Origin of the sequence: Phycicoccus sp. 3266, from assembly GCF_031456495.1 — a bacterium.
GTDB lineage: Bacteria > Actinomycetota > Actinomycetes > Actinomycetales > Dermatophilaceae > Pedococcus.
In genome coordinates this window covers 1,254,903-1,309,682 of record NZ_JAVDUW010000001.1, presented here as the reverse complement: position 1 = coordinate 1,309,682, position 54,780 = coordinate 1,254,903, and the positions used below count along the sequence as shown (strand labels likewise).

Below are 54,780 nucleotides of genomic sequence, written 5' to 3'. Positions count from 1 at the left end.
TAGGCTGCCCCCATGGCCCTCACCCTGATCCTGCTGCGTCACGGCGAGTCCGAGTGGAACTCCAAGAACCTCTTCACCGGTTGGGTCGACGTCGACCTCAACGACAAGGGGCGCGCCGAGGCGGTCAACGGCGGGAACCTGTTGAAGGACAACGGGATCCTGCCCACGGTGGTGCACACCTCGGTGCTGCGCCGTGCGATCAACACCGCCAACACGGCGCTCGACACCGCCGACCGCCACTGGATACCGGTGCGGCGCAGCTGGCGGCTCAACGAGCGCCACTACGGCGCGCTCCAGGGGCTGGACAAGGCCGCGACCCGGGAGAAGTACGGCGACGAGCAGTTCATGCTGTGGCGCCGCTCGTTCGACGTCCCGCCGCCGCCCATCGAGGTCGGTTCCGAGTTCGACCAGAGCTCGGACCCGCGCTACGACGGGGTGGAGGTGCCCCGCACCGAGTGCCTCAAGGACGTCATCGCGCGGATGATGCCGTACTGGGAGGGCGCGATCCGCGACGACCTGGCAGCGGGTGAGACCGTGCTCGTCACGGCCCACGGCAACTCCCTGCGCGCCCTGGTCAAGCACCTCGACGGCATCAGCGACGAGGACATCGCGGGCCTGAACATCCCCACCGGCCAGCCGCTGGTCTACACGCTCGGCGAGGACTTCATGCCGTCCGAGCCGGCGCGCTACCTCGACCCCGAGGCCGCCGCCGAGGCCGCCGCGGCCGTCGCCAACCAGGGCCGCCGCTGACCGTCGGTGCTCACGGCCTGACGTCGTAGGGGTCGTCGGTGTTCGTGCTGCGCAGCGGCCAGAGCCCGGTCTCCCGGCCGGAGGCGTCGTAGGTCGCGACGCGCAGGTGGTCGGTGCCGCCGGTGCCCGACAGCCGGAAGGACGCCGACCCGTCGGCCACGGCCTTCGGGGCCGCCCCGGGGAAGACCGTGGGGGCGTCGGAGACCAGCGCCACCCGCGCGGCAGCGGGTGCGAACACCTCGATCATCGTGTCGGAGCCCTTGAGGTCGGGCCCGGAGATGACGACCGGCCGCTGGTCGGCCGTGGCCGCCTCGACCGGGACGCCGTTCTCCAGCTCGGTGGTCTGCGCCGAGCTGCCGTCCTTGGCCGAGGTGACGAGGAGCGCAGTGCGCAGCACCCCGCCCTCGGGCAGCTCGGACGTCGCGACGTAGAGCAGGGCGTCGAACCCCCCACCGCGGATGTCGGTGGGCCCGGCCGCGGCCGCCACCTCGAGGTCGACCGGGCCGGCATACACCTCGTGGGTGGTGATGCGGGCGGGGTCGATCCCGAGCGACAGCCCGATGGTGCCGCTGATGGCGCGGGGCGCCTTGGCGCGCAGCTCGTCCACGGGGCAGTTGAGGCAGATGCTCGACGCCGGGTCGGCCGCCTGCGGCTCGCCGGGGTCGGTCAGGGTGGGGGCTCCGTCGGAGCCCGCGATCCGCACCCGCGTCGCGTAGGGAGCAACCGTGGGCAGCGACACCTTCGCGGTCCCGTCCCGGTCGAGCGCCGCGGTCGACCAGGTGCGGGTCACCGTCGCGTCGGGCTCGATCCGCACGGTGGGGGAGACCTCCACCGACCTCTGCAGCGGCGTGGCCAGCGCGACCAGGGTCGCACCTGTGCGCTGCCCGGCGAGGACGGTCACGACGGTCGCTGCCGATGGCGGCGCCTCGGCGACCTGGGCCAGCTGGTCGACGGCGGTGTCGCGCGGGCCGCTGAGCAGGTACGTCGTCCCCAGCCCGGACCCGGTGTCCTGGTCGTTCCACGTGACGACCACGCGGCGCTCGCCGACGTCCCCCGCGTAGAGGACGTGGGCGCCCGTGCGCTGCTCCACGGCCAGGAGGAAGGCGGCGTCGCCGGACAGCGAGCCGCGAGTCGGCCACGTGGACAGCGCCCCCCACCGCGGGTCCTGGGGGCCGGGGACGACGGGTGCCGTGTGCGTGGCCGGGGTGGTCGTGCGGTCCGTGCCGGGACGGAGCAGCCCGGGGACCACCACCGCCAGGGCGACGACCCCCGCCATGACGCCCGCGTATGCCGTGCGGCGGCGCCGCTGGGACGTCCGGATCGCGCCGTCCACCTTCGACCACGGGTCGTCGACCGCAGGGGACACCTCGTCGGCGCGGGCGGCCAGCGCCTCGCGCAGCTGGGTCTCGATGCTCATGCCAGGCTCCTCTCGCCCGTTGCGTCGTCCTGCACCTGCATCACCGCGCGGAGCCGCTCGAGCCCGCGCGAGGCCTGGCTCTTGACCGAGCCCCCGGACATGCCGAGCGCAGCGGCGGTGTCCGCCTCGGACAGGTCCTCGAAGTAGCGCAGGACGATGACCGCGCGCATCCGCGGCGGCAGCTGCAGCACCGCCCGGGCGAGCTCGTCGCGGGCGTCCACGGCGGCATACGCGTCACCGGGGGAGCGGTCCGCATGCGCCGGGACGTCGCCCAGCGACTCGGCCACCCGGCGCCGGCGCCACCACGAGGCGGACTCGTTGGCCAGGGCGGCGCGCGTGTACGCGTACGGCGACTCCGCCGCGACGTGCGCCCAGCGCCGGTGGACCTTGACGAGGGTCGTCTGCACGAGGTCCTCGGCGCGCCCCCGGTCGCCGGTGAGGAGGTATGCCGTGCGGACCAGGTGGTCCCACCGGGTGCGGACGAAGCGCGCGAAGTCCTCCTCCGTGCCGTCCACGGCGACCCCCCTCTCGGCCAGTGCGGTGCTCATGCCCCCTAGACGCGAGTCAGTGTGGCCGGGGTTGAGAGCGCAGGTGAGGTTTTCGCCGGGCTCGGCGAGCCGGGGGCGTCACGGTGCCGTGCCGCAGGCAGCGCGAAGGGCCCGGACGCCGCCCCCGCGGCGGTCCGGGCCCTTCGGGGAACAGGGGTCACCGCAGCCCGTCGGCGCGGTCCTCCTGCTCCTCGTGGTCCTCGGCGACATCCCATTCACCGGTGACCAGGTACACAACGCGGTGCGCGACCGACACGGCGTGGTCGGCGAAGCGCTCGTAGTAGCGACCCACGAGGGTCATGTCGACGGCGGCCTCGGTGCCGTGCTGCCACGAGCCGTCGATGAGGTGGCTGAACAGCTCGCGGTGCAGCTCGTCCATCGCGTCGTCGTCGCGCTCGAGGGTCTTGGCCCCCTCGACGTCCTTGCCCGCGATGACCTGGCCGGCCTTGGCGACGATGCGCTCGGCGACCTGGCCCATCTGCAGGATGGTCGCGCGGATGTCGGCCGGCACCGCCGAGTCGGGGTAGCGCAGGCGGGCGACCTTGGCGACGTGGCGGGCGAGGTCGCCCATCCGCTCGAGGTCGGCACTCATCCGCATCGAGGTGACGACCATGCGCAGGTCGGTGGCGACCGGCTGCTGGCGGGCCAGCAGGTCGATGGACCGGGCGTCGAGGTCCTCGCGCAGGGTGTCGAGCTCCTTGTCGGCCTCGATGACCGACTCGGCGAGCTGGATGTCCGCGTCGAGCAGGGCCGTGGTGGCCCGGGCCATCGCGGAACCGGCCAGGCGCGTCATCTCGACGAGCTGGTCGGAGATGAGGTCGAGGTCCTCGTGAAAGGCGTTGCGCATTGCGTCCCTTGGGTGTCGGCACGGGGCGTGCGTGGTCAGCGTTCCGACCGAGGCTCCCACGAAGCAGTGAACGGTCGGGTGAACTCAGGTGAACATCTGGGGACGCGCCCGCGGGAGGAGGCGGCGACCGACCGGAGCGGTCCCGGGTGCACCGTATCTTTGAGACGTGGATGCGACGACTGCTGCGCTGCTGGCGGGGTTCGCCGGTCTCCTCACCGGCGCCGTCGCCGTCGTCGCCGTCCGCTACTCCGAGCGCCAGCAGACGAGCGTCCCCCCGTCCGAGGCCTCGGTCACGGCCCTGCCGGCCGGTGTCGCGGACGTCCTGGCCGTCCTGCGCAGCGGGGCGATCGTCGTCGACTCCGCGGACGAGGTCATCAACAACTCGCCGTCGGCCGTCGCCTACGGGCTGGTGCGGGGTCGTGACCTCGTGCACGCCGAGCTGCGGCACCTCGCGAGGCAGGTGCGGCGCGACGGCGTCATCCGGGAGGCGGAGCTCGCGCTCGCGCGGGGACCGCTGGGGCAGGCCCAGTCGATCATGCACGCGCGCGTCGCACCCCTGGGCAGCAACCACGTCCTGCTCCTCGTCGAGGACCACACGCAGGCGCGCCGGGTCGAGGAGGTCCGCCGCGACTTCGTGGCCAACGTCAGCCACGAGCTCAAGACGCCCGTGGGCGGGATCGGCCTGCTGGCCGAGGCGATCCTCGACGCCAAGGACGACCCGGAGGCGGTCGCACGGTTCGCCACCCGGATGCAGGTCGAGAGCGCGCGGCTGACGCAGCTGGTCAAGGAGATCGTCGACCTGTCCCGCCTGCAGGTGGCCGACACGCTCCACGAGCCCAGGCTGGTCGACGTCACGGCGGCCGTGCACGAGGCCATCGACTACTCGCGCGTGGGAGCCGACGCCAAGCAGATCGAGATCGTCGAGGCCTGCGCCCCGGACCTCAAGGTGTTCGGCGACGAGGACCTGCTCGTGACCGCCGTGCGCAACCTCGTCGGCAACGCGGTCGCGTACTCCGAGCCCGGATCGCGCGTCGCCGTCGGCGGCCGGGTGCACGACGAGATGGTCGAGATCACCGTCACCGACCAGGGCCTCGGCATCCCCGAGTCCGAGCAGGAGCGCATCTTCGAGCGGTTCTACCGCGTCGACGCCGCCCGCTCGCGGGCCACCGGTGGCACCGGCCTCGGCCTGGCCATCGTCAAGCACATCTGCGCGAACCACGGCGGCGACGTCGCCGTGTGGAGCGAGGAGGGTCGCGGCTCGACCTTCACCATCCGCCTGCCCGCCGCGGCCGACCGGACCGGTGGCCGGACCACCGCCCGACCCGCCGACCCCGACTCCGCCCCCCGGGCCCTGCAGCAAGGAGAAGCCCCCGCATGACCCGCATCCTGGTCGTCGAGGACGAGGTCTCGTTCTCGGACCCGCTGTCCTACCTCCTGCGCAAGGAGGGGTACGAGGTGGCGGTCGCCGAGACCGGTCCCGAGGCGCTCGACGACTTCGACCGGCAGGGGGCGGACCTCGTGCTGCTCGACCTCATGCTGCCGGGCCTGTCCGGCACCGAGGTGTGCCGCGCGCTGCGCCAGCGCTCGACCGTCCCGGTCATCATGCTCACCGCCAAGGACAGCGAGATCGACAAGGTCGTGGGCCTCGAGATCGGTGCCGACGACTACGTCACGAAGCCGTACTCCTCGCGCGAGCTGCTGGCCCGCATCAAGGCGGTCCTGCGCCGCGGCCAGGAGCCGGAGGACCTGCTGCCGGCGACCATCGAGGCCGGCCCGGTCCGGATGGACGTCGAGCGCCACACCGTGACGGTGGGCGGGCAGCCGACGCCGTTGCCGCTCAAGGAGTTCGAGCTCCTCGAGATGCTGCTGCGCAACACCGGTCGCGTGCTCACCCGCATGCAGCTGATCGACCGCGTGTGGGGCAGCGACTACGTGGGCGACACCAAGACGCTCGACGTCCACGTGAAGCGGCTGCGCGCCAAGATCGAGCCGGACCCGGCCGAGCCGCGGTTCATCGTCACGGTCCGGGGGCTGGGCTACAAGTTCGAGAGCGACTGACCCGTCAGGGGGTCGAGGTCGTGGTCGGCGACGCCGTGGTGCTCGCCGACGAACCGCTGGTCGCGCTCGTGCCCGAGCTGGTGGGTGCGCTGGTGGGGGACATCGTCGAGTAGTAGTTGTCCGGCGGGACGACCGGCACCGTGACGACCACGGAGCGGGCGCCGGCGGACTGGACGTTGAGCTGCACCACGTCACCCGGGTCGACGGGCACCTGGGACAGCTGGACCTGGTTGCCGTCGGACAGCGGCTGCGAGCTGTTCGCAGGGGCCGTCGCGTAGACGGGCGAGGAGTTCGGCAGCGCGAACGCGACCCGCTCCGCCTGGCCACCGTCGTTGCTCACCGCGGCGCTCAGCACACCCGGCTTGCCCTTGCCGGTGCCGATGACGACGAGGTCGCGCAGCTGGACCGCACCGAGGTCGACTGGGACGCCGTCGGCCGCGTTGTACATCACGTCGGTCTGCACCGGCGACTGCGTCTGGCAGGCCGACAGGGCCAGCGCTGCGCCGAGGACGGCCACCGGCACGAGGCGGCGGACGACGGTGCGGCGGCCGGTGGACGAGGTGGCGAAGGGGCGTCGGCGAGTCACGCGGGACAGCCTACCGGGCCCTTCCGGACTCGCACGCACCCCCGCGCGTTGCATGAGCCACACCCTTCTGTCAAGACCGAAATCGTTGTCGCCCAAGGCCTTTGCAAGCCCCTGACCAGCGAAAACGCGATCGCTCCGGCTTTCCCGTGGTCGGCGTGTCGTGATATTCTTGAGGTCGCGAAAGGGGAAAACAGCACATGGTTTTCAAGGTCGGCGAGACGGTCGTGTACCCCCACCACGGGGCTGCTCTGATCGAAGAAATCAACACCCGCACGATCAAGGGCGAGGAGAAGATCTACCTCAAGCTCAAGGTGGCCCAGGGCGACCTGACGATCGAGGTGCCCGCGGAGAACTGCGAGGACATCGGCGTCCGCGACGTCGTCGGCCAGGACGGTCTGGACAAGGTCTTCGCGGTCCTGCGCGCCCCCCACACCGAGGAGCCGACCAACTGGTCGCGCCGGTACAAGGCGAACCTCGAGAAGCTGGCGTCCGGTGACGTCATCAAGGTGGCCGAGGTCGTCCGCGACCTGTGGCGCCGCGACAAGGACCGTGGACTGTCGGCCGGCGAGAAGCGCATGCTCGCCAAGGCCCGTCAGATCCTCGTCTCCGAGCTGGCCCTGGCCGAGAAGACCAACGAGGACAAGGCCGAGGCCATCCTCGACGAGGTGCTCGCCTCCTGAGCGTTGCGGTCGTCCTCGTCGCCGGGGGACAGGGCACCCGTCTCGGGGCCGCCCAGCCCAAGGCGTTCGTGCCACTGGCCGGTGTGACGGTCCTCGAACACGCCGTCACCCGTGCCCTGCGGGCACCCGAGGTCACCCACGTCATCGTCGTCGCGCCCGTCTCCCACATCGGGGAGGCGGGCGCGATCGCGTCCCGGAGCGGCCGTCCGCGCGACGTCGACGTCGTCACCGGCGGCGCCGAGCGCACCGACTCGGTCGCTGCCGGGCTGGCCGCGCTGAGGCCTACGGACGAGGTCGTCCTGGTGCACGACGCCGCCCGCGCCCTCGCGCCGCCGAGCCTGTTCAGCAGGCTGGTCCGCGAGGTGCGGGCGGGACACGACGCCGTCGTCCCGGGACTGCCCGTGGCCGACACCATCAAGCAGGTCGACGCGGCCGGCCGGGTCGTCGGGACTCCCGACCGCTCGGCCCTGCGCGCGATCCAGACCCCGCAGGCGTTCCGCCGGACGGTCCTCGAGCAGGCCCACGCCTCCGGGGCGGCCGCGACGGACGACGCCGCCCTGGTGGAGCGCGAGGGCGGGACCGTGCACGTCGTCGAGGGCGACCGGCTCGCCTTCAAGATCACGACGCCCGACGACCTCGCGGTCGCCGAGCGTCACCTCGCCGACCTCTGACCGCAGGCGGCCACGCGGCGGGCGCCGGCTCAGCGGGTCAGGGCCGCCACCACGTCCCCCCACGGGACCACGGGCTCGGCCGACGCCGGCGCGCGCAGGGTGCTGATCCACCCGTCGACCAGCCGACCGCGCTCGACGAGCAGGTCCGGCACGGACACCGGCACGGGGAACCCTGCGCGCCACACGGCCTTCGCGCTGCCCCAGTTGCCGGCGTGCGCCTGCCACCGCACGGCCGTCCAGCCCAGCGTGCCGAACGCGTGCCCCACGGCCAGCCGGACGGCTGCCGACATGACGCCGCGACCGCGGAAGGCCGGGTGGGTCACGAACCCCAGGTCGCCCGCCCCCTCGTCGACCGGCATGCGCCGCAGGTCGATCGTCCCGGCATACGCACCCTCGACCTCGATCGCCCACGAGACCACCGACGCGGACGGCTCGAGCAGCCCGGTGAGGTACTCCTTCGCCATCTCGCGGGTGTACTCGAGCGGGATGGTCGTGTAGCGCCGCGTGTCCTCGTCGAGGCAGCGCTCGAGCACCGGCTCGAGGTCGTCCTCGCGGTGCGGGCGCAGGGTGACGAGGTCGTCGGAGAGGGTGGGCACGGGCATCGGGGCGTCCATGCGGCGCAACCGTAGCCGGGGCGTGGGCGCCGGCTCACCCGGGTTTCCTCCGCCGGTGGTTGGATGGCGCCATGGTTGCTCCCGGTATGCCGCGCACGGGCATCGGCGTCGACGTGCACGCCTTCGGCGGGGGACCCGAGCGCGAGCTGCGCATGGCGGGGCTCGGCTGGCCCGGGGAACCCGCGCTGGAGGGCCACTCGGACGCCGACGTGGCCTGCCACGCAGCGTGTGACGCGCTCTTCTCGGCGGCCGGCATCGGCGACCTCGGGGAGCACTTCGGCACGGCCCGGCCCGAGCTCGCGGGTGCCTCGGGGCTGACGCTGCTGGCGGAGGCGGCTCGGCTGGTGCGCGAGGCGGGGTTCGAGGTGGGCAACGTGGCCGTGCAGGTCATCGGCAACCGGCCCAGGGTCGGCACCCGCCGGGCGGAGGCCCAGGCCGCGATGTCGCGGGCCGCGGGCGCCCCGGTCTCGGTGAGCGGCACGACGACCGACCGCCTGGGGCTCACGGGTCGCGGTGAGGGCGTCGCGGCGATCGCCACCGCCCTGGTCGTCCCCCGGGACTGACCACCGCGGCCGACCGCCCGGGCGGGCCGCGCGCACGCACCCGGCATAGGGTCGGTGCGACAGGAGCCACCCCCGAAGGAGGACCCATGCCGCAGACCGTCAAGGGCGTCGTCGCCAGGAGCAAGGGCGCGCCCGTCGAGCTCGTCGACATCGTCGTGCCCGACCCTGGTCCGGGCGAGGCGGTCGTCGCGGTGCAGTCGTGCGGGGTGTGCCACACCGACCTGCACTACCGGGAGGGCGGCATCAACGACGAGTTCCCGTTCCTGCTCGGGCACGAGGCGGCCGGCGTCGTCGAGGCGGTCGGCGAGGGCGTGACCGAGGTGGCGCCGGGCGACTTCGTCGTCCTGAACTGGCGGGCCGTCTGCGGCCAGTGCCGGGCCTGCCTCAAGGGCAAGCCGTGGTACTGCTTCGCCACCCACAACGCCCGCCAGAAGATGACCCTGGAGGACGGCACGGAGCTCACGCCGGCGCTGGGGATCGGCGCCTTCGCCGAGAAGACCCTCGTCGCGGCCGGCCAGTGCACGAAGGTCGACCCGGAGGCCGACGCGGCCGCGGTGGGCCTGCTGGGCTGTGGCGTCATGGCCGGCTTCGGCGCGGCGGTCAACACCGGGGGCGTGGGCCGCGGCGACTCGGTCGCGGTGATCGGCTGCGGTGGCGTGGGGAACGCCGCCATCGCCGGGGCCCAGGTCGCCGGGGCGACGACGATCGTCGCCGTCGACGTCGACGACCGGAAGCTGGAGCAGGCGAAGCGGTTCGGTGCGACCCACACCGTCAACGGGCGGACCGAGGACGTCGTCGAGCGGGTGCGCGAGCTGACCGGCGGCTTCGGGGCGGACGTCGTCGTCGAGGCGGTCGGCCGGCCCGAGACGTACGAGCAGGCCTTCTACGCGCGCGACCTCGCCGGGACGGTCGTGCTCGTGGGCGTGCCGACGCCGGACAAGCAGGTGACCCTGCCGATGATCGAGATCTTCGGGCGGGGCGGGGCGCTGAAGTCGAGCTGGTACGGCGACTGCCTGCCCAGCCGGGACTTCCCGATGCTCGTCGACCTCTACCGGCAGGGACGGTTCGACCTCGACGCCTTCGTCAGCGAGCGGGTCGGCCTCGACGACGTCGAGGCGGCTTTCGAGAAGATGGAGAAGGGCGACGTGCTGCGCTCGGTCGTGGTGCTGCGATGACTGCCGAGCTGCTGGCCGACATCGGCCCGACGGCCGGCGGGGTCCGCGTCGAGCGCGTCGTGACGTCGGGGACCTTCGAGCTCGACGGAGGGTCGTGGGAGGTCGACAACAACGTCTGGGTCGTCGGCGACGACAAGGAGTGCGTCGTCATCGACGCTGCCCACGACGGCCGGGCGATCGTGAAGTCGATCCCGCACGCGCGCCGCGTCACGGGGCTGCTGCTGACCCACGGCCACAACGACCACATCAACGCCGCCGGCGAGGTCTGCGACTCGACCCGCGCTCCGTCGTACCTGCACCCGGACGACCGGATGCTGTGGGACGAGCTCTACCCCGTGACCCCGGACCGCGAGCTGGCCGACGGCGACGTCCTGCACGTCGGCGACGCCGACCTGCACGTCATCCACACGCCGGGGCACACGCCGGGTGCCTGCAGCTTCTACGTGCCGCAGCTCGGGGTCGTCTTCACCGGCGACACGCTGTTCCAGGGCGGCCCCGGTGCGACCGGGCGCTCGTTCAGCGACTTCCCGACGATCGTCGCCTCGATCCGCGACCGCCTGCTGACCCTGCCGGACGAGACGGTCGTCCTCACCGGTCACGGCGACAGCACGGTGATCGCGGCGGAGGCCCCGCACCTGCAGGAGTGGCTCGACCGCGGCCACTGAGGCAAGCCACCTGCCGCAGGTGGCTGGACCGCGGCCACCGAGCCGGGTGTGAGCCCGGCCGGGGGGTGACCCGGCGGGCGCCGCGCGGCAGGGGAGACCGGGGCGCCCACCGGGTCGGTCTAGGTGGCGCGGGCGCGCCCCAGCAGGGGCACGCGCGCCTCGATCCGTGGCCACGGGAGGGCCCGGGACACCAGGACGGCGACCCCTCCGGCGAGGATTCCCACGGCGTACCCGGCGGCGACGTCGGGCACGTGGTGCAAGCCGGCCAGGACGCGCGAGGCGCCGAGCACCGCTGCGAGGAGGAGCAGGAGCACGCCCGTGCGCCGGTGCCACGCGAGGACGACGAGGGCGATGGCGGCGGCCAGCGCGGTGTGGTCCGAGGGGAAGCCGTTGTCGACCGAGTGCGCGATCAGGGGGGTGGAGTGGTCGACGACGAAGGGTCGCGGGTCGGTCCAGGCGGTGCCGGCGACCTTGACGAGGACACCCACGAGGCCGGCGGCGAGGACGGCGGCGACGGCATACGGCGCCTTGGCCCGCCGGGGGGACCGCAGCCACGACACCGCCGCCACGAGGGCGACGGCGTACAGGGCGTAGGTCGCCGTGAGGCGGATCAGGGTGTCCACGCGGTACACCGTGGTCCACCCCGCTGGACGGTTCCTTGGAGGTTCCTGTGTGCGGGGTCAAGCCCTCAGCGGCGGGTCAGGCGGGCGGCGGGTACCCGGGTTGCGCCTCCGCGCCCGCGGCGGTCGGCGACGCCGCCGAGGCCCTCGACCGCCCGGCGAGGACCGCCGCGAGCAGCACTCCGAGTCCGGCCGTGCCGATGAGGGAGACCGCCCCGTTGAGCAGCTCGAGGGTGCGGACCCGCTCGTAGACCGGCGAGGCGTCGCTCCGGACGAGCCACTGGAGCACGAGGAGGTTCGCCAGCCGCGTCAGGGCCAGCAGGGCGAAACCCGTGCCGCCCAGGACGGACCAGGGGGCTGCGCGACCCCGTGCGAGGACGACGCCGGCGGCCACGACCAGCGCCACCATCGTCGCCGCGTCGAGGACGTTGACACTGCGGACGTCGAACGGGTTCACCCCGGCCCCCCTGAGCTCGGTCGTGCGAAGTGCGCACACCGTAGCGTTTCGGTGGGTGGGTGCGCCCGCAGGTAGCCTTGCGCGCGTGAGTCTTCGCCTGTTCGACACCGCCGCGCGTGAGCTGCGCGACTTCACCCCGCTGGAGCCCGGCAGGGTGGGGATCTACATCTGCGGACTCACCACCCAGGCAGAGCCGCACATCGGGCACGTCCGGTTCGCCGTGGCGTTCGACGTGCTGCGGCGCTGGCTCGTCGGCCGGTACGGCTACGACGTCACCCTGGTGCGCAACGTCACCGACATCGACGACAAGATCCTCGCGAAGTCGGCCGCGGCCGGTGAGCCGTGGTTCGCCCTGTCCTACCGCAACGAGCTGGCCACGACGGCCGCGCTCGACGCCCTCGGGGTGCTCCCGCCGACGTACGAGCCGCGGGCGACCGGACACGTCCCGGAGATGGTCGCCCTGATGGAGACCCTCGTCGAGAAGGGCCACGCCTACCCCGCGCCGGACGACAGCGGCGACGTCTACTTCGACGTGCAGAGCTTCCCGGAGTACGGCGCGCTCACCCACCAGCGGATCGAGGACATGGAGGCGGCGCAGGACGCCGACCCGCGGGGCAAGCGCGACCCCCGCGACTTCGCGCTGTGGAAGGGCCGCAAGGAGTCCGAGCCGGAGACGGCCTCGTGGCCCACGCCGTTCGGGGTGGGCCGCCCGGGCTGGCACCTCGAGTGCTCGGCCATGGCCCGCAAGTACCTCGGCGACAGCTTCGACATCCACGGCGGCGGCGTCGACCTTCGCTTCCCCCACCACGAGAACGAGCAGGCGCAGTCGCACGCGGCCGGCCTCGGGTTCGCCAACTACTGGCTGCACAACGCCTGGGTCACCGTCGGCGGCGAGAAGATGAGCAAGTCGCTCGGCAACTCCCTCATCGTGTCCGAGGTCGTCAAGGTCGCCCGGCCGCTGGCGATCCGCTACTACCTCACCGCGGCCCACTACCGCTCGACGATCGAGTACCACGAGGGCTCGCTGGCCGAGGCCGAGGCCGCGGTCGAGCGGGTCGAGGGCTTCCTCACCCGTGCGCTGCGCGCGCTGCCGGACGGCACGTCCACGACGCCGGACCCCACCCGGGTGCCCGAGGCGTATGCCGCGGCGATGGACGACGACCTCAACGTGAGCGGTGCGCTCGCGGTGGTCCACGACACCGTCCGCGCCGGCAACACGGCCATGGACGACGGCGACACGGTCGTGCTGGAGCAGGCGTTCGCCTCGGTGCTGGCGATGACCGACCTGCTCGGCGTCAACCCGCTCGACCCGCGCTGGGGCGGCGGCCGCGACTCCGGCGGGGGCGAGGCGCAGGCAGCGCTCGACGCGCTCATCGGCGCCCAGCTGGAGGCCCGTGCCGCTGCCCGGGCCGCCCGCGACTTCGCCACCGCGGACGCGATCCGCGACCAGCTCTCGGCGGCCGGCGTGGCCATCGAGGACACCGCCTCGGGGGCCAACTGGTCGCTCGCGCGCAGAGACTCCACGAAGGACGGTTCCTGATGGCCGGCAACTCCCAGCGCCGCGGCGCGATCCGCAAGGGCGGCAAGAAGGGCCCGACCGTGGGCTCGGGCGGCCAGCGCCGCCGCGGCCTCGAGGGCAAGGGGCCGACGCCGCGGGCCGAGGACCGCCCTGCCCACAAGGCGCACAAGATGGCCAAGGCCGCTGCCAAGCACGGGGGCACCGGCGCGGCGCGCACCGGTGGATCCGGTCGCGGCAGCACGCGGCGCAGCGGCGGCAAGGCGTCCAGCGAGGTCGTGGCCGGCCGCAACGCCGTCGTCGAGGCGCTGCGCGCCGAGGTGCCGGTGACGACGATGTACGTCGCCGGCCGCATCGACGCCGACGACCGTGTGCGTGAGGCGCTCAAGGCGGCGACGGCCCGCGGCATCCCCGTCCTGGAGACCCCGCGCGGCGAGCTGGACCGCCTGACCGACGGCGCCGTGCACCAGGGCCTCGCGCTGCAGGTCCCGCCCTACGAGTACGCCCACCCGCGCGACTTCATCGACCCCGAGGCGCCGGGCGTGCCGCTCGTCGTGGCCCTCGATGGCATCACCGACCCGCGCAACCTCGGCGCGATCGTGCGGTCGGTCGCCGCCTTCGGCGGGCACGGCGTCGTCGTGCCGGAGCGCCGCTCGGTCGGGATGACGGCGAGTGCCTGGAAGACCTCGGCCGGTGCCGCGGCGCGGGTGCCGGTGGCCATGGCGTCCAACCTGACCCGCGCGCTGGAGGACTACCGCAAGGCCGGGTTCTTCGTCCTCGGCCTCGACATGGACGGCGACGTCGAGCTGCCCGAGCTCGAGCTGGCGACCGAGCCGATCGTGATCGTGACCGGCTCGGAGGGCAAGGGCCTGTCGCGGCTCGTGCGCGAGACGTGCGACCAGGTCGTCTCGATCCCGATGTCGTCGGCCGTCGAGTCCCTCAACGCCGGTGTGGCGACAGGCGTGGCGCTGTACGAGGTGGCGCGGCGGCGACGCACCGCGACGCAGTGACGGAGTTCGGCCACCCGGTTCGTCCTTTCCGATAGGTTCTGCGCAGTCGCGACCAAGGGGGAAGCGGCGCCGAAACCGAAGGGAACGACATGTCTGACAACACCACCCCTCCGCCTCCGCCGCCGCCCGGCTCGGGCCAGGGGGGCGGTTACGGTGCGCCGCCGCCGCCCGGACAGGGTGGTGGGTACGGTGCGCCCCCGCCGGCGCCCAGCTACGAGACGCCCGGTGTTGCGGGGACCCCTCCGCCGAACTACCTCGTGTGGGCGATCCTGTCGACCATCTTCTGCTGCCTCCCGTTCGGCATCGCGTCGATCGTGTTCGCCGCGCAGGTCAACGGCAAGTGGAACTCCGGTGACCGCGCCGGGGCGCAGGACAGCTCGGCCAAGGCGAAGCGCTTCGCGATCATCGCGGCCGTCGTGGGTGTCGTCGTGAACGGCGCCTACGCCGCGTTCGTCCTCCCCAACCTGGGCAACAGCTGACACTGGTCGCATGACCACCTCACTGGCGCAGCGCCCCGTCGCCGCCGAGCCCCGTGCTCGTCGGTACGGGGCGCTGCGCCTGCCCCTGCTGGCCGCGGGCACTGCCGCGGCGGTCCTCGCCACCGTCGGTGCCGTCGACCCGAACCAGCCGGGGCACTACCCCACCTGCCCGTTCCTCGCGGTGACCGGCTACTGGTGCCCGGGCTGCGGGTCGTTGCGGGCGCTGCACGCGCTGGCGCACGGCGACGTCGCGACGGCTGTGGCCCGCAACCCGCTCACCGTGCTCGCGACGGTGGGGCTGCTCGTCGCCTACGTCGTGTGGGTGCGCCGGCTCTGGCAGGGCCGTCCCCGGTCGTGGGTCGCGCCGGCGTGGCTGCTGTACGGCCTGCTCGCCCTCGTCCTGGTCTTCTGGGTCGTGCGCAACCTGCCCGGCATGACCTGGCTCTCCCCGGTCTGATCCGGTTCAGGACTTCGGGACCTCGACCACGACCGTGGACAGGATCTTGTCCGCGAACGTCTGCCGCTTGGGGTCCCACAGCGGCCAGAGGTAGCCGAGGTAGAAGAACTGGTCGAGCGTGTGCGCGATCTCGCGCACGAAGCACATCCCCGCCCCCATCGGCCGGCCGGTGTGCTCCTCGACCAGGCGGATCCCCATGACCTTCTTGCCGATGCTCTGGCCCGTGCGGCCCATCCGGAAGACACGGTTCCACAGCTGGATCGCGATGATGACGACGGCGCCGAGCCCGACGAACGCGATGCCGAGGACCATCAGCCCGGTGTTGGCCGGCTCGGTGCTGGCGTAGGTGCCGGTGGTCGAGTCGAACGAGCTGTCCGGGGCGGCGGCGACGATCAGCGGGATGCCGACCGCGTAGAGCACCAGCCCGGTCATCGACAGCAGCGCGTCGAGCAGCGACGCGGCGACCCGCGTCCCCCAGTTCGCGAGGGGCCCCCACGGCTCGGAGGGCACGGCATACGCGGGGTAGGGCGCAGGCGCCTGGGCGGGCTGGTCGGTCACGGGATCCCCCTGGTCGTCGGACGTCGCGCGCCAGCCTAGCGACCGCCAGGGCCGCTCAGGGGCGGCTCAGGACGGGCTGGGCCGCTCGTCGTCGAACATCGCGAGCACCGGCATCTCGACGGTGTCCACGCCGACGACCGTCGCCTCGTCCGGCTTGCCGGGCAGCACCGTCGCGACGTAGTCGGCGAGGGCGTCCTCGATCGGCACGTCGTGACCGGCGCGCTCGGACATGTACCAGCGGTGCTCGAGAACCTCGTGGAACAGCTCCGCCGGTTCGAGCTTGCCGGCGAGGTCGCGCGGCACCCTGCGGGTGACGGGCTCGTAGATCCTCGCCAGCCAGTCGTGGGCGACGATCTCCTCGTCGTCGTTCTGGCGGTCCGTGCCGGCCCGGTAGGAGTCGAGGTCGTTGAGCAGCCGGCGCGCCTGGTTCTCCTCGACGTCGAGGCCGGTGAGCCGCAGCAGGCGTCGCGAGTGGTGGCCGGCGTCGACGACCTTGGGCTGGATCTGGATGTGCGTGCCGTCGAAGTCGGTCGAGATCGCGAGCTCGTCGACGTCGAAGCCGAGCTCGTTGAGCCGGCGGATGCGCTCGTCCACGCGCCAGCGGTCGCCGCGCTCGAACCGCTCCTGGCCCGTGAGCTCGGCCCACAGCTCGGTGTACCGGGTGACGATCTGGTTGGACGTGTCGACCGGGTCCGCGCCCTCGGGCAGCATGCCGCCGGCCTCGAGGTCCATGAGCTCTCCGGCGATGTTGACGCGCGCGATGTCGAGGTCGTGCTCGCGCTGCCCGTCGGTGAGCGACTGGTGCAGCTCACCGGTCTCCGCGTCGACGAGGTATGCCGCGAACGCCCCGGCGTCGCGCCGGAACAGCGTGTTCGACAGGGACACGTCGCCCCACCAGAACCCGGTCAGGTGCAGGCGGACCAGGAGCACCGCGAGGGCGTCGATGAGGCGGGTCGAGGTGTCCGCACGCAGCGACTGGCTGAACAGCGCGCGGTACGGCAGGGAGAACTGCAGGTGCCGCGTCACCAGGCACGCGTCGAGCGGCTCACCGTCGCGACCCACGCGGCCGCTGACGACGCCGAACGGCTCGACGGTGGGCAGGTCCAGCCGGTCGAGCATCCGGAGCATCTGGTACTCGCGCGTGGCCAGCTCGGTCTTGATCTCCTTGACGGCGAGCACGCGTCCGGAGAGCTTCACGAAGCGGACCACGTGGCGGGAGATGCCGCGGGGGAGTGCGGCGAGGTACTCCTCGGGCCAGGTCTCGAGCGGCAGCTCCCAGGGGAGGTCGAGCAGGGCCGGGTCAGGGCGCGAGGTGGTGATGGACAGGGCCATGGGTGGTCAACCTCCAGGCACGACGCGTGTGGCCGGCCCCCGGGACGGGAGCCGGCCACACGGCATACGGGATCGGGCGGTCAGTCGCCGAGGCGCTCGCCGCTGCTGGCGTCGAACAGGTGCACGTGGCCCGGCTTCGGGGCCAGGAACACGGTCTCGCCCTTGGCCGGGGGGCGGCGGCCGTCGACGCGCGCGATGAACGGGCGCTCGGGCACCTCCGCTCCCGACTCGTCGAAGTCGGCGTGCTGCTTGGCCTTGGTGGAGCCGTAGATGTAGGCGTCGGCACCGAGCTCCTCGACGACGTCGACCGTCACGGGGATGCCCTGGCCCTCAGTCGTCAGCTCGAGGTCCTCGGGCCGGACGCCGAGGGTCACCTGCTTGCCGCTGGAGGAGTCGAGGCGCTCGCGCTCGACCGGGATCTTCGACCCGCCCACCTGGACGCCACCGTCGGTCACGTCGACGTCGAGCAGGTTCATGGCGGGAGACCCGATGAAGCCGGCGACGAAGACGTTGTTGGGGTGGTCGTACATGTGGCGCGGGGTGTCGCACTGCATGAGCAGGCCGTCCTTGAGGACCGCCACGCGGTCGCCCATCGTCATGGCCTCGACCTGGTCGTGGGTGACGTAGACGGTGGTGACGCCGAGGCGGCGCTGCAGCGAGGCAATCTGGGTGCGGGTCTGGACGCGGAGCTTGGCGTCGAGGTTCGACAGCGGCTCGTCCATGAGGAAGACCTGCGGGGACCGGACGATGGCGCGGCCCATGGCCACGCGCTGGCGCTGGCCACCGGAGAGGGCCTTCGGCTTGCGCTCGAGGTACTGCTCGAGGTCGAGGATCTTGGCGGCCTCCTCGACGCGCTTGCGGATCTCGGCCTTGTCGACGCCGGCGATCTTGAGCGCGAAGCCCATGTTGTCGGCCACCGTCATGTGCGGGTAGAGCGCGTAGTTCTGGAACACCATCGCGACGTCGCGGTCCTTGGGGGACATGTTGGTGACGTCGCGGTCGCCGATCCAGATCTTGCCGGCGTTGACCTCCTCGAGACCCGCGAGCATGCGCAGGGAGGTGGACTTGCCGCAGCCGGACGGGCCGACGAGGACGAGGAACTCGCCGTCCTCGATGTCGATGTTGAGCCGGTCGACCGAGGGCTTGTCGTTGCCCGGGTAGAGGCGGGTGGCCTCGTCGAACTTCACAGTTGCCATGGCGTCTTTGCCTTCCTTCACCGGCAGGAACGTGCCGGACGATCCGTTGTAAAGGTGGAGCTCCCGCGGACGTCGGTGTGCGCGGGTGGGCTCAGTCTGACCGACGGCGGCCGTTTTGACCACCGTGCGATCCCGGCGGTCCCGCATGGTGGAAACGTTTACGCACCACGGCGAGCGTCCGTGGGCCGGACGCTTTGCCCGTGTCCCTGAAATTTCTTGCACGGGCTTGCTAGGTTTTGCGCATGAAGGCGAGGTTGGCCGACATCGCGGCACACGCGGAGGTCAGCGAGGCGACGGTCAGCCGGGTGCTCAACGGCAAGCCCGGTGTCAGCGAGACGACCCGCGAGGCGGTGCTCACCTCCCTGGACATCCTCGGCTACGACCGGCCGTCCCGGCTGCGGCGCAAGACCGCCGACCTCGTCGGCCTGGTGGTCCCGGAGCTGACCAACCCGATCTTCCCGGCGTTCGCCCAGATCATCGAGACGGCCCTGGCCCGTCACCAGTTCACCCCGGTCCTGTGCACCCAGACGCCCGGCGGCGTGCACGAGGACGAGTACGTGCAGATGCTCCTCGACCGCGGCGTCGCCGGCATCATCTACGTCTCGGGCCAGCACGCGGACGTGACCACCGACCCCGAGCGCTACACCGCGCTGCGGGAGCGCGGGCTGCCCATCGTGCTGGTCAACGGCTACCACGAGGGGATCGACGCACCGTTCATCTCCAACGACGACGTGGCCTCGATGGACCTCGCGCTGTCCCACCTCGTCCAGCTCGGGCACACGCAGATCGGCCTCGCGGTCGGCCCGGACCGGTTCGTGCCGGTCATCCGCAAGATCGAGGGCTTCCGCCGCTCCATGCGCTCGCTGCTCGGCCGCGACGACGTCGAGGAGCTCATCGAGCGCACGCTGTTCTCCGTCGAGGGCGGCGACACCGCTGCTGCCCGGCTCATGGAGCGGGGGTGCACGGCGGTCGTCTGCGGGTCCGACCTCATGGCCCTCGGTGCGATCCGTGCCGCGCGCCGGGCCGGTCGGCGGGTGCCCGAGGACTTCTCGGTCGTGGGCTACGACGACAGCCCGCTCATCCCGTTCACCGACCCGCCGCTGACGACCGTGCGCCAGAGCGTGCAGGCCATGTCGGAGGCCGCCGTGCGGGCGCTGCTCGACGAGATCGCGGGGGAGCCGGCGCCGCGCGCGGAGTACGTCTTCCGGCCCGAGCTCGTCGTCCGCGGCTCCACGGGGGCAGCGCCCGGCCGCTGAGCGAGGTTCGCCGCGGCCGCCGGGCGGAGGGACCTGTGCGCTCGAGGCATAGGGCCCAGCGCTAGCGGTGGGGGCGCCTCAGCGGGAGCGGCGCAGGTCCGCCAGCATGGCCAGGGCGTCCGCGACGTCCTGGGGTTCCTCGACCCGCCAGCCGGCGGCCGTGTCGCCGTCCCCGACCTTGACGCCCACGTCGCCGTCGGCCAGGCGGGTGAACACGTCCTCGTCGGTGACGTCGTCGCCGAAGTAGACGAGGGCGTCCGCGCCGACGCGGTCCCGGAGGCCGGTGAGGGCGGTCCCCTTGTCGGCGTCGTGCACGCTCATCTCCACGACGTGCTTGCCCTGCATCACGCGGACCCCGTCGTGGCGGGCGGCGACCTCGAGGACCGACTGCTCGGCCGCGGCTGCCGCGTCCGCGTCCATGCCCCGGGTGTGGGCGACGACGGCGCTGGGCTTGGTCTCCAGGCGCACGTCCGGCAGCTGGGCGCGCAGCTGCTCGAGGTCGGCGGTGAGCCGCTCGAGCGTCTCGCGCTCCTCCTCGTCGAGCCCGCCGTCCGCGGCCTCGGCGCTGGACTCGGCGCCGTGGCTGCCGATGAGCGTCACGGCGCCGTCCTCGATCCCGGTCAGCGCGGCGAGGGTGGCGAGGTCGCGCCCGCTCACCACCGCGGCATACGTGTCGGGCGTCCCGGCCAGCACGCGCAGGGACTCCACCGTGCCGGGCAGCGGACGCGAGGTCGACGGGTCGAGGACCAGCGGCGCGAGGACACCGTCGAAGTCGGTGGCGACGACCAGCGAGCCTGCCCGCGCGGCGGCGGTCAGGGCGTCGGCGACAGCAGGGGGGAGGGCCATCAGCGGGCAGCCGAGGGCCGGGTGGCGTTGTGCCGCTCGCGCGCGGTGCGGTCGGCAGCGGCGTGGGCGTCGTCGGCGTGCTGCTCGCGTGCCGTCCGCTGAGGGCGCTCGGGGGCGTTCTCGAGGTTCTCGAGGAAGCGCGCCGCCCAGCGCTGCACGTCGTGGTCGGCCACCCGGCGGCGCATGGCCCGCATGAGCCGGCGCTTCTCCTTGTCGGGCGTCTCGATGGCCCGCATGATCGTCTGCTTGAGCCCGGCGATGTCGTGCGGGTTGACCACGAACGCCTGGTGCAGCTCGTGGAACGCGCCGGTGAACTCGGACAGCACCAGCGCGCCGCCCTCGTCGTACCGGCACGTGACGTACTCCTTGGCCACGAGGTTCATCCCGTCGCGCAGCGGAGTCACGAGGAGGACGTCGGCGGCGAGGTAGAGGGCGGCCATCTCCTCGCGCGGGTAGGAGTGGTGCAGGTAGTGCACCGCCGGGGCCCCGATGCGGCTGAACTCGCCGTTGAGCCGCCCGACCTCGCCCTCGATCTCCTGGCGGAGGGTCTGGTACGCCTCGACGCGCTCGCGGCTCGGCGTGGCCACCTGGACGAAGACCTCGTCCGGGGGTGCGACCTTGTCCTCGGCCAGCAGCTCGCCGTAGGCCTTGATCCGGTGGCCGATGCCCTTGGTGTAGTCGAGCCGGTCGACGCCGAGGATCAGGGTCTTGGGGTTGCCCAGCGACTCGCGGATCTCCTTGGCGCGCACGGCGGTCTCGGGACGCTTGGCGTTCTCCTCCAGGCCGGCGAAGTCGATGGAGATCGGCACGGCGCTCGCCCGCACGCGGCGGGCGTCCTCGGCGCGCGAGACGGCGACGACGTCGCCCTTCGTGGGCAGCCCGAGCAGCTGGCGGCAGGCCCGGACGAAGTTCTGCGCGTCCGCGACCCGCTGGAAGCCGAGGTAGTCCGCGCCCAGCAGGCCCTCGAGGACGGCCTTGCGCCAGGGCAGCTGGGCGAACAGCTCGACCGGCGGGAAGGGGATGTGGTCGAACCAGCCGATGCGGACGTCGGGCCGCAGCTCGCGCACCATCGCCGGCACCAGCTGCAGCTGGTAGTCGTGCACCCACACGGTCGCGCCCTGCTCGGCGACCTCGGCGATCGCCTCGGCGAACCGTCGGTTCACACGCTCGTACGCGGCATACCACTGGCGGTGGAAGGACGCCGGGACGATGACGTCGTGGTAGATCGGCCACAGGGTGTCGTTGCTGAAGCCCTCGTAGTACTCGGCGACCTCCTCCGCGGACAGCGGGACGGGGCGCAGGTACATGCCGTGCTCGGTGAACGGCTCCGGGGCGTCACCGGCCTCGCCGGCCCAGCCGACCCAGGCGCCGTCGCGACCCTTCATGACCGACTCCATCGCGGTCACCAGGCCGCCGGGGCTGGTCCGCCAGGAGGAGGTGCCGTCGGGCTCCACGACCCGGTCCACGGGCAGTCGGTTGGCAGCGACCACCAGGTCGAAGGTCTTGCGGCTGCGGGGCACGGCACTCAACTCCACGGGGTCGTCATCGGCTGCGTCCACCCTATGCGGCTTCCCCTAGCGGTCGCTCGTGGCGCAGGGCTACCGTCTGGGCATGAGGATCTCGGATGTGGTGCGCCGCAAGGGTGACGATGTCGTCACCATCCGTCCCGACGAGACCGTGGAGCGGCTCCTGCAGCTCCTCGCCGACCACCGCATCGGTGCCGTCGTCGTGAGCGAGGACGGCGAGAGCGTCGCCGGCATCGTGAGCGAGCGTGACGTGGTGCGGCACCTGCACAGCGACGGCCCGGACGTGGTCAGGTCCGCGATCTCCGCGATCATGACGGCCGACGTCACCACCTGCGACCCTGACACCCCCATCGAGGACCTCGCCCGCACGATGACCGACAAGCGCATCCGGCACGTCCCCGTGGTCGTCGACGGCCGGCTGCACGCGATCGTGAGCATCGGCGACATCGTCAAGAACCGGATCGACGAGCTGCAGGCCGAGCGAGACCAGCTCGTCGGGTACATCCAGCAGTAGCCCGCCCCCGCACAGCGGGGTCGGCAGCGTCCGGCGGTGCCGGCGCCCAGCCGCAGCCTCACGGAAACCTCCGGCCCGGTCCCTTACCGTAGGGAGGTGACCACCGAGGCCATCCAGGGGAGCGACGGCGGCCGCGGGCTGCCCGACCAGACCCGCATCGGCCCCTACCGCGTCATCTCCCAGCTCGGCGAGGGCGGCATGGGCGTCGTGCACCTCGCGCTGGACCCCCACGGCAGGGCGGTGGCCCTCAAGCTGCTGCGCCCCCACGTCGCGCACGATCGCGACGCGCGGGCCCGGCTGGCTCGAGAGGTCGACGTGCTGCGGCGGATCGAGGACCCGCGGGTGGCGACCGTCATCGACGCCGACCTCGACGGCGAGCGGCCGTTCCTCGTCACCCGCTACGTGCCCGGGCCCCCACTCGACGAGGTCGTCCGCGACCACGGGCCGGTGCAGGGCGAGCAGCTGCTGCAGCTCGGGCGGGGTCTGGCCGAGGCGCTCGACGCGATCCACTCGGCCGACGTCATCCACCGCGACCTCAAGCCCGGCAACGTCCTCATGCTCGACGACGAGCCGGTCCTCATCGACTTCGGGATCGCCCACGTGGCCGACGACGTCCGCATCACGATGACCGGACTCGTCATGGGCACGCCCGGCTACCTGTCGCCCGAGGTCGTCGAGGGCGCCCCGGTCACCGAGGCGACCGACTGGTGGGGCTGGGCGGCGACCCTCGCGTTCGCCGCCAGTGGCGCACCGCCGTTCGGCCGCGGGCCGATGGACCTCGTCCTGTCGCGGGTGAGCCGGGGCGAGGCCGACCTCTCCGGCGTGGGCCCGCGGCTGGCGCCGCTGCTGCACGCCGCGCTGTCGCCGGTGCCGCGCGAGCGCCCCGACATCGATGAGGTCCTCGACGCACTCGAGCGGTACGCCTCCGGCCAGCCGGTCACCGAGGCGCTGCCCGAGCCGGTCCGCGGGACCCAGGTGCTCGAGCAGCGCCCGACGTCGCGCTGGGAGCGCCCCGAGGTCGCGCCGGGTGCAGCCCTGCCTGGTGCCGCGGCCGGTCACACGGGCGAGCCGGTGGCCGCTCCGCGCTTCCAGCCCCCGGCGCAGCCGACGGGGCAGTGGTACCAGGGGAACGTCGACCCGCAGCAGCAGGCCTGGGACGAGCCGGCCGACCTCGTGCCGTGGGGCGAGGACCAGGAGGTCTCCGACTGGCAGGCCGCCTGGCAGGGCGGCCCGGGTGAGCCCGACCCGCGCATCGACCGTCCCCAGCGGACCGGCACGCTCCTCGCCATGCTCGTGGCCGTCGTCGCCGCGACCGCGGTCTTCCCCGTCGTCGCCGGCGTCGTCGCGATCCTCTGGTCCTGGGCCGCCCGCACCGCCGACCGGTCCGTCACCTCGCTCGTCGTGCGCCGCTACCACCATGGCCGCCGGCGCTCCGACGTGCCGCTCGCGGTCGTGGCGAGCCCGTGGCACGTCGTCGTCGGCGCCGTGGCGACCATGGTCAGCGCCCTGCTACCGCTCGTCGTGGGGGTGTGCGCGGTCTTCAGCGCCGCGCTGGCGACGGTCGCCGTCGTCGGCGGCTCACCCCAGCCGGAGTCGGCCCTGCCCCTCGCGGTCGGCGGTGCGCTCGCGGCCCTGATGGCGTGGTGGGGTCCCGGCGGGTCGGGCCTGCGCCGCGGCTCCCGCAGCATCGTCCGCGGTGTCAGCCGTGGCCCCCGGGCCACCCAGGTGGTCGTCGCCCTGTCGCTCGTCGTCGCGGCCGGGTGCGCGCTGTGGAGCCTGCAGCACGCGGGCCAGCCCGACTGGTGGCCCACGCAGTCGCCGACCGGGCTGCTGCCGAGCGGGGTCGCGCTCCGCTGATGACCGACGGGACACGTCCGGCGCGCCCGCGCCGGCCCGCGTTGCGGCACAGCCGGATCTGGCGGGGCGAGGAGGTCACCGAGACCATCTCGATGGTCGACTCGCTGCGCCACACGCCCTACCGCAACGCCCGGGTGCGCCAGGCGGTCGCCGAGGAGCGCGAGGCCCGCGCGTCGCTCGACCTGGCCCTGCGGGTCGGCGAGCTGATGCTGCGGTGCGGTGCCGGGGCGCCCCAGGTGGAGGCGTCGGTCGTGGCGGTCGCGGCGGCGGCCGGGCTCGACAACCTCGAGGTCGACATCACCCTGCAGTCGCTCCTGGTGCAGTGCACCTCGCCGTCCGGGGTGCCGCTGACGATGCTGCGCGTGGTCCGCTCCTCGACCCGCGACTTCGCCCGGCTGGCCGCGGTGCACGAGTTCGTGGAGAACCTCGTCGCCGGCAGCTACGACCGGGAGGCCGCAGCCGCGCGGCTGCGCGAGATCCGCCGGGCCCCGCGCTTCTGGCCGCGGTGGGCCGTGCGCGGCGCCCTCGGCGTGCTGGCCGCCGCCATCGCCGTGATGCTCGGTGCCGGGCCGATGGCCGCCGTCGTCGCCGGGGGTGCGGGCCTGCTCGTCGGGTATGCCGCGCGCTCGCTGGCGCACGCCGGCCTCCCGGACTTCTACCAGTGCGCGGTCGGCGGGTTCCTGGCGACCGCCGTGGCGTGGGGGGCCTTCAGCCTGGGTGCGGTCGGCTGGGTGCCGGTGTCGTCGACCGAGTTCGCGTACGTCGTCGCGGGCGGGATCACCGTCCTCCTGCCGGGGCGGACGGTGGCCTCGGCGTTCGAGGACGCCATCTCCGGGTACTCGGTGACCGGTGCCGGCCGCATGTTCGGCGTCTTCCTCACGACCGCCGGCATCATCCTCGGGGTGGCCACCGGACTGGCCGTGACGCTGGCGATCACGCACGCCCTCGACCTGCGGCTGGTCAACCCCTCCATCGTCTCCACCCGGCAGTACTCCGCCCCCGTCGTCACCGCGGTGGCCGGCGCCTTCGTGGTCGGGCTCTCCGGGGCGCTGTCGCTGCGCAGCCGCCGGGGCCTGGTCGCCTGGGCCGGTGTGCTGTGCGCGGTGGCCGGGATCGTCTCGCTGCTCGTCAGCAAGGTCGACGGACTGGGGCAGCTGGCCGCGGCGGGCGCGGCCGCGACGGTCCTGGGTGCGCTCGGCCGGCTGCTGGGGCAGTGGCTTGGCGCGCCCGCGATGGTGCTGGTCGTGCCGGCGTCGTACGGCCTGCTGCCCGGCCTGGCGATCTTCCGCGGGCTCTACGAGATGGTGAACGGCTCCAAGGTCGACTCCGGCACGCTGTCGCTGCAGGGAGGCCTCACCACGCTGCTCGGGGCGATGGCCGTGCTGCTCGCGATCGCCGCCGGGAGCGTCCTCGGGGACTACCTGGGCGCCCCGTTCGACCGGCGAATCGTCCAGAAAAGGCGTGTCCGGTCCAGATAAGTCATCAGCCGTTCGGCTGATATGCCGCCATCGGCTTGTGACCGTCCCGTGACCTATCTACCTTGGACGAGTGCGCCTCCCGGCGCCCGCCACAACTGCACACGGCATACCCACACAGCAACCGCACCCCCACCGCGCCGAACCTCGTCAGGTGGGGGTCCCGCCGGGCACCAGCCCGGGCACGACGAGGGCGGGGGAACCACCTCGGTCGTCACGGCGGCCTCGGGGTGAAGCCGGCTCCGGCCGGCCGGGCACCTGACGGCCCGAACCCGACAGCTCACCTCGAAGGCGCAGGTCAGGAAGGACCCCCCGCCACGATGTTCTACGCCCCGAAGCACTCTGCCCGTAAGCCCAAGCCGATCCGCCGCCGCGTCGCCGGTGTCGCCGTCGCCGGTGCCGCCACCGTCGCCGGTGGTGTCGCGACCGCGGGTTCCTCCTCCGCTGCCGGTTCCGTCTGGGACCGCGTCGCCGCCTGTGAGAGCGGTGGCAACTGGCACATCAACACCGGCAACGGCTACTACGGTGGCCTGCAGTTCTCCTCCGGCACCTGGAGCGCCTACGGCGGCGGCCGGTACGCCTCGCGCGCCGACCTCGCCAGCAAGAGCGAGCAGATCACCGTCGCCCAGCGCGTCCTCGCCTCCCAGGGCCCCGGCGCCTGGCCCACCTGCGGCGCGCGTGCCGGCCTGACCCGCGCCAACGGTGGCGCGGTCACCGCGGGCTCGACGTCGTCGTCCGACCGGACGGTGTCCCGGTCCGCGGTGCGCACCGCCCCGGCCCGCCACGCAGCCCCGGCCGGCAAGCTCGCCGTCGACGGCATCCGCGGCCCGAAGACCAACGCCGCCATCGAGCGCTGGGTGGGTGCCCGGGTCGACGGCAACCTCGACCGCGCCGACGCCCGCGCCCTGCAGCGCAAGGTCGGCTCGGCCCCCGACGGCGTGATCGGCCCGAAGACGGTCCGCGCGCTGCAGACCAAGATCGGTGCCCGCCACAACGGCTCGCACACGCTGGACCGCGCCACGGTCCGCGCGCTGCAGACGTACCTCAACAACCACTGAGCCGCGGTCCCGCCTGGGGGTGGGACGGCCGTGCAGTGCCCACCAGAGGGCCCGCGCCTCGTGCGCGGGCCCTCTGGCACGTGCAGAGGGTGTGCCGTGCCGCCGGTACGATCGTCGCCGTCCGCCTCGCGGGCACGCCGGTGTGGCGCAATCGGTAGCGCACCTGTCTTGTAAACAGGGGGTTGTGGGTTCGAGTCCCATCGCCGGCTCTCTGACCAGCACAAACACCTCAGGCCCCCTCACCTGAGGCCGCAGATCCATCACTTTGCCCCACGCTTTGAGGTTCGCGGTGGGGGTCGGCCGCCTCGAGCGCCGCTACGACGCGGGGGTCTACGGCGCCCCGCCCGAGGTAGACGTCCTGGGTCATCGAGACCCGCGAGTGACCCAACTGGTCGGCGATCATCCGGGCCGTGATGCCCGATCCGTCGAGCACGCTGGCCGTGGTCTTGCGCCAGGTGTGGGTCGTGACCCACTCCATCCCGTTCGCCTCGCGGACCTGGAAGAGCCACCGGCTGACGGTTCGGGGCTCGCGGAATCCGCCGTCGATCGTGCCGAAGACCGGCTCCTCCGGACCCACTCCGATCGCCGCCCGGCGTCGGAGCATCGCCACGCACCACGTCGGCAGAACGAGGACCCGCTGGCCGGCATCCGTCTTCGTCGGCTTGCGGATCAACCCCCGGCCGGTCACGCGGAGCAGGGTGGAGGTGACCTCGACGGTCCCGTGGAGCAGGTTGACCTCCGACCACACGACGGCCAGCACCTCCCCAATGCGCAGACCCGTCGCGAGCATGAACGCGCACAGGTCCGGCAGGTCCCGGCTCGCTGCCTTCGGGTCCCGAGCGATTGCCAGGAACCATGCCGCCCGCTCCTCTTCCGTCAGTGCCCGAGGACGGCGGCGAGGCGTCGACTTGAGCCGGCGCACCTCCCGCGTCGGGTTGAACCGGATCGCACCTTCACGAACCGCTCGACCCATGGCCCCTGAGATGACCGCGCGTGCCGTGCGAGCCGTCGCCGCCCCCACCCGTTCGTGCAGATCGACGAGGAAGCGGTCTACGACGGGAGTGGTCACCTGGGTCAGCCGCAGCGCGCCAAGGCCGGGGGAGACGTGCCCTTCCCACTGGCGACGGTAGGTCTGCAGTGTCCCCGGGGACCGCTGGCCCATCCGCTCCAGCTGCTCGAGGTCGGCCATCCACTGACGGATCGCCTCGTCGAGCGTGTCGCGGCCGGTCAGGGCGGAGGTCGCCGTGGCAGTCAGCTCGTCCAGCGCCATGGACACGGCCCGCTGCGCTGCGGCGCTGGACGAACCCCAGCGTTCGACCTGCCGCAGCCGACCATCGGTCCCGCGGTACCGAACCCGGCTCCGGAAGCGCACCGCGCCATCCGCCTCGACCCGCACGGTCGAGACCGACCCCCACTCACCCGGTTCCAGAGCCCTGCGGACCATGGCTCAGGCCGCCGTCTTGCTGTCGAGCCACGCGAACACGTCGCTCTCTCGGAACCGCAAGTGCCGGCCGATCCGGTAGGCCGGCGGGCCCTCGTGCTTCCAGCGCCAGTCGTAGATCGTCTGCACGGGCACCGACAGGTACGCCGCGACGTCCTTCACCGTCCACAACGGGTCAAGTCTGTGACACATCTCCAACGTCCTTCCTCGAGTCCAATCGTCTTGCTGCTGCTCGCTCCTGGTCGTGTGCGCGGGCTGCTGCGGCGGCGGCTTTGGCGAGGGCTGCGTCGCCGGGGGTGTCCCAGCCGGTGTGGGTGTAGGTCCACGATCCGATGACGAGGGTGGTGGTGTGGTCGTCGTCCACAGCCATCAGCTGGGCTTCCATGGAGGCGAGGTCGATGGCCTCGCCGCGGCGGTTGGCGTCGGCGACGAGCTGTTGGGCTCGACGTCTGGCTCGGCGGAGCTGGCCGAGGGTGACGGAGTAGCGGCGGGACTTGGTGGCGAAGTGGCCGCGGAACCCCAGCTCGTGCGCCCACTTGCCGAGCAGCCCGTACGGCAGGTCTGCGAGGGGTCCTTGGCGGCCAGTGGCGACCCAGTCGCCCTCGACCCTGCGCCCCAGCTGCTCGGCGGTGTGCTGGATGCGGCGCAGGTGGGGGTTCGAATGGTCGGTGGTGTCGGCGGCGGCCTTGGTGGCGTACTTGGCCAGGTACCCGGCCACCTGCTCGGGCGACAACGCCGTGCCGGGGTCGTCGGTGCGGCGGGCGGTGGTGACCGGGCGTGCGTCGACCTGCCTCCCGAACGCGAGCACCCGAGGCGCGTCGTGGTCGTCGACGGGTGGGGCGGTGAACCTCACCGCGGCCACGGCGTCCCGGACGAGGCGGGCGAGGATGGTCGGGGTGACTTTTCGCGGTGCCGGCGCGAATCCACCCTCGACGTCTCGCGGGCCGTCGAGGCGGATGAGGGCGTGGAAGTGGACCAGGCCCCGGCGTTGGTACTCGGCGACCTTGGCGTACTGCACCGTCACCACCTCGTGCAGCCTCGTGGCGGGGATGCCGAGGTGGTGGGCGAGGCTGCGGCGCAGGGTGATCGTGAACCGGCGCCACAGTTCAGGGGCCCACCACTGCCACACCACGGGCGAGGCGTAGTCGTAGCAGTCGGAGCACAGGGGCTGCCCCAACAGGGCGTCGCTGTCGGTGTGCACGGTCATGCACCTCGTCGACCGGCCGTGTTGGCAGCGGGGCTGGCCGTGCGCGTGGGGCCGGCAGCGGCGGCCGTTGTCCCTCACTCCGTGCACAGGGCCCAGGGAGGGGGCGGTGAGGGTAGCGAACACGAGAGGGTTGTCCGCCACCTCGGTCGGGACGGTCTTGCCGCCCCGGACGCCGGCCCGGATCAGCTGGAACATGTCCGCCGCATACAACCGCGAGCAGGACGGGCACGCGGACTCGCGCCGATTGCCGCACCGCACCACCGTCGACCCCAACGACTCGTCCGCGGAGGAGTACGACGCCAGGACCTCCCCAGTGGTGGCGTCGATCGTGGTGGACGACCCGACCAGGTGCACAGGGTTCGAGCAGTACCCCACCCGGGACGCAGCCATCGACCAGGCGTCCAGGTCCTCCGACACCAGCCGCGCCACGATCGCCTTCGACTGGTGCTTGTCGTACCCGGGCAGGTGCAGCACGTTGTTTTCGTCGAACCTGGGACGGGGCAGCGCCGCCCACAACGCGTTGACTGTCTCCAGCGACATGGCGGCCACCCCCTCCCTGGTAAGGGTGTGCCGTGCGGCCACTGCGCTGACCTCGCGCCGCACGGCACACCCAGTCCAAGGGCGGCCCCACTACGTGTCGGAGGAAGCCGGACGGTGCGAGGTCGGCAGCCGCACCGGCTCTGGGGTGGAACGGTTGGCCGCCCCCACCAAGCCCCGTTCAGGCACGCTCGGTGGGTGGGCCGGTAAGCGCCACAACCAACCACCAACAACCAGCACCAGTCGCAACAACCGTACTAACCGTGGCAACCTTAAAACGTTGTGACGCAACACGATTCGGATCCTTGTGACCCGGCCACCCCTTTCGGAGCGACACCACTCACCGTCCCCGCGGAACACCGCCGAGTCCACTGATTGTCGGTTTGCGCAACGAGAATTGACCCAGCCTTTACTCCTTGAGCGTCGTTGCCCGCTGAGCCTGCTCGCCAGAGCCCCGGAGGTGTCAGACGCCGCTCATCGCACTGGAAGGGCGAGTAGGGACATGGAAAGCCTCGCACCGAATCCCCTGTGAGCACAGAAGTCGTGACGGGATAGGTCTTGACACGTCGCGCCTCGACCGCTTCACTTCCACGTTAGTAACACGAGTTACTAACACTGAGGAGTGGACAATGGCGTCATCTCGCACATGGCTGGTCGCGGCGGTCGCGACATCAGCCCTTGCTTTGGCTGGGTGTGGTGGATCGGGTGGCTCGAGCAGTGCGGGCGCCGCCTCGAAGGGCGGAGGCACGATCACTGTCTGGCACTACTGGGACGGCGGCAACGCCGACGCGTTCACCGCGATGGCCAAGCAGTACCAGTCCGCGCACGCCGGCACCACGATCAAGCTGGTCAACGTGCCAGGGACCGACCTGCTGACGAAGCTCCAGGCCGCAGCGCAGTCCCGCACGCTGCCCGACGTCGTGATCGGTGATTTGGTGACTGTGCCGCGGATGGCCAAGACCGGTGCAGCCGTCGACCTCAAGAAGCTCATCCCCGACACCGTCTGGAACGACGTGTACCCGGAGATGCTGAAGTTCGGCGCCCAGGACGGCAAGCAGGTGTCGGTGCCGGTGTCGTCCAACACGATGGCGTGGATGTTCGACAAGGACGCGTTCACCAAGGCCGGCCTCGACCCGGCCAACCCGCCCCAGACGTGGGAGCAGCTGAAGAGTGCGTGCTCCACGATCAAGGCCAAGACGGGCAAGCCCGGGTTCGAGCTGTTCACCCAGCCGGGAACGGACGGTGAGGGCGTGACGTGGAACTTCCAGGTGTCGCTGTGGCAGGCCGGCGGGCAGTTCCTGTCCGAGGACAACTCCAAGGCCGCGTTCAACTCCGACGCCGGGAAGAAGGCGCTGCAGTTCTGGGTGGACCTGGTCAAGTCGGGTTGCAGCCCGCTCGGCCCGTGGGGCGAGTTCGAGAAGGGCAAGGCAGCCTCTGCCCAGGAGGGCTCGTGGATGGTGGGCATCTGGAAGCCCAAGCCTCCGTTCAACTTCGGCACTGCTCAGATTCCTCACCCGGAGGGCGGCCAGCCGGCCACCAACATGGGTGGCGAGCAGGCTGTGGTCTTCGCACGCGAGGCCGCCGCGCAGAAGACCGCAGCGGACTTCCTGACGTGGTTCGACTCCCCGGCCCAGTCGACCGCGTGGAGCGAGAAGACGGGATTCCTCCCGGTCCTGAAGTCGGTCGCCGACTCCCCGGAATACAAGGACTACGTCAAGACGAACCTCCCCGAGGTGCAGCCCTTCGTCGACGCGCTGCCCACCGCGCACGCCCGTCCGGCAACGCCGCTGTACCCGCAGGTGTCGCTGGCCTTCGCCAAGCAGGTCGAGCAGGCACTGCACGGCAAGCCGGTTGACAAGACGCTCGCCGACGCCGAGGCGCAGGTCAACCAGATCCTGTCGGCGAAGTGATGACTGGCGTGGCGGACTCGATGACCAGACCAGGCAGGACCATGCCTGAGGCCGAGTCCGCCACGCCCACCACCCCGGTGACCCGCGCCAGGTGCCGCCGACACCGAGGTGACTCGGTGGCGGCGGTGCTGTGCCTGGCGCCCGCGCTGGTGGTCATCGGGCTCTTCGTGGTCTATCCACTGGTCTCGACCGGGCTCATGTCCCTCACCTCCTGGGACGGCATCAGCCCGGAGCGGCCGTTCGTCGGACTGGCGAACTACGCCAAGCTGGTCCACGACCACGACTTCCGAAACTCCATGGTCGTGACACTCCTGTATGCCGCGGGGGTGTGTGCCCTCTCTGTCGCCACCGGGCTGGGTGCGGCCTCACTGCTCAACGGTGCCCTGCGCGGGCGGGGCATCTACCGGACCGCGTTCTTCATGCCCGTGGTCACCTCCTCCATCGCGGCAGCGGCCGTGTGGAAGTACCTCTTCGACCAGACCGGACCCGTCAACGCGGCCCTGACCGCGCTGCACCTGGGCGCACCCAACTGGCTGGGCCAGCCACACCTGGCCCTGATCAGCCTGACCCTGCTGACCGTCTGGAAGCAGCTGGGCCTGAACACGGTGCTCTACCTCACCGCACTGCAGACCATCCCGGTACACGTGTACGAGGCCGCCGCCCTCGACGGGGCGACAGGTTGGCAGAAGCTGCGCAGGATCACCATGCCGCTGCTGCGCCCGATGACCTTCTTCGTCGTGGTGCAGGCCCTCGTCACGACGTTCCAGTCCTTCGACCTCGTCTACCAGCTCACCCAGGGTGGCCCGCTGGGTGGCACGGAGGTCGTCGGGTTCCTTGTCTACCGGACCGCTTTCGTGACAGGGCAGTTCGGGTACGGCGCGACCATCGCGTACGCCGGCTTCGCGATCGTCTTCGTGTTCACGTGGCTGCAGTGGCGGTACGGCGGGAGGGAGGACGCATGACCTCGACGCCCCGGCTGATCGGCCGCCACCTCCTGCTGGCAGTGCTGTCGCTGCTGACGCTCGCCCCCTTCGCGTGGATGCTCACCACTAGCCTCAAGTCGATCGACCAGGTGAACAAGGCGCCGTACCTGCTGCCTCGCCAGTTCGAGGTGGGCAACTACAGCAAGGCGCTGACCGCGGCGCCGTTTGCCCACTACTACCTCAACTCCGTCGTCATGACGGCCGGCATCGTGGTCGGCCACCTGGTGTGCGACACACTCGCCGCGTATGCCCTGGCACGGCTCCGCTTCCCCGGCCGGGACGCGATCTTCCTCGGGCTCGTGGCGACGATGCTCGTGCCGGCGTTCCTGACCGTGCTGCCCGCCTTCGACCTGGTCATCCGGTTCGGGTGGTACAACTCCTACGCCGCGCTCATCCTCCCCCGTCTGGCGGACGTCTTCGGCATCGTGGTCCTGCGCGGCTTCATGAAGTCGCTCCCGCAGGAGCTCGACGAAGCCGCACGGATCGACGGTGCCAACCGCATGCAAATCCTCACCCGGATCCTGCTGCCGCTGTGCAAACCGGCCCTCGCGAGCGTCGCCGTCTTCAGCTTCCTGTTCGCGTGGAACGACTTCCTGTGGCCGCTGCTGGTGACCAACGACGACCAGTACCGCACCGTGCAGATCGGGCTGTCGGTCTTCACCAACAAGTACGGTCCATGGCCGAACTACCTCATGGCCGGCACTGTCATCGCCGCCGCCCCGGCGATCGCCCTGTTCCTCTACCTGCAACGCGGAATCGTCCGCGGCCTCGCCTCGACAGGAGTCAAGGAATGACCGACACCGCACTGCCCGGCCCGGACTGGGTGCGCGACGCCGTCTTCTACCAGATCTTCCCCGAGCGGTTCGACAACGCCGACCCCTCGACCGACCCGCCCGGGGTGCAGCCATGGGGGAGTGCGCCGACCCGCGACAACTTCATGGGCGGTGACCTCCCCGGAATCACCCGCCGTCTGCCGCACCTGGTCGACTTGGGCATCAACTCCCTGTACCTCACGCCGATCTTCGCCGCAGCCACCAATCACAGATACGACGCCGTCGACTACACCCGCATCGACCCCATCCTCGGAGGACGAGCGGCATACGACACGTTCCTCGGCTCGGCACACGACGCGGGCATCCGGGTAGTCCTGGACGCCGTGTTCCACCACTGCGGCGACCAGCACCCTTACTTTCGCGACGTCGTCGCCCGTGAAGCCGAGTCGGAGTACGTCAACTGGTTCTCCGTCGCGGGCTTCCCCGTCCAACCGCACCCCGTCCCGAACTACCTGACCTGCAGCGGCTGCTACTACCTGCCCAAGCTGAACGTCTACAACCCCGCCGTGCGCCAGCACCTGTTCGAGGTCACCCGGCAGTGGTTGGACACCGGTATCGACGGGTGGCGGCTCGACGTCCCGTACATGCTCGAGAACCCCTCGTTCTGGCGGCAGTTCCGCGACGTCGTCAAGGGCCACGACCCGAACCTGTACATCTGCGCTGAGGTGTGGGAGTCGGCCTCCGAGTGGACCGACGGCACCACCAGCGACGGCGCGATGAACTACCGACTCCGCGACGCGGTCCTCGGCTTCGTCAGCGAGTGGCGCGGCGGTGGTGAGACCTTCGCGGCCGAGCTCGAGCGCATCGACCAGGAGGTCCCAGCCGCTGCCAAGGGCCTCATGATGAACCTGCTCGGCAGCCACGACACCGAGCGCGTGCTGACCCATTGTGGTGGCGATGTCGCAGCGACGAAGCTGGCGTACGCGTTGCTGCTGACAGCCGAGGGTGCGCCGATGATCTACTACGGCGACGAGGTCGGGCTCGAGGGCTTCAACGACCCTGACTGCCGCCGCTGCATGCCGTGGGACCAGGACATGTGGAACGTGGACATCCACACGTGGCTCAAGCGGCTCATCAGCGTCCGCAAGGACAACATCGCCCTGCGGCGCGGCTCCGAGGCCACCCTGAGCGCCGACGAGAACACCATCGTCCGCCTGCGCGAGCACCCCGAGCAGAGCATCATCGTCGCTGCGAACCGGTCACTGCTTCCTCGTGAGGTGCCGGCGCCCACCAGCCACGCCGAAAAGGGTGTCGACATCCTCACGGGCGAAGCCATCGCGCTCGACCAGTTGACCGTGCCCGCAAAGGGGATCCGCATTGTCGAACTCATCCGCTGACCGCAGGGCCGGGGCGTCCCGCACCACCAGCGCCGACGTGGCCAAGGCTGCCGGCGTCTCCCGGACAGCTGTCTCCTTCGCCTTCAACGATCCCGCCCGCCTGTCCGACGGCACCCGGGAACGAATCCTGCAAGCGGCCGCCGAACTCGGGTACAGCCCGGATCCCCTGGCCCGCATGCTCAAGAGCGGTCGCACCGGAACCCTCGGGTTGCTGCTGCCGCAGGATATCTCCCAGGTCATGCAGAACCCCTACTACGCCCAGTTCCTCACCGGCGTGGGCCAGGTATGCCAGCAGGAGGGCATGACCCTGCTGCTCTGCCCTCCGCTGCGCAGCTCCATGCTCAAGGCGATCCCGTACGCAGCCGTCGACGGGTTCATCGTCACCGGGCTTGAATCCGACCGCGGAGAGGTTGCCGAGCTCCAGCGCCGCGGAGTCCCGTTCGTCCTCGTGGACTCCGACGCCGGTCTCGACGTCCCAACCATCACCGCCGACGACCAACAGGGCGCCTACGAACTCGTCCGCCACCTGACGCAGCTCGGGCACACCCGGATCGCGTTCCTGTTGTTCGACTCCGGACCCACGCGGACCGAAGAGGGCTACCGCGGCCCTCTGCGCCGACGCCTCGACGGCGCAGCCACCGCACTGGCCGAGGTCGGGCTCTCCCTCGAGAGTCCCGAGGTGATGATCGTCGAGGCACCCTGCACCCGATCCGGTGGCTACACCGCGGCGCTGGACATCATGAACCGCGATGACCCGCCCACTGCGGTTGTCGCCTTCAGCGACATTCTGGCCATCGGTGCCCTCGACGCCATGGCAAGCCTCGGCCTCAACGTCCCCGGCGACGTCTCTGTCGCCGGCTACGACGACCAACCCGAGGCCGAGTGGGCCAACCCCCGGCTCACCACCGTGCGGCAGCCGATCGAGGCCAAGGGGCGGCTCGCCGGCGACTACCTGGTCGCGGCGATCCGCGGCGAGGACCAGCGCCCACACCAACAACTGCAAGGAACCCTTGTCGTGCGCGACTCCACTGGGCCCGCACCCACAACGCGGGGGCCTGCATCCCATGAGGTCACCAACGTCTGACGGGCCAAATGCTCTACGGCGGTTTACAGGAGTTCTTGGATGCCTGACGCTGAGCGCCGCGCACAGATCTGGCGATCGCGGCGCTCCAACCGATCTCGGGGCCAAGGGATTGCTATGAGAGCGGCACCAGGTAGCCCGCAGCAGCTGAAGACGCACGCCCGCAGGCGGCAGATGAGGACCTCCGGTGCTTATCCATCACCGTCAGTTCGACGCTTAGTGCCGTCTCTTCGATTCGTTCACACCACCCCGCATCAAAGCGTCGTGACTCGCTGCGGCTTGCCGTTACGGTGACGGGCGTGGTGGGTGTCTCGATCATTCGCAACGGCCCATACTCGTGGGAGGCGGCGTGGATCCGTGTCGCGCGGTCGGTGGGCAGGTTACGTCGCGTCTATTCAGTGGATGATCCCATGGGCAACCTCGACGTCGAGGCTGTGGTCGATGGGTGCCTCATCTTCCTCCATCACATGTGGGACGCGTTCCTCAACGACGAGACTTTGGCGCACATCGGTAAGGCCGAGGTCGACGCTGCGATGGAGGACCCGATGCTCGCACTCTGTCGGGATTACTCGAACACGGCCAAGCACCTGCGCCGACGCGGTGACCAGCAGCGGACGGCACTTGTGGTGGAGAACCGCAGCGACCGTGGAGGCAAGTCCGTGCTCATCGGATATGGGCCTATTGACGACCTTCGGGCCCAGACTATTGACGGGCTGCGACTGGCAGAGGGCGGCTTTGCAGCGTGGGTCGCATGGATGGAGCAGAACGGTGTTGCGTTCTCCAATCCGGCCATGATTGAGGACTTGATTCGGGCCGACTTCGTGTGAGAGCCCAACTGAGGGTTACCGGATGTTGTTCAAGCTCTCGACGAGAAGGTCGACATCAGCTAGCGACCTCCGCAATGCCTGACAGCGGCATGAGCGAGCACGGCTTGCTTGGATTGTTCTGCTAGGGCCTCTCAGGCGTCGTCGATCCTTGGGTGGAACGGCGCTGACGGGTGAAGCCGCGAGATGAGGCACTGCCCGTGGCAGTAGAGCCCTTGTGTTTCGCCGGGCAACCGCAGTGCGGTGATTGTCATGTTCGTTGCCCAGACCTCATCAAGCCCCTCACCGCAGAAGCAACACATCACGGTCACGCAGCAATCCAGTCAGTTGATCGTTCTGGTGTCTCGGCACCCAGAAGGGGCCCAACGGATCTCGGCATGACGGGAATGTCACCAACACGGGCCAGCAGACGGCGAAGGGACGCGCGTGGGCATCTCAGCGACCCTGGGGGCTTAGTTCGCGCGATCTGCGGTGCTTCGGTGAGGAGTTTCTTTACTGGTTCAAGGCCGCGGCTCCGCCGCGGCGGCGTGGGACCCCGCGATGGGGCCCCGCGCTGCGGGCGGCGCTGGCGCGCCGTCCTCGCGCACCCCACCGCACCCCACGCCAACGAGAAAGAGAGCAGCGCCCCGGACCAGTACCAGGACGCTGCTCTCAGCTCGGGCGACGATCACCCTTTACTGCGCTGGTGACGGCAGGGGCCGGCGCGTGCCTGGCTGCCGCAAGCCCCAGCCCTCACCTCGGCCGCGCACCTGGTTCGCAGACCCGTTCGGCCAGCTCCCGCACCGGCATCGCAGCCGGACACCTCCCAGCCGCCTGGGCTCGAGGTCACTGCGCAAACCCGCGTGGTTGCCAAGCACCGCAACCCATCACTTTGCCCCACGCTTTGAGCCCGAGACCGACCGAGACGTCTACGTCCTGCCGCAACAAGCTGGACTGATTTCGTGCTCAGAAGCATGACCAGCGCCACGATCCGAAGCCGCCAGAACCCCCGGGCAGACAAACAGGGGGTTGTGGGTTCGAGTCCCATCGCCGGCTCTTCGACAGCGCGCACCCCCGGGCTGCTCGGCTGACGGGGAGGGCCGTGGGTCAGGAGGTCTCCACGGCTGTGGTGGCCGCTCGTACGTCCCGCGTGGGTGCCGGTCGGTCAGGCCTTGGACAGGAGGGCCGACAGCGACTCGAGAGCCTCGGGCCGGATCCAGTAGTAGACGAAGGTGCCACGGCGCTCGCAGTCGACCAGCCCGGCCTGGCGCAGCGTCCTCAGGTGGTGCGAGATCGTCCCCGACGACAGGTCGAAGGCCGGCGTGATCTCGCAGACGCACAGCTCGGGGCTCGCCGCGATCATCGACACCATCTGGAGCCGGACAGGGTCGCCGAGGGCCTTGAACATCGGAGCCAGGCGCTCGGCATCCGCCACCGTCACGGGCGAGGTGGCCATGCCGCAGCAGCTGGCCTCACGGACCTTCGGCTCTGACTCGACAACGGCCATGCCACTATCTTGACAGATGTCGAATCAAAGGACCATGCTGACGCTGATTCGACAATCATCAAACCAAGGAGCGCGCCATGGCACTGCAGGAGAGGGCACCCGAGCAGATGGACGACGAGCAGGTCCGTGAGGCGGTGCGGGAGCGGTATGCCGCGTCGGCGACGAGCCTGCTCACCGGCCAGCCGGAGTCGGTGTGCTGCGGTGGGGGCGGCTGCTGCGGGTCCACCGCGACGGCGGTCGACCCGATCAGCTCCAACCTGTACGAGGGCACGCAGACCCCGTCCGAGACGGCCCTGGCCGCCTCCCTGGGGTGCGGCAACCCGACCGCCCTGGCCGAGCTGAACCCCGGCGAGGACGTCCTCGACCTCGGGTCCGGCGGAGGGCTCGACGTCCTGCTGTCCGCCCGCCGCGTGGCCCCGGGCGGCACGGCATACGGGCTCGACATGACCGACGAGATGCTGGAGCTGGCGCGCCGCAACCAGGCCGAGGCGGGGGTCGAGAACGCCCGGTTCGTCAAGGGCACCATCGAGGACGTGCCGCTGCCGGACGCCTCGGTCGACGTCGTCATCTCCAACTGCGTCATCAACCTCTCCCCGGACAAGGACACGGCCCTGCGCGAGGCCTACCGGGTGCTGCGGCCGCAGGGGCGGTTCGCGGTGTCCGACATCGTCCTGCTGCGCGACATCCCGCAGGAGCTGCGCGGCGTGGTGCGGTTGTGGACGGGGTGCATCTCCGGTGCCCTGCGCGACCACGAGTTCGTCGAGAAGCTCACCGCCGCCGGCTTCGAGGACGCCTCGGTCGAGGTGACCCGGGAGTACTCCCGCGACGACCTCGAGGCGATGGCCGAGGTGACCGACGTGGCCGAGCTGCCGGACGGGATGGCGCTCCCCGAGCTGGTCGCCGCGCTGGACGGCGCGTTCGCCAGTGCGTTCGTGCGGGCGCGCAAGCCGTGACCGCACCCACGCCCACCACCAGCCGCCCGCAGTCGGCGGTCGCGGCGCGGCTCTCCACGCTCGACCGCTTCCTGCCGGTGTGGATCCTGGCCGCGATGGCCGCCGGCCTGGCCCTGGGGCGCCTGGTCCCTGGGCTGGCTGGCGCGCTGTCGGCGGTGCAGGTCGACGGCGTCTCGCTGCCGATCGCGGTCGGGCTGCTCGTGATGATGTACCCGGTGCTGGCGAAGGTCCGCTACGACCGGCTCGACACCGTGACCGCAGACCGGCGCATGCTCGTCTCCAGCCTCGTCCTGAACTGGCTGGTCGGCCCGGCGCTCATGTTCACCCTCGCGTGGCTGCTGCTGCCGGACCTGCCGGAGTACCGCACCGGCCTGATCATCGTCGGTCTCGCCCGGTGCATCGCGATGGTCATCATCTGGAACGACCTGGCGTGCGGCGACCGTGAGGCCGCGGCGGTGCTCGTCGCCCTCAACTCGCTGTTCCAGGTCGTCGCGTTCGCTGCGCTGGGGTGGTTCTACCTGTCCGTGCTCCCGGGGTGGCTCGGGCTGGACCAGTCGAGCCTGGACGTCTCGCCGTGGCAGATCGCCAAGAGCGTCCTGGTCTTCCTGGGCATCCCGCTGCTCGCCGGCTACCTCAGCCGTCGCCTGGGGGAGCGACGCGTCGGGCGCGACCGCTACGAGCACTCGTTCCTTCCTCGCGTCGGCCCCTGGGCGCTCTACGGACTGCTCTTCACCATCGTCATCCTCTTCGCGCTCCAGGGCGAGCAGATCACCAGCCGACCGCTCGACGTGGCCCGGATCGCCCTGCCCCTGCTGGCGTACTTCGCCCTGATGTGGGGTGGCGGCTACCTGCTGGGCAGGGCCCTGGGCCTCACCTACGAGCGAACCACCACGTTGGCGTTCACCGCTGCGGGCAACAACTTCGAGCTCGCCATCGCGGTCGCGATCGCCACCTTCGGAGTCACGTCGGGCCAGGCCCTGGCAGGGGTTGTCGGTCCGCTGATCGAGGTCCCGGTCCTGGTCGCGCTCGTCTATGTCAGCCTCGCCCTGAGGAACCGCTACCCGCACGCCACCCCCGAGGAGCCGACCCGATGAGCGACCAGCGACCGTCCGTCCTCTACGTGTGCGTCCACAACGCGGGGCGCTCGCAGATGGCCGCTGCCTACACCGCCCACCTGTCCGGCGGCCGGGTGGAGGTGCGCTCGGCCGGCTCGGCGCCTGCCGACAGCATCAACCCGGCCGTGCGCGAGGCCATGCTCGAGGAGGGCATCGACCTCGCCGGCGAGACCCCGAAGCTCCTGACGCCGGAGGCGGTGCAGGCCTCGGACGTCGTGATCACCATGGGGTGCGGGGACGCCTGCCCGTTCTACCCGGGCAAGCGCTACCTCGACTGGGAGCTCGACGACCCCGCGGGGCAGGGCGTCGACGCCGTGCGCCCGATACGGGACGAGATCAGGGCGCGCGTCACCACGTTGCTGGGCGAGCTCGGCATACCGGTGGCGCGCACGAGCTGACCCGACGGCTGCCCAGCGGCGCGTCCGGGGCGGCTGGTCCAGCGGCGCGTCCGGGGAGCTGGCCCAGCGGCGCGTCCGGACGGCGCCCACCGGGGGCGTCCGCGGGGTGGGTCTCTCAGTCCGGGGTCGCGTCGAGGGTCAGCTGGGCCCGGTGGTGGCGGTAGTGCTTCGGCGCCCACTCCAGCACGTCCAGGCGGCTCATCCACGGGATGAAGTACGGGTCCCACGAGACCGGCACCGTCATCCCGCGCGCCAGCTCCTCGGCGGACGCCCTGTCACCCCAGCCCACCAGCCAGTCGGTGTCCTGGTGCATCCACTGACGGACGCGACGCAGCGGCACGACCCTGGTGCCGGCCACCGGCGCGGCGAAGTTCACCCAGTCGTAGGGCCGGGTGAGGGCGCCCAGCAGGTGCGACCAGCCGACCGACGCCCGCGGCGGTAGCCGGGAGAAGCCGCCCAGCATCGGCACGAACGCCCGCGCGATCCGCTGTCCGAACCACATGTGGAACAGCAGCTGCTCGTTGGTCCACCGCGTGCCCTGCGTCGGGCGGCCGAGCTCGTCCACTCGTGCGCCGCCCACCAGGGCGTCGAAGTCCTCGGCGACCCAGGTGAGGGCCGCGCGCTGCTGGTCCGGGAGTGCCACCTCACCACGGTCCACCTCCGGCGCCGGCGCGTCCACCGTCCGGTCGCCCCGCTCGGCTCACCTTCGTCCGGCGCGGGCCCGTCCGGGGCCGCGTCTCGTCAGGCCTGGGGAGTGGTCACTTGCGCTTGTCCCAGGAACCGTTGGGGGACAACGCCCACCACAGTCCGCCCGAGGCGTTGACGCCCTGGCCGTTGACGTCGCCCGGCGACTTGTCGCCGGCGTACGTGTACACCGGGTAGCCGTCGACGCTGAGCTGCGTGGTGCCGTCGGGGCGGGTGATGGAGCCGAAGGTGGCCGTGATCCCGGCGACGGGGTGCTTGGGCGCGTCGCTGGCCGGGACGGGTGGCCAGTACGTGGCGCACGACCCGGTGCATCGCGACTGGCCACGCGGGTCGATGGCGAACACGTACATGGTCATCCGTTGCGCCGTCACGAGAATCCTGCCGACGCGAGAGTCGGCGGTGGTCGGCGCGCCCGACGCCGCAGCGGCGCTGCTCGAGCCCGCCGGGGGTTTGCCGTAGCGGCCGCCCGTGGCGGCGCTGCTCGATTCCGACGTGCTCGACGTCGACGCGCCGGAGCCGGCCGGGGCGTTGCCGTAGAGGCCGCCGGACGAGGACGAGCCGTTCGACCCGCAGGCGGCGAGCAGGAGGGCTCCGGTGAGTGCGGTGCCGGCGACCGCTGCGCTGGTGCGGGTGCGGGACGTGGATGACCTGGACATTGGGGTGCCTCGAGTTCTGCTGGGCTGGTACCCGTCAGGACGCAGTGGGACAGCCGGCAGTTCACGGGATGCGGTGTCCGCGCGATCAGGCGCGCGGCGGCCCAGGCTCCGGTTCCAGCCCGGCGACGACGAGGTCCGCGACCTCGCCGGGGTGGGTGAACAGGTTGTTGTGCGACCCGGGCAGCACGACCACCCGCCTGCGGGGCGCTGCGGTCGCCCTGTCGTGCAGGTGCTCGAGCCAGTGCCACGGGGCCATGGCGTCCGCGGTACCGGCGGTCAGGACCAGTGGCGTGGTCACACCGGCGACGAGGTCCTCCGGTCGCAGGTGAACTGCCGAGCGGACGAGCGATGCCGTCCGGCCTGCGTGCCGGAGCAGCCGCAGCGCGGCCGGCACTTCCCGCGGCGACTCGCGCCGGTATGCCGTCGGTGCGGCCAGCGCCAGCCTCGACAGCCGGCGGTGGGCCGGCACGAAGACTGGTCCCGCGAGGACGAGCAGACTGGGCGGTGTCGTGGTCGTCGTGGCGGCGGCCAGGGCCGCGAGCGCTCCGGTCGAGTGCCCCATCAGCACCAGCGGCAGGTCGACCGGCCGGGTCCGGAGCCAAGCGGCGGCCCACTCGCCCGCACGGGCGGGGTGAGCCTCGGTCACGCGGGCCGGACGCGCCAGGCCGGGGAGGTCGAGCACCGCGCAGTGCAGGCCCCGGACGGCCAGGGCGCGGGCGGTCGGGGCGACGTAGTCGGTGAGGCTGAGCCCGGGCAGGAGGCAGACGAGCGCGCGGGACTGCCCCCGGGGCGCGTACTCCACGGCGCGCACGGCCCCCTCGTCGACGACCGTCCACGTCGTGACGGCTGCCGGCTGGTCGTCGGGCGCGGGGGCTCGCCTTCGAAGGCTGGCGCGACGCGGTGCTGCCACGGTCGGTCCTCCTGGCGGGCTCGGTCGGCCCGCGCCGGCCCTCGGCCGCGCGGTGCCATCGGTCTGCGGCCTGGGTTCGACCGCCTTCGACTCTAGGCGAGGGGCGCTGGGGTCGTGTTCCAGTTGACAGAACCGGACAAAGGGGTCAACCATCTATTGGCTTCAAGCAGTCGGGGCCCCAGACATCGTCGTCACCCCAGGAGCCCCCCGTGACCGATTTTCTCGAGCCGTCGGTCGTCGGCACGCCGCCTCCCGACGCGAAGCCGTCGACAGACCCCGCCTCGTGGACCGTCCGCCAGCTCGTCGCGGCGCTCGCCGAGCTGGAGGACGCGCTCCGAGACCGGCACGAGCTGACCGGTTCCTCCGTGCCGCCGTACCTGCAGGCGGCCATCGACCGTGAGCAGGCCATCCTGGCCGAGCTGCACCGCAGGTCGCCGGCCCCCGTCCCGGACGACGTGGTGGGCGCTGTGACGTCCGTCGACCCCACCGCGGACGCGGAGCCGACTCCGGCCTGAGCAGACCTGCGTGCCGCCATCGCAGCCGGTGCTCGCTGCGGTCATCCGCCGTACACGGCCACCTCGCTGGCCTTCACCGTCAGCACGACCTCGTCACCGGGCGCGATACCGAGCTCGGCGAGCGCTGCCGGCGTGATGTCGGCCGCCAGGTGGGGCGTGTGCACGCGCACCTGGTGGCCGTGCGGCTCCAGGTCGGTGACGATGGCGCGGACGACGTTGCGGGGGGAGCCGTGCGGGGCCTGCCGGTAGACGCCCACCGCCGAGGGGCTGAAGACCGCGACGGACGGCTCCCCGTCACCCGGCGGCTGCTCCGACATCCCCGCGAGGTGCAGGCCGTCGGGCCCGTCGACCCCGCCGTCGCGGGCGGTGCCCCGGACGAGGTTGAGACCGGCGACCCGCGCGGCGAAGGCACTGGTGGGCCGGGTGAGGACCTGGGCGGTCGGTCCCTGTTCCACCACACGGCCGCCGTCGAGGACGACGACCTCGTCGGCGAGCAGGACCGCATCGAGCACGTCGTGCGTGACCAGGACCGTGGTACGGCCGGCCAGCACCCGGCGCAGGAGCTGGCGCAGTGCCGGCGCCGCCTCGACGTCGAGGGCGGACAGCGGCTCGTCGAGGAGCAGGAGGGCGGGCTCGGTGGCCAGGGCCCGGGCGACGGCGACTCGCTGCGCCTGCCCGCCTGACAGCTGGGCCGGCCTGCGGTCGGCGAGGTCGCCGGCCTCCACCTCGGCCAACCAGTGCGCGGCGCGGGCGCGAGCCCGGCTGCGCGGCATACCGGCACTGCGCGGGCCGAAGGCGACGTTGTCGGCCACCGAGAGGTGCGGGAAGAGCCGCGCCTCCTGGGCCAGCAGCGCGACGCCGCGCGCGTGCGGCGGCACCTCCCGGTGGGATCCGTTGCGGGAGAACAGGATCCGGTCGTCGAGCAGCACCTCCCCGTCGTCCGGCCGCAGGAGCCCGGACAGGGCCGCTAGCGTGGTCGACTTGCCGGCGCCGTTGGGTCCGAGGAGGGCGACGGTGTGCCCGCTGGGGACGTCGAGGGCGACGTCGACGTCGCGCTCGCGGACCCGCAGGGATGCGTGCAGGCTCACGGGGCGCTCCGCGAGCGGCGGGTGAGCGTGATGACGATGGTGGCCACCGCGACGAGGACCAGGGAGAGCGCGACGGCGGCCTGCGGGTCGGTCTCGCGCTGCAGGTAGATCTCGAGCGGCAGGGTCCGCGTCACGCCTTGGAGGGACCCGGCGAAGGTGATGGTGGCGCCGAACTCGCCCAGCGCGCGGGCGAACGCGAGCACCGCTCCGGAGGCCAGTCCCGGGAGGACGAGCGGCAGCGTGACCCGCAGGAAGACCGTCGTGGGGCGTGCGCCGAGGGTCGCGGCGACCTCCTCGTACCGCTGCCCCGAGGAGCGCAGCGCACCCTCGAGGCTGACCACGAGGAACGGCAGGGCGACGAAGGTCTGGGCCATGACCACGGCCGTCGTCGAGAAGGCGACCTGCCAACCGAGGACGTCGAGCGTGTGACCCAGCAGCCCGCGCCGCCCGAAGGTGTGCAGCAGGGCGATGCCACCGACGACGGGCGGCAGGACCAGCGGTAGCAGCACCAGTGACCGCACGAACGCCTGGCCCGGGAAGCGGGTCCGCGCCAGCACGATCGCCATCGGGACGCCGAACAGGATGCACAGCACCGTGCTCGCGACGGAGGTGCGCAGGCTGAGCCAGAGGGCTGCCTGCGAGGAGTCCGAGGTCACGAGCGCCCCGAACCGAGACCACCGGACCTGCGTGAGCATGGCGACCAGCGGCAGGGCGACGAACGCCGCGCCGGCGACGGCGGGCACGAAGAGCCAGGCGGGCAGCCCGAGCCGGCGGTCGCGCACGTCAGGGCCTGCCGAACCCGGCGGCTGCCAGGGCCGCCTGCCCCTGCTCGCCGGTCACGGCCTGCACGAACGCGGCGGCCAGGGCCGGGTTGCGGCTGCCCTTGAGGGCGGCGACCGGGTAGGTGTTGACCGCCGCGGACGCCTCGGGGAACGGCACGCCCTGCACCGACCCGCCTGCGCCCTCGACGTCGGTCACGTAGACCAGGCCGGCATCCGCCTCGCCGGCGGAGACCTTGCCCAGGACGTCGGTGACCGACTGCTCCTCGCTCACCGGCTTGAGGTCGACCTTCGCGGCAGCCTCGACCTTCGCCGCCGCCCCGCCGCACGGGACGGCAGGTGCGCACACGACGACCTTGAGCCCGGGCCGGGCCAGGTCCCGGAGCGAGGCGACCCGGCCGGGGTTGCCGGGCGGGACGGCGATCTCGAGGGTGTTCGTGGCGAAGGCGACGGGGGCGCCGGAGGTGAGGGAGTCTGCCGTCGCCTTGGCCATGTTCCGTTCGTCGGCCGAGGCGAACACGTCGGCCGGGGCACCTTGCTGGATCTGCGCGACGAGGTCGGAGGAGCCGGCGAAGCTGAAGGTGACCGTGGTCCCGGGGTGGGCCTTCTCGAACTGGGTGCCGATCTGCGTGAACGGCTTCTTCAACGAGGCCGCGGCGAAGACGGTGAGCGTGCCTGACAGCCGGCCGCCGGACGCGCCCCCGGCCGACCCGTCCCCGGCAGCGCCCCCCTGCGCCGCCCCGGACCCGCAGGCGGCGGTCGACGCGGCCAGGGCGACCACGACCGGCAGGACGAGCCGGCGCGTGACGGTCCTCATGAGGCACCCCCGGGGGTCTCGACGATGACGTTCGTGGACTTCACGACCGCGATGGCGACCGACCCCAGCTCGAGCCCGAGGTCGTCGACGGCCTCGCTGCTCATGAGCGAGACGACCCGGAAGGGCCCGCACTGCAGCTCGACCTGCGCCATGACGGTGTCGCGCCGGATGTCGGTGACGAGGCCGACGAACCGGTTCCGCGCCGAGCGCCCGACCCCGGACGGGTCGTCGACGGCCCGGGCGTGCTCCCGGGCGAGGAGTGCGACGCGGTAGCTGTCGACGACCTTGCGCCCGGACTCGTCCGTCTCGGCGGGCAGGGCGCCTCCGTCGACCCAGCGGCGGACGGTGTCGTCGCTGACGCCGAGGAAGGCGGCGGCATCGCGGATCCTCATGAGCGGCACGAATGCCACTTTATTGCCGCAGGTGCGGTGGCATCCAGCGCTCGTCGGTGCGCCTGCGTCGGAGGCCGGCCCGGGCCCGCGACGGACCGTGCGGTCAGCAAACCAGCGAGGTCCACCGACCAGCGAGGTCCGCCGGCCAGCGAGGTCGGCCGACCGGCGGCAGACTGCACGGGTGCGCACGGTGGGGGTGGAGGAGGAGCTGCTGCTGGTCGACCCAGGGGCCGGTCGTGCGGTCGCCGTGGCGTCACGGGTGCTCGACGACGCGCGTGCGGGGCGCTCGGTCGACCTTCGCGAGCGGGTCGAGGGCGAGCTGCAGGAGCAGCAGCTGGAGACCAACTCCCGCCCGCAGACCGAGCTCGGAGAGCTCCTCGCCGACCTCACCGACCTGCGCCGGCGCGCGGATCTGCTGGCGCGGACCGTCGGGGCCCGGACCGCCGCCCTCGGGACCGCGCCCACCCCGACGACGCCCGTCACCACCCCCAAGGAGCGCTACCGGCGGATGGCGCGGGTGTACGGCCCGGTCCAGGACGTGCAGCTCGTCTGCGGCTGCCACGTGCACGTGGGCATCGACTCGCCCGAGGAGGGCGTCGCGGTCCTCGACCGCATCCGCACCCGGCTTCCGGTCGTGGCGGCGCTCGCCGCCAACTCGCCCTTCTGGGACGGCGCCGACACCGGCTACGCCAGCTTCCGCCACCAGCTCTGGTCCCGGTGGCCGAGCGCCGGTCCGATCGAGCCGCTGGGCAGCCACGCGGCGTACGAGGAGCTGGTCGCGTCCCTGCTCGGCACCGGTGCCGCCATGGACGACGGGATGCTCTACTTCGACGCCCGGCTCTCGGCGGCCTACCCGACGGTGGAGGTGCGGGTCGCCGACGTCTGCCTCGACGTCCGCGACACGGTGACCGTCGCCGGGCTCGTGCGCGCGCTGGTCGACACCGCGGCCACCGAGTGGCGGGACCAGCACCCGGACCCCACGCCGGCTGCGGTCGTCCGCGCCGGTGCCTGGCGGGCCTCGCGCTACGGCGTCAGGGACCACCTGGTCGACCCGGTCGACCGCGCGCTGGCACCGGCGGCCGACGTCGTCTGGGCGCTGTTCGAGCAGGTGGGGCCGGCCCTGGAGCGGGCCGGTGACAGCGACGTCGTCCGCGAGGGCCTGGCGCGCATCCTCGCCGAGGGGACCGGGGCCGACCGGCAGAGGGCCGCGGCCGTGGCTGCCGGAGGCGACCTCGCGGCCGTGGTGGGCGCCGCCGCCGAGGTCACCAACCGCGACCCCGCGGCTTAGGCCACCGCGCGCGTCCCGCGCCCGGCGGCCTAGGAGTCCTCGGGCTCCGGCGGGGCCGGCGCCCCGTCGCGCTCGTCGCGTTCCGCCCACTCCAGCAGCGGGTCGATCTCGAACACGGCCTCGTCGATGCCGGCGTGCAGGTCGCCCTTCTCGGCATACCGGGCGGGGACGGTGGCGATCGTGAAGTCATCGGGCTCGACGTCGTCCACCTCGTCCCAGCCGATCGGCGTCGAGACCGTGCCGATCGGGTTGCCGCGCACGGAGTACGCCGCGGCGATGGTGTGGTCGCGCGCGTTCTGGTTGTAGTCGACGAACAGGTCGGCCGGGTCGCGGTCCTTGCGCCACCACGTCGTCGTCACGTCGTCGGGGGCGCGCCGCTCGACCTCGCGCGCGAACGCCAGCGCGGCCCGACGGACGTCCTTGAACCCCCACTCCGGCTTGATCCGGACGTAGACGTGCATGCCGGAGCCGCCGCTCGTCTTCGGCCACCCGACCGCGCCCAGCTCGTCGAGCACCTCGTCCGCCACGTGGGCGACGCGCTGCACCCGCTCCCACGGGCAGTCCGGCCCGGGGTCGAGGTCGATCCGCCACTCGTCCGGCTTCTCCACGTCGGCACGACGGCTGTTCCACGGGTGGAACTCGACCGTGCTCATCTGCACCGCCCAGATGACGTGGGCGAGCTCGGTGACGCACAGCTCGTCGGCGGTGCGGTTGTACCGCGGGAACTTCACCCGCACGGTCTCCAGCCACGGTGGTGCGCCGTTCGGCACCCGCTTCTGGTGCACCTTCTCGCCGCTGACGCCCTCGGGGAACCGGTGCAGCATGCAGGGCCGCTCGCGCAGGGCGTTGACGATCCCGTCGCCGACCGACAGGTAGTAGTTGACGAGGTCGAGCTTGGTCTCGCCACGGGCCGGGAAGTACACGCGGTCGGGGTTGCTGATCCGCACCTCGCGGTCGCCCACCTCGACCTCGACGGCGGGGGAGCTCGCCTTGGCTGCCATGCGCCCACGCTAGAGGAGGTATGCCGCGGGGGCATGCACGCGGCATACCGCACCATTGCGGGCGCCCGGCCGCCGGAGGCGCGGCGTCGTGCCCGCCACCCCTGTCAGGGCCTCGGGAGGCGGGCCTATGCTCGGCCCATGCTCGAGCAGAAGCGCGTCCTCGCCACGTCGATCCCCGGCCCGAAGAGCCAGGCCCTCCAGCAGCGCAAGACGGCCGCGGTGTCGGCCGGCGTCGGCACCGGCCTGCCGGTCTACGTCGAGCAGGCCAGCGGCGGCATCCTGCGTGACGTCGACGGCAACCAGCTCATCGACTTCGGCTCGGGCATCGCGGTCACCACCGTCGGCAACGGCAACCCGCGGGTCGTCGAGGCGGTGCAGAAGCAGATCGCCGACTTCACCCACACGTGCTTCATGGTCACGCCGTACGAGGAGTACGTCCTCGTCGCGGAGGCGCTGGCCGAGCTCACCCCCGGCGACCACGAGAAGCGGTCGGCCCTCTTCAACTCCGGCTCCGAGGCCGTCGAGAACGCCGTCAAGGTGGCCCGCCACTTCACCGGCCGGCAGGCGGTCGTCGCGTTCGACCACGCGTACCACGGCCGCACCAACCTGACGATGGCGCTGACCGCGAAGAGCATGCCGTACAAGCACCGCTTCGGGCCGTTCGCGTCCGAGGTCTACCGCGTGCCGATGGCCTACCCGTACCGCTGGCCCACCGGCCCGGAGGCGTGTGCGGAGGAGGCCTTCGAGACGTTCACGTCGATGGTCCACGCGCAGGTCGGTGAGTCGAACACCGCCGCCGTCATCCTCGAGCCGATCCAGGGCGAGGGCGGGTTCATCGTGCCGGCGCCGGGATTCGTGAAGATGGTCGCCGACTGGTGCCGTGACAACGAGATCCTCTTCATCGCCGACGAGGTGCAGTCCGGCTTCTGCCGCACCGGCGACTGGTTCGCCTCCGACCACGAGGGCGTGGTGCCGGACCTCGTCACCACCGCCAAGGGCATCGCGGGCGGTATGCCGCTGGCGGCCCTCACCGGGCGCGCGGACGTCATGGACGCCATCCACACCGGCGGACTCGGCGGCACCTACGGTGGCAACCCGGTCGCCTGCGCCGCGGCGCTCGCCTCGATCGAGACGATGAAGGCCGACGACCTGTGCGGCCGCGCCCGCGAGGTCGAGGCGCTCTTCCGCCCGCGGCTCGAGGCGCTCGCCAACAAGCACGGCGTGATCGGTGACATCCGCGGCCGTGGCGCGATGCTCGCGATCGAGCTCGTCTCCGACCTGGAGAAGAAGACTCCCGACGCCGACCTCGCCGGCCGCGTCAACAAGGCCTGCCACGAGCGCGGCCTGGTCACGCTGACCTGCGGCACCTTCGGCAACGTGTTCCGGTTCCTGCCGCCGCTGTCGTCCTCGGACGAGCTGCTGTCCGAGGGCCTGGACGTGCTCGAGGAGGCGTTCGCCGCATCGGTCTGACCCGCCCCCGCCGCTCGGCGGGCTCCGGCCCGCCCCAGATGGTGCCCCTTCCGCTGCGCCGCACGGCGGGGGTCGCGGTGCTTGGATGGAGCGATGGCTGAGCTGGTCGAGCCCGACACGCGGTTCCACACCTCGTTCCTGCGGGCGATGGCTGCCTTCGCCGCGGAGGGCCGCGGGTCGGGCGACGACGACTCGATGATCGGGCGCGACCTGCGCACCTGGGCTGCCTCCTGGGCGGACCCGGAGGGCTTCGCGGCCTACGTCGACGAGCTGCGCGCCCAGGCGCTCGTGGACACCCCGCGCCCGGCGTACATGGTCCCCTCGACCACCTTGTGGTGGGTCGAGGGCGCGGAGTGGCTGGGGCGCATCCAGCTCAGGCAACGGCTCAACGAACGGCTGCTCGCCAGTGGCGGCCACATCGGCTACGACGTGGCGCCGGAGCACCGCCGGCGTGGGCATGCAACGGCGATGCTCCGGGAGATGCTGGCGATCGCCCGGACGCGGCACGGAATCGCCTCGGCGCTGGTCACCTGCGACCCGGACAACGTCGCGTCCCGCCGGGTCGTCGAGGCGTGCGGCGGCGTCCTCGAGGACGAGCGGGACGGCAAGCTCCGCTTCTGGGTGCCTACAGGGCAGTGACGGCCCAGCGGTGACCGTGCCGGGCGGCGGCCCAGCAGTGGCGGCGGAGCCGGCACGTCAGCGCGAGGGCGCGGACGAGAGGTTCGTCGCCCGTTCACGCTCAGGACGCGTGTCGGATTCGGAACCGGCCCCGCGCTCCTGTTACAAAAGGTGAGACCCGGCCAAGTATGAGTTGGCCGGGTCTCGTGTCCCCCGAGGGGGACTGGCCTCCCGGAGGAGGTCCGCCGATCGTGCACCCTGCCGGCTCCCCGGCGCAAGGGCCCGGCGTCATTCACACCTTCCCCGCCGCGATTGGGGGCGCGACCGCGCGGTTTCCCGAGCGCTGCAGCCCCCAAGACCGTGGCGAGGCGGGTGTGAGCGGCGTCAGCGCGGGGGCATCCGCAGGGCGCCGTCGAGGCGGATGACCTCGCCGTTGAGCATGGGGTTGTCGACGACGTGCCGCACGAGGCTGGCGTACTCCGCGGGCCGGCCGAGCCGCGACGGGTGCGGCACCTGCGCCTCGAGGACCGCCGTCGCCTCCTCGGGCAGCCCGGCGAGCATCGGCGTCATGAACGTCCCGGGGGCGATGGTCATGACCCGGATCGCCTTGTCCGCCAGGTCGCGGGCGGCGCTCAGGGTGAGGCCGACGACGCCGCCCTTGCTCGCGGCATACGCGGCCTGGCCGATCTGGCCGTCGTAGGCGGCGATCGACGCGGTCATGACGACGACACCGCGGTCTCGGTCGACCGGCTCGTTGTCGAGCATCGAGGCGGCGGCGAGGCGCAGGACGTTGAACGTGCCGACGAGGTTGATGGACACGACGTCGGCGAAGGTCTGCAGCGGCAGCGGGCCCTTGCGGCCGACGACGCGGCCGGGCGTCCCGACGCCGGCGCAGTTGACGACGACCCGCAGGGTGCCCAGCTCGCGCGCGGTGTCGACGGCTGCCTGCACCTGCGCCTCGTCGCGGACGTCGGCGGCGGCGAACCGCGCGCGGTCGCCGAGCTCGGCGGCCAGCGCCTCGCCGTTCGAGGAGGGGAGGTCGACGACGACGACCGCGGCGCCGTCGGCGTACAGCCGGCGGACGGTGGCCTCGCCGAGGCCGGAGGCGCCACCGGTGACGAGGGCGACGGTGTTCTCGGTGATCTGCAAGGGCTCTCAGCCTCTCTTGGACGTGTTCTGGAGCAGCTGGCGGCTGATGACGAGCCGCTGGATCTGGTTGGTGCCCTCGAAGATCTGGGTCACCTTGGCCTCGCGCATGTAGCGCTCGAGCGGGAAGTCCTGCGTGTAGCCGGCGCCGCCGAGGACCTGCACCGCGTCGGTCGTGACGCGCATGGCGTTGTCGGTGGCGACGAGCTTGGCGACGGCCGCCTCCTTGGAGAACGCGCGGCCCGCGTCACGCAGCCGGGCGGCGTGCAGGTAGGCCGCGCGCGCGCTCGTCACCGCGGCCTCCATGTCGGCGAGCAGGAACGCCAGCCCCTGGAAGTCGCCGATCGGGTGGCCGAACTGCTCGCGCTCCTTCGCGTACGCGACCGCGTGGTCGAGTGCCGCCTGCGCGAGACCCGTTGCGGCAGCAGCGATCCCGAGCCGCCCGGAGTCGAGGGCCGACAGCGCGATGGCCATGCCCTGGCCCGGCTCGCCGACGAGCCGGTCGGCGGCGACCTCGACCCCGTCGAAGTGCACCTCGCTGACCGGGTCGCAGTGCAGGCCCATCTTCTTCTCGGGGGTGCCGAACGACAGGCCGTCCGCGTCCCCGGGGACGACGAGGCAGGAGAGCCCGCGGCCGCCGTCGTCCGACGTGCGGGCGAACGTCGTGTAGAAGTCCGCGTGCCCCGCGTGGCTGATCCACGCCTTGGTGCCCTTGAGCCGGTATGCCGACGGGCTGGCCGGGTCGTCGGGCGTCGCCCGGGTGGTCATCGAGCCGACGTCGGAGCCGGCCGACCGCTCGGACAGGCAGTAGGCGCCGAGCTGGTCGCCCGAGAGCATCCCGGGCAGCAGGCGCTCGCGCTGCTCGTCGGTGCCGAACTGCGCCAGCGGGTAGCAGGTGAGCGCGTGGACGCTGACGCCCACGGCCACCGACATCCAGACCGAGGCGATCTCCTCGACGACCTGGAGGTACACCTCGTAGGGCTGGCCCCCGCCGCCCCGCTCCTCGGCATACGGCAGGGAGAGGAGGCCGGCGCGGCCGAGCACCCGGAAGGCGTCCACGGGCAGCTCGGGCGCGGTGGCGGCGCGGCGCTCGGCCTCGGCCACCCGCGGGAGCAGCTCCTTGGTGCAGATCTCCCGGGTGAGGTCGATGAGGTCCTGGCCCTCCTCGGTGGGCATCAGGCGCGTGGCAGGCATGGAAGGAAGGGTAGTAGTAGGACGTCCAACTAAATGAATCGCGCAGGTCGGGCCCCCTCGGGACCGCCCGTGCCGCCCCGTCGGCACCAACCTCTGCTGGCCGAGGCTGCTGCCCCGTCGGCACCAACCTCTGCTAGCAGACCTTCCTGCGCCCAGCGCAGGTTCCACCCTGTGCTGGGCGCGCCAACCTCTGCTAGCAGAGGTTCGTGCCGAGGTCGACGGGCCGGGCGGGGTCGACACGGGCCGGGCGGGGTCGACGCGGGTCAGGCGGGGTCGACGCGGGTCAGGCGGGGTCGACCGGGCGGAGCTGCGGGCGCTTGGCCGTGACGGTGTCGCCGGAGGACTCCCCGCGCAGCCGGCGCTGGACCCAGGGAGCGAGGTGGGTGCGGGCCCAGTCGGCGTTGGCGGCGACGGCCTCGCGCCGGCCGACCGGCTCGGGCGGGGGCAGCGGCGTCGACCAGTCCTCGCGGTCGGTCTCGTGCCCGAGCGCGGAGAGGGCGTTGAGGGCGACGCGGCGGTGCCCCTCGGCCGTCATGTGGATGCGGTCCTCGGACCACAGGCGCCAGTCCTGCAGCGCGCGCATGCCCCACTGGTTGATGACGTAGCAGCCGTGCTGCTGGGCGATGCTGAAGACGTTCGCCGAGTGGATGGCGTGCCGGCCGCGCAGGTGCTTGAGCACGGGGGCGCCGACCGGGTCGGTGGGGGTGGCGAGCAGGACGTCGGCGCCGGTCGCCCGGATGCGCACGACCGCGGCCTCGAGCTGGCCGGCGATGTCGTCGAGGTCGGCCTTGGGGCGCAGGATGTCGTTGCCGCCGCCGACCATCGAGACGAGGTCGGGGCCGAGGGCCAGCGCCGCGTCGAGCTGCGGCCCGACGACGTCGGCGAGCAGGCGGCCGCGCACGGCGAGGTTGGCGTAGGTGAGGTCGCCGTCCGCCAGCGCGGACAGGTGACGGGCGAGGCGGTCGGCCCAGCCGACGTACCGGTCGGGGTGCTGGGGGTCCTCGTCGCTCATGCCCTCGGTGAACGAGTCGCCGATCGCGACGTAGCGGTGCCACACCTTGCCGCGCTCGGGGAGGTGGGTCTGGTCGGCGCGGTCGATGGCGTCGTCGCTCACGGGAGGCTCCAGTCGATCGGGTCGGCGCCCTGCCGGGTCAGCAGCTCGTTGGCCCGGCTGAACGGGCGCGAGCCGAAGAACCCGGAGTGGGCCGACAGCGGTGAGGGGTGGGCACTCTCGACGCACGGGGTGCCGCCGAGGTGCGGGACGAGGTTGCGGGCGTCGCGGCCCCACAGGATCGCGACGAGGGGGCCGCCACGCTGGACGAGCGCGGTGATGGCGGCTGCGGTCACGGCCTCCCAGCCCTTGCC

At 72.1% G+C, this 54,780-nt stretch carries 59 protein-coding genes, 1 tRNA gene and 1 riboswitch (2 of these 61 running past the window's edge); of the genes, 32 read left to right on the top strand and 28 right to left on the bottom strand.

Going from position 1 to position 54,780, the window contains the following annotated elements; translation table 11 throughout:
- Positions 1-3, top strand: partial view of a DUF6767 domain-containing protein gene (locus J2X64_RS06225; RefSeq protein ID WP_310151118.1) — the end only. The gene continues 189 nt to the left of window position 1, outside the view; the window shows 3 of its 192 coding nt (coding positions 190-192); its start codon lies beyond the left edge, outside the window; its stop codon occupies positions 1-3.
- 9 nt (positions 4-12) lie between these two features.
- On the top strand, positions 13-750 hold the full coding sequence (locus J2X64_RS06220) for a phosphoglyceromutase (protein WP_310151114.1): 738 nt from the start codon (positions 13-15) through the stop codon (positions 748-750).
- Positions 751-760: 10 nt separating this feature from the next.
- Here the strand turns inward: J2X64_RS06220 and J2X64_RS06215 are convergent, their stop codons facing one another.
- The 3 genes from J2X64_RS06215 to phoU form a co-directional block, all read right to left on the bottom strand.
- Positions 761-2,167, bottom strand: coding sequence for a hypothetical protein (locus tag J2X64_RS06215; protein ID WP_310151112.1), 1,407 nt, complete (start codon positions 2,165-2,167; stop codon positions 761-763).
- Positions 2,164-2,715 carry a SigE family RNA polymerase sigma factor gene (locus J2X64_RS06210; protein WP_310151109.1) on the bottom strand — a complete coding sequence of 184 codons (552 nt, stop codon included), beginning with the start codon at positions 2,713-2,715 and terminating at the stop codon, positions 2,164-2,166. The genes J2X64_RS06215 and J2X64_RS06210 overlap by 4 nt, the downstream gene beginning before the upstream one ends.
- 157 nt (positions 2,716-2,872) lie before the next feature.
- On the bottom strand, positions 2,873-3,562 hold the full coding sequence (gene phoU / locus J2X64_RS06205) for a phosphate signaling complex protein PhoU (RefSeq protein WP_310151106.1): 690 nt from the start codon (positions 3,560-3,562) through the stop codon (positions 2,873-2,875).
- Positions 3,563-3,728: 166 nt separating this feature from the next.
- Here phoU and J2X64_RS06200 point away from each other — a divergent pair, with 166 nt between their 5' ends.
- Positions 3,729-4,940: an ATP-binding protein gene (locus J2X64_RS06200; RefSeq protein WP_310151103.1), complete on the top strand. Its 1,212-nt coding sequence runs from the start codon at positions 3,729-3,731 to the stop codon at positions 4,938-4,940.
- Positions 4,937-5,620 carry a response regulator transcription factor gene (locus tag J2X64_RS06195; protein WP_310151101.1) on the top strand — a complete coding sequence of 228 codons (684 nt, stop codon included), beginning with the start codon at positions 4,937-4,939 and terminating at the stop codon, positions 5,618-5,620. Before J2X64_RS06200 ends, J2X64_RS06195 begins: the two co-directional genes overlap by 4 nt.
- Positions 5,621-5,624: 4 nt before the next feature.
- Here the strand turns inward: J2X64_RS06195 and J2X64_RS06190 are convergent, their stop codons facing one another.
- Entirely contained in the window at positions 5,625-6,206 is a 582-nt protein-coding gene (locus J2X64_RS06190; protein ID WP_310151098.1) for a hypothetical protein, read from the bottom strand.
- A 197-nt stretch (positions 6,207-6,403) separates the two neighbouring features.
- Between J2X64_RS06190 and J2X64_RS06185 the strand changes: the two genes are divergently transcribed.
- Together J2X64_RS06185 and ispD are read left to right on the top strand one after the other, a co-directional pair.
- On the top strand, positions 6,404-6,886 hold the full coding sequence (locus J2X64_RS06185; protein ID WP_310151095.1) for a CarD family transcriptional regulator: 483 nt from the start codon (positions 6,404-6,406) through the stop codon (positions 6,884-6,886).
- A complete protein-coding gene (gene ispD, locus J2X64_RS06180; RefSeq protein WP_310153146.1) occupies positions 6,883-7,557 on the top strand; it encodes a 2-C-methyl-D-erythritol 4-phosphate cytidylyltransferase in 675 nt (224 codons plus the stop codon). The genes J2X64_RS06185 and ispD overlap by 4 nt, the downstream gene beginning before the upstream one ends.
- Positions 7,558-7,586: 29 nt before the next feature.
- Here the strand turns inward: ispD and J2X64_RS06175 are convergent, their stop codons facing one another.
- Entirely contained in the window at positions 7,587-8,171 is a 585-nt protein-coding gene (locus J2X64_RS06175; protein WP_310151093.1) for a GNAT family N-acetyltransferase, read from the bottom strand.
- Between the two features lie 71 nt (positions 8,172-8,242).
- Here J2X64_RS06175 and ispF point away from each other — a divergent pair, with 71 nt between their 5' ends.
- The 3 genes from ispF (at position 8,243) to J2X64_RS06160 (ending at position 10,574) form a co-directional block, all read left to right on the top strand.
- Positions 8,243-8,734 carry a 2-C-methyl-D-erythritol 2,4-cyclodiphosphate synthase gene (ispF, locus tag J2X64_RS06170; protein WP_310151090.1) on the top strand — a complete coding sequence of 164 codons (492 nt, stop codon included), beginning with the start codon at positions 8,243-8,245 and terminating at the stop codon, positions 8,732-8,734.
- An 86-nt stretch (positions 8,735-8,820) separates the two neighbouring features.
- Positions 8,821-9,909, top strand: a complete 1,089-nt coding sequence (locus J2X64_RS06165; RefSeq protein ID WP_310151087.1) for an S-(hydroxymethyl)mycothiol dehydrogenase — start codon at positions 8,821-8,823, stop codon at positions 9,907-9,909.
- Complete coding sequence (locus tag J2X64_RS06160) at positions 9,906-10,574, top strand: MBL fold metallo-hydrolase (RefSeq protein WP_310151083.1); 669 nt, start codon at positions 9,906-9,908, stop codon at positions 10,572-10,574. The genes J2X64_RS06165 and J2X64_RS06160 overlap by 4 nt, the downstream gene beginning before the upstream one ends.
- Before the next feature lie 119 nt (positions 10,575-10,693).
- Here J2X64_RS06160 and J2X64_RS06155 read toward each other — a convergent pair whose 3' ends face one another.
- Positions 10,694-11,197 carry a phosphatase PAP2 family protein gene (locus tag J2X64_RS06155; protein WP_310151080.1) on the bottom strand — a complete coding sequence of 168 codons (504 nt, stop codon included), beginning with the start codon at positions 11,195-11,197 and terminating at the stop codon, positions 10,694-10,696.
- 76 nt (positions 11,198-11,273) lie between these two features.
- The gene (locus J2X64_RS06150; protein WP_310151077.1) at positions 11,274-11,651 is read right to left on the bottom strand and encodes a hypothetical protein; all 378 of its coding nucleotides are present in this window, start codon (positions 11,649-11,651) and stop codon (positions 11,274-11,276) included.
- A gap of 85 nt (positions 11,652-11,736) precedes the next feature.
- Between J2X64_RS06150 and cysS the strand changes: the two genes are divergently transcribed.
- The 4 genes from cysS (at position 11,737) to J2X64_RS06130 (ending at position 15,113) form a co-directional block, all read left to right on the top strand.
- Complete coding sequence (cysS, locus tag J2X64_RS06145; protein ID WP_310151074.1) at positions 11,737-13,191, top strand: cysteine--tRNA ligase; 1,455 nt, start codon at positions 11,737-11,739, stop codon at positions 13,189-13,191.
- A complete protein-coding gene (gene rlmB / locus J2X64_RS06140) occupies positions 13,191-14,177 on the top strand; it encodes a 23S rRNA (guanosine(2251)-2'-O)-methyltransferase RlmB (protein WP_310151072.1) in 987 nt (328 codons plus the stop codon). The genes cysS and rlmB overlap by 1 nt, the downstream gene beginning before the upstream one ends.
- An 89-nt stretch (positions 14,178-14,266) precedes the next feature.
- Entirely contained in the window at positions 14,267-14,656 is a 390-nt protein-coding gene (locus J2X64_RS06135) for a CD225/dispanin family protein (RefSeq protein WP_310151069.1), read from the top strand.
- Positions 14,657-14,666: 10 nt separating this feature from the next.
- Complete coding sequence (locus tag J2X64_RS06130; protein ID WP_310151066.1) at positions 14,667-15,113, top strand: DUF2752 domain-containing protein; 447 nt, start codon at positions 14,667-14,669, stop codon at positions 15,111-15,113.
- 6 nt (positions 15,114-15,119) lie between these two features.
- Here the strand turns inward: J2X64_RS06130 and J2X64_RS06125 are convergent, their stop codons facing one another.
- From J2X64_RS06125 to J2X64_RS06115, 3 genes are all read right to left on the bottom strand, one after another.
- On the bottom strand, positions 15,120-15,671 hold the full coding sequence (locus tag J2X64_RS06125; RefSeq protein WP_310151061.1) for an RDD family protein: 552 nt from the start codon (positions 15,669-15,671) through the stop codon (positions 15,120-15,122).
- Positions 15,672-15,737: 66 nt separating this feature from the next.
- A complete protein-coding gene (locus J2X64_RS06120) occupies positions 15,738-17,003 on the bottom strand; it encodes a DUF4032 domain-containing protein (RefSeq protein ID WP_310151059.1) in 1,266 nt (421 codons plus the stop codon).
- Between the two features lie 80 nt (positions 17,004-17,083).
- A complete protein-coding gene (locus tag J2X64_RS06115) occupies positions 17,084-18,199 on the bottom strand; it encodes a sn-glycerol-3-phosphate ABC transporter ATP-binding protein UgpC (protein ID WP_310151056.1) in 1,116 nt (371 codons plus the stop codon).
- Positions 18,200-18,441: 242 nt separating this feature from the next.
- Between J2X64_RS06115 and J2X64_RS06110 the strand changes: the two genes are divergently transcribed.
- Complete coding sequence (locus J2X64_RS06110; protein ID WP_310151054.1) at positions 18,442-19,455, top strand: LacI family DNA-binding transcriptional regulator; 1,014 nt, start codon at positions 18,442-18,444, stop codon at positions 19,453-19,455.
- A gap of 78 nt (positions 19,456-19,533) precedes the next feature.
- On the opposite strand, the gene otsB is transcribed toward J2X64_RS06110, so the two are convergent.
- Positions 19,534-20,301, bottom strand: coding sequence for a trehalose-phosphatase (gene otsB, locus J2X64_RS06105; protein WP_310151051.1), 768 nt, complete (start codon positions 20,299-20,301; stop codon positions 19,534-19,536).
- Positions 20,301-21,821, bottom strand: a complete 1,521-nt coding sequence (locus J2X64_RS06100; protein ID WP_310153143.1) for a trehalose-6-phosphate synthase — start codon at positions 21,819-21,821, stop codon at positions 20,301-20,303. Before J2X64_RS06100 ends, otsB begins: the two co-directional genes overlap by 1 nt.
- A 91-nt stretch (positions 21,822-21,912) precedes the next feature.
- Here J2X64_RS06100 and J2X64_RS06095 point away from each other — a divergent pair, with 91 nt between their 5' ends.
- The 5 genes from J2X64_RS06095 (at position 21,913) to J2X64_RS06075 (ending at position 26,940) form a co-directional block, all read left to right on the top strand.
- The gene (locus J2X64_RS06095; protein WP_310151048.1) at positions 21,913-22,341 is read left to right on the top strand and encodes a CBS domain-containing protein; all 429 of its coding nucleotides are present in this window, start codon (positions 21,913-21,915) and stop codon (positions 22,339-22,341) included.
- A 96-nt stretch (positions 22,342-22,437) separates the two neighbouring features.
- Positions 22,438-24,198, top strand: a complete 1,761-nt coding sequence (locus J2X64_RS06090; protein WP_310151046.1) for a protein kinase domain-containing protein — start codon at positions 22,438-22,440, stop codon at positions 24,196-24,198.
- Positions 24,198-25,676: a threonine/serine exporter family protein gene (locus J2X64_RS06085; protein WP_310151044.1), complete on the top strand. Its 1,479-nt coding sequence runs from the start codon at positions 24,198-24,200 to the stop codon at positions 25,674-25,676. The genes J2X64_RS06090 and J2X64_RS06085 overlap by 1 nt, the downstream gene beginning before the upstream one ends.
- 191 nt (positions 25,677-25,867) lie before the next feature.
- A riboswitch (cyclic di-AMP (ydaO/yuaA leader) is annotated at positions 25,868-25,961 on the top strand.
- A 32-nt stretch (positions 25,962-25,993) separates the two neighbouring features.
- Positions 25,994-26,731: a transglycosylase family protein gene (locus J2X64_RS06080; protein ID WP_310151040.1), complete on the top strand. Its 738-nt coding sequence runs from the start codon at positions 25,994-25,996 to the stop codon at positions 26,729-26,731.
- Positions 26,732-26,867: 136 nt separating this feature from the next.
- Positions 26,868-26,940 (top strand) — tRNA-Thr (locus J2X64_RS06075).
- Between the two features lie 20 nt (positions 26,941-26,960).
- Here J2X64_RS06075 and J2X64_RS06070 read toward each other — a convergent pair.
- From J2X64_RS06070 to J2X64_RS06060, 3 genes are read right to left on the bottom strand one after another with little or no spacing between them, the layout of a single operon-like run.
- On the bottom strand, positions 26,961-28,127 hold the full coding sequence (locus tag J2X64_RS06070) for a site-specific integrase (RefSeq protein ID WP_310151038.1): 1,167 nt from the start codon (positions 28,125-28,127) through the stop codon (positions 26,961-26,963).
- A gap of 51 nt (positions 28,128-28,178) precedes the next feature.
- On the bottom strand, positions 28,179-28,334 hold the full coding sequence (locus J2X64_RS06065) for a helix-turn-helix domain-containing protein (protein ID WP_310153140.1): 156 nt from the start codon (positions 28,332-28,334) through the stop codon (positions 28,179-28,181).
- A 13-nt stretch (positions 28,335-28,347) separates the two neighbouring features.
- Positions 28,348-29,919, bottom strand: coding sequence for a replication initiator (locus J2X64_RS06060; RefSeq protein ID WP_310151035.1), 1,572 nt, complete (start codon positions 29,917-29,919; stop codon positions 28,348-28,350).
- Between the two features lie 626 nt (positions 29,920-30,545).
- On the opposite strand from J2X64_RS06060, the gene J2X64_RS06055 reads away from it, so the two are divergent.
- The 6 genes from J2X64_RS06055 (at position 30,546) to J2X64_RS06030 (ending at position 36,887) form a co-directional block, all read left to right on the top strand.
- Complete coding sequence (locus tag J2X64_RS06055) at positions 30,546-31,826, top strand: ABC transporter substrate-binding protein (protein ID WP_310151032.1); 1,281 nt, start codon at positions 30,546-30,548, stop codon at positions 31,824-31,826.
- Positions 31,827-31,867: 41 nt separating this feature from the next.
- Positions 31,868-32,788, top strand: coding sequence for a sugar ABC transporter permease (locus tag J2X64_RS06050; protein WP_310151029.1), 921 nt, complete (start codon positions 31,868-31,870; stop codon positions 32,786-32,788).
- The gene (locus tag J2X64_RS06045) at positions 32,785-33,603 is read left to right on the top strand and encodes a carbohydrate ABC transporter permease (protein ID WP_310151025.1); all 819 of its coding nucleotides are present in this window, start codon (positions 32,785-32,787) and stop codon (positions 33,601-33,603) included. Before J2X64_RS06050 ends, J2X64_RS06045 begins: the two co-directional genes overlap by 4 nt.
- Entirely contained in the window at positions 33,600-34,979 is a 1,380-nt protein-coding gene (locus J2X64_RS06040; RefSeq protein WP_310151023.1) for a glycoside hydrolase family 13 protein, read from the top strand. Before J2X64_RS06045 ends, J2X64_RS06040 begins: the two co-directional genes overlap by 4 nt.
- A 37-nt stretch (positions 34,980-35,016) precedes the next feature.
- Positions 35,017-36,063, top strand: coding sequence for a LacI family DNA-binding transcriptional regulator (locus J2X64_RS06035; RefSeq protein ID WP_310151020.1), 1,047 nt, complete (start codon positions 35,017-35,019; stop codon positions 36,061-36,063).
- 407 nt (positions 36,064-36,470) lie between these two features.
- A complete protein-coding gene (locus J2X64_RS06030; RefSeq protein ID WP_310151018.1) occupies positions 36,471-36,887 on the top strand; it encodes a hypothetical protein in 417 nt (138 codons plus the stop codon).
- 1,141 nt (positions 36,888-38,028) lie between these two features.
- Here the strand turns inward: J2X64_RS06030 and J2X64_RS06025 are convergent.
- On the bottom strand, positions 38,029-38,370 hold the full coding sequence (locus J2X64_RS06025) for a metalloregulator ArsR/SmtB family transcription factor (protein WP_310151015.1): 342 nt from the start codon (positions 38,368-38,370) through the stop codon (positions 38,029-38,031).
- Between the two features lie 77 nt (positions 38,371-38,447).
- Between J2X64_RS06025 and arsM the strand changes: the two genes are divergently transcribed.
- Genes arsM through J2X64_RS06010 form a run of 3 tightly spaced genes read left to right on the top strand, consistent with a single transcriptional unit; the run spans position 38,448 to position 40,836 of the window.
- The gene (gene arsM, locus J2X64_RS06020; RefSeq protein ID WP_310151012.1) at positions 38,448-39,323 is read left to right on the top strand and encodes an arsenite methyltransferase; all 876 of its coding nucleotides are present in this window, start codon (positions 38,448-38,450) and stop codon (positions 39,321-39,323) included.
- A complete protein-coding gene (arsB, locus tag J2X64_RS06015; RefSeq protein ID WP_310151008.1) occupies positions 39,320-40,417 on the top strand; it encodes an ACR3 family arsenite efflux transporter in 1,098 nt (365 codons plus the stop codon). The genes arsM and arsB overlap by 4 nt, the downstream gene beginning before the upstream one ends.
- Positions 40,414-40,836, top strand: coding sequence for an arsenate reductase ArsC (locus J2X64_RS06010; protein ID WP_310151005.1), 423 nt, complete (start codon positions 40,414-40,416; stop codon positions 40,834-40,836). Before arsB ends, J2X64_RS06010 begins: the two co-directional genes overlap by 4 nt.
- Before the next feature lie 115 nt (positions 40,837-40,951).
- On the opposite strand, the gene J2X64_RS06005 is transcribed toward J2X64_RS06010, so the two are convergent.
- The 3 genes from J2X64_RS06005 to J2X64_RS05995 all read right to left on the bottom strand — a co-directional run bounded on the left by J2X64_RS06005 (position 40,952) and on the right by J2X64_RS05995 (position 43,107).
- A complete protein-coding gene (locus J2X64_RS06005; RefSeq protein WP_310151000.1) occupies positions 40,952-41,479 on the bottom strand; it encodes a DinB family protein in 528 nt (175 codons plus the stop codon).
- A 115-nt stretch (positions 41,480-41,594) separates the two neighbouring features.
- Positions 41,595-42,197: a hypothetical protein gene (locus tag J2X64_RS06000; RefSeq protein ID WP_310150997.1), complete on the bottom strand. Its 603-nt coding sequence runs from the start codon at positions 42,195-42,197 to the stop codon at positions 41,595-41,597.
- An 85-nt stretch (positions 42,198-42,282) separates the two neighbouring features.
- Positions 42,283-43,107 carry an alpha/beta fold hydrolase gene (locus J2X64_RS05995; protein ID WP_310150992.1) on the bottom strand — a complete coding sequence of 275 codons (825 nt, stop codon included), beginning with the start codon at positions 43,105-43,107 and terminating at the stop codon, positions 42,283-42,285.
- A gap of 209 nt (positions 43,108-43,316) precedes the next feature.
- Here J2X64_RS05995 and J2X64_RS05990 point away from each other — a divergent pair, with 209 nt between their 5' ends.
- Complete coding sequence (locus J2X64_RS05990; RefSeq protein WP_310150989.1) at positions 43,317-43,622, top strand: hypothetical protein; 306 nt, start codon at positions 43,317-43,319, stop codon at positions 43,620-43,622.
- A gap of 41 nt (positions 43,623-43,663) precedes the next feature.
- Here the strand turns inward: J2X64_RS05990 and J2X64_RS05985 are convergent, their stop codons facing one another.
- Genes J2X64_RS05985 through J2X64_RS05970 form a run of 4 tightly spaced genes read right to left on the bottom strand, consistent with a single transcriptional unit; the run spans position 43,664 to position 46,707 of the window.
- Positions 43,664-44,710: an ATP-binding cassette domain-containing protein gene (locus J2X64_RS05985; protein ID WP_310150987.1), complete on the bottom strand. Its 1,047-nt coding sequence runs from the start codon at positions 44,708-44,710 to the stop codon at positions 43,664-43,666.
- Positions 44,707-45,492, bottom strand: a complete 786-nt coding sequence (locus J2X64_RS05980; RefSeq protein ID WP_310150984.1) for an ABC transporter permease — start codon at positions 45,490-45,492, stop codon at positions 44,707-44,709. The genes J2X64_RS05985 and J2X64_RS05980 overlap by 4 nt, the downstream gene beginning before the upstream one ends.
- 1 nt (position 45,493) lies before the next feature.
- On the bottom strand, positions 45,494-46,306 hold the full coding sequence (gene modA, locus J2X64_RS05975) for a molybdate ABC transporter substrate-binding protein (protein ID WP_310150981.1): 813 nt from the start codon (positions 46,304-46,306) through the stop codon (positions 45,494-45,496).
- The gene (locus J2X64_RS05970) at positions 46,303-46,707 is read right to left on the bottom strand and encodes a TOBE domain-containing protein (protein WP_310150979.1); all 405 of its coding nucleotides are present in this window, start codon (positions 46,705-46,707) and stop codon (positions 46,303-46,305) included. The genes modA and J2X64_RS05970 overlap by 4 nt, the downstream gene beginning before the upstream one ends.
- Positions 46,708-46,879: 172 nt before the next feature.
- On the opposite strand from J2X64_RS05970, the gene J2X64_RS05965 reads away from it, so the two are divergent.
- On the top strand, positions 46,880-47,986 hold the full coding sequence (locus tag J2X64_RS05965; protein WP_310150977.1) for a glutamate--cysteine ligase: 1,107 nt from the start codon (positions 46,880-46,882) through the stop codon (positions 47,984-47,986).
- Positions 47,987-48,015: 29 nt separating this feature from the next.
- Here J2X64_RS05965 and ligD read toward each other — a convergent pair whose 3' ends face one another.
- Positions 48,016-48,987, bottom strand: a complete 972-nt coding sequence (ligD, locus tag J2X64_RS05960) for a non-homologous end-joining DNA ligase (protein WP_310150975.1) — start codon at positions 48,985-48,987, stop codon at positions 48,016-48,018.
- Between the two features lie 138 nt (positions 48,988-49,125).
- On the opposite strand from ligD, the gene gabT reads away from it, so the two are divergent.
- The gene (gene gabT, locus J2X64_RS05955; RefSeq protein ID WP_310150973.1) at positions 49,126-50,457 is read left to right on the top strand and encodes a 4-aminobutyrate--2-oxoglutarate transaminase; all 1,332 of its coding nucleotides are present in this window, start codon (positions 49,126-49,128) and stop codon (positions 50,455-50,457) included.
- A gap of 93 nt (positions 50,458-50,550) precedes the next feature.
- A complete protein-coding gene (locus J2X64_RS05950) occupies positions 50,551-51,096 on the top strand; it encodes a GNAT family N-acetyltransferase (protein ID WP_310150972.1) in 546 nt (181 codons plus the stop codon).
- A gap of 363 nt (positions 51,097-51,459) precedes the next feature.
- Here the strand turns inward: J2X64_RS05950 and J2X64_RS05945 are convergent, their stop codons facing one another.
- The 4 genes from J2X64_RS05945 to J2X64_RS05930 all read right to left on the bottom strand — a co-directional run.
- Positions 51,460-52,224 (bottom strand): SDR family NAD(P)-dependent oxidoreductase, encoded by a 765-nt coding sequence (locus J2X64_RS05945; protein WP_310150970.1) that lies wholly within the window; start codon positions 52,222-52,224, stop codon positions 51,460-51,462.
- 6 nt (positions 52,225-52,230) lie between these two features.
- Positions 52,231-53,415 carry an acyl-CoA dehydrogenase family protein gene (locus J2X64_RS05940; RefSeq protein ID WP_310150968.1) on the bottom strand — a complete coding sequence of 395 codons (1,185 nt, stop codon included), beginning with the start codon at positions 53,413-53,415 and terminating at the stop codon, positions 52,231-52,233.
- 283 nt (positions 53,416-53,698) lie between these two features.
- Positions 53,699-54,427 carry an SGNH/GDSL hydrolase family protein gene (locus J2X64_RS05935; RefSeq protein ID WP_310153137.1) on the bottom strand — a complete coding sequence of 243 codons (729 nt, stop codon included), beginning with the start codon at positions 54,425-54,427 and terminating at the stop codon, positions 53,699-53,701.
- Positions 54,428-54,525: 98 nt separating this feature from the next.
- Positions 54,526-54,780, bottom strand: partial view of a uracil-DNA glycosylase gene (locus J2X64_RS05930; protein ID WP_310150965.1) — the 3' end only. Its footprint extends 423 nt past the window's final position; the window shows 255 of its 678 coding nt (coding positions 424-678); its start codon lies beyond the right edge, outside the window; the stop codon is at positions 54,526-54,528.

Coding starts and splice junctions, on each gene's coding strand:
- J2X64_RS06220 (WP_310151114.1), top strand. CDS start 13: ATGGCCCTCACCCTGATCCTGCTGCGTCACGGCGAGTCCGAGTGGAAC.
- J2X64_RS06215 (WP_310151112.1), bottom strand. CDS start 2,167: ATGAGCATCGAGACCCAGCTGCGCGAGGCGCTGGCCGCCCGCGCCGAC.
- J2X64_RS06210 (WP_310151109.1), bottom strand. CDS start 2,715: ATGAGCACCGCACTGGCCGAGAGGGGGGTCGCCGTGGACGGCACGGAG.
- phoU (WP_310151106.1), bottom strand. CDS start 3,562: ATGCGCAACGCCTTTCACGAGGACCTCGACCTCATCTCCGACCAGCTC.
- J2X64_RS06195 (WP_310151101.1), top strand. CDS start 4,937: ATGACCCGCATCCTGGTCGTCGAGGACGAGGTCTCGTTCTCGGACCCG.
- J2X64_RS06185 (WP_310151095.1), top strand. CDS start 6,404: ATGGTTTTCAAGGTCGGCGAGACGGTCGTGTACCCCCACCACGGGGCT.
- J2X64_RS06175 (WP_310151093.1), bottom strand. CDS start 8,171: ATGGACGCCCCGATGCCCGTGCCCACCCTCTCCGACGACCTCGTCACC.
- ispF (WP_310151090.1), top strand. CDS start 8,243: ATGGTTGCTCCCGGTATGCCGCGCACGGGCATCGGCGTCGACGTGCAC.
- J2X64_RS06165 (WP_310151087.1), top strand. CDS start 8,821: ATGCCGCAGACCGTCAAGGGCGTCGTCGCCAGGAGCAAGGGCGCGCCC.
- J2X64_RS06160 (WP_310151083.1), top strand. CDS start 9,906: ATGACTGCCGAGCTGCTGGCCGACATCGGCCCGACGGCCGGCGGGGTC.
- rlmB (WP_310151072.1), top strand. CDS start 13,191: ATGGCCGGCAACTCCCAGCGCCGCGGCGCGATCCGCAAGGGCGGCAAG.
- J2X64_RS06135 (WP_310151069.1), top strand. CDS start 14,267: ATGTCTGACAACACCACCCCTCCGCCTCCGCCGCCGCCCGGCTCGGGC.
- J2X64_RS06130 (WP_310151066.1), top strand. CDS start 14,667: ATGACCACCTCACTGGCGCAGCGCCCCGTCGCCGCCGAGCCCCGTGCT.
- J2X64_RS06120 (WP_310151059.1), bottom strand. CDS start 17,003: ATGGCCCTGTCCATCACCACCTCGCGCCCTGACCCGGCCCTGCTCGAC.
- J2X64_RS06115 (WP_310151056.1), bottom strand. CDS start 18,199: ATGGCAACTGTGAAGTTCGACGAGGCCACCCGCCTCTACCCGGGCAAC.
- J2X64_RS06110 (WP_310151054.1), top strand. CDS start 18,442: ATGAAGGCGAGGTTGGCCGACATCGCGGCACACGCGGAGGTCAGCGAG.
- otsB (WP_310151051.1), bottom strand. CDS start 20,301: ATGGCCCTCCCCCCTGCTGTCGCCGACGCCCTGACCGCCGCCGCGCGG.
- J2X64_RS06095 (WP_310151048.1), top strand. CDS start 21,913: ATGAGGATCTCGGATGTGGTGCGCCGCAAGGGTGACGATGTCGTCACC.
- J2X64_RS06085 (WP_310151044.1), top strand. CDS start 24,198: ATGACCGACGGGACACGTCCGGCGCGCCCGCGCCGGCCCGCGTTGCGG.
- J2X64_RS06080 (WP_310151040.1), top strand. CDS start 25,994: ATGTTCTACGCCCCGAAGCACTCTGCCCGTAAGCCCAAGCCGATCCGC.
- J2X64_RS06060 (WP_310151035.1), bottom strand. CDS start 29,919: ATGTCGCTGGAGACAGTCAACGCGTTGTGGGCGGCGCTGCCCCGTCCC.
- J2X64_RS06055 (WP_310151032.1), top strand. CDS start 30,546: ATGGCGTCATCTCGCACATGGCTGGTCGCGGCGGTCGCGACATCAGCC.
- J2X64_RS06050 (WP_310151029.1), top strand. CDS start 31,868: ATGCCTGAGGCCGAGTCCGCCACGCCCACCACCCCGGTGACCCGCGCC.
- J2X64_RS06045 (WP_310151025.1), top strand. CDS start 32,785: ATGACCTCGACGCCCCGGCTGATCGGCCGCCACCTCCTGCTGGCAGTG.
- J2X64_RS06040 (WP_310151023.1), top strand. CDS start 33,600: ATGACCGACACCGCACTGCCCGGCCCGGACTGGGTGCGCGACGCCGTC.
- J2X64_RS06030 (WP_310151018.1), top strand. CDS start 36,471: ATGGGCAACCTCGACGTCGAGGCTGTGGTCGATGGGTGCCTCATCTTC.
- J2X64_RS06025 (WP_310151015.1), bottom strand. CDS start 38,370: ATGGCCGTTGTCGAGTCAGAGCCGAAGGTCCGTGAGGCCAGCTGCTGC.
- arsM (WP_310151012.1), top strand. CDS start 38,448: ATGGCACTGCAGGAGAGGGCACCCGAGCAGATGGACGACGAGCAGGTC.
- J2X64_RS06010 (WP_310151005.1), top strand. CDS start 40,414: ATGAGCGACCAGCGACCGTCCGTCCTCTACGTGTGCGTCCACAACGCG.
- J2X64_RS06000 (WP_310150997.1), bottom strand. CDS start 42,197: ATGTCCAGGTCATCCACGTCCCGCACCCGCACCAGCGCAGCGGTCGCC.
- modA (WP_310150981.1), bottom strand. CDS start 46,306: ATGAGGACCGTCACGCGCCGGCTCGTCCTGCCGGTCGTGGTCGCCCTG.
- ligD (WP_310150975.1), bottom strand. CDS start 48,987: ATGGCAGCCAAGGCGAGCTCCCCCGCCGTCGAGGTCGAGGTGGGCGAC.
- gabT (WP_310150973.1), top strand. CDS start 49,126: ATGCTCGAGCAGAAGCGCGTCCTCGCCACGTCGATCCCCGGCCCGAAG.
- J2X64_RS05950 (WP_310150972.1), top strand. CDS start 50,551: ATGGCTGAGCTGGTCGAGCCCGACACGCGGTTCCACACCTCGTTCCTG.
- J2X64_RS05940 (WP_310150968.1), bottom strand. CDS start 53,415: ATGCCTGCCACGCGCCTGATGCCCACCGAGGAGGGCCAGGACCTCATC.
- J2X64_RS05935 (WP_310153137.1), bottom strand. CDS start 54,427: ATGAGCGACGAGGACCCCCAGCACCCCGACCGGTACGTCGGCTGGGCC.